At 73.9% G+C, this 54,275-nt stretch carries 44 protein-coding genes; 22 read left to right on the top strand and 22 right to left on the bottom strand.

Annotated elements, in window-relative coordinates:
• Positions 1-82 precede the first annotated feature (82 nt).
• A complete protein-coding gene (locus tag ACPXCB_RS00475; protein ID WP_425871145.1) occupies positions 83-628 on the bottom strand; it encodes an acyltransferase in 546 nt (181 codons plus the stop codon).
• Between the two features lie 159 nt (positions 629-787).
• On the bottom strand, positions 788-1,126 hold the full coding sequence (locus ACPXCB_RS00470; RefSeq protein ID WP_311412825.1) for a DUF952 domain-containing protein: 339 nt from the start codon (positions 1,124-1,126) through the stop codon (positions 788-790).
• A 114-nt stretch (positions 1,127-1,240) separates the two neighbouring features.
• Between ACPXCB_RS00470 and ACPXCB_RS00465 the strand changes: the two genes are divergently transcribed.
• The 3 genes from ACPXCB_RS00465 (at position 1,241) to ACPXCB_RS00455 (ending at position 3,853) form a co-directional block, all read left to right on the top strand.
• Positions 1,241-1,552 (top strand): hypothetical protein, encoded by a 312-nt coding sequence (locus ACPXCB_RS00465; protein WP_311412826.1) that lies wholly within the window; start codon positions 1,241-1,243, stop codon positions 1,550-1,552.
• 141 nt (positions 1,553-1,693) lie between these two features.
• Positions 1,694-2,350: a response regulator transcription factor gene (locus ACPXCB_RS00460; protein ID WP_425871142.1), complete on the top strand. Its 657-nt coding sequence runs from the start codon at positions 1,694-1,696 to the stop codon at positions 2,348-2,350.
• Between the two features lie 9 nt (positions 2,351-2,359).
• Positions 2,360-3,853 (top strand): ATP-binding protein, encoded by a 1,494-nt coding sequence (locus tag ACPXCB_RS00455; protein WP_425871139.1) that lies wholly within the window; start codon positions 2,360-2,362, stop codon positions 3,851-3,853.
• Positions 3,854-3,903: 50 nt separating this feature from the next.
• Here ACPXCB_RS00455 and ACPXCB_RS00450 read toward each other — a convergent pair whose 3' ends face one another.
• The 4 genes from ACPXCB_RS00450 to ACPXCB_RS00435 form a co-directional block, all read right to left on the bottom strand.
• The gene (locus tag ACPXCB_RS00450) at positions 3,904-4,878 is read right to left on the bottom strand and encodes a TAXI family TRAP transporter solute-binding subunit (protein WP_425871137.1); all 975 of its coding nucleotides are present in this window, start codon (positions 4,876-4,878) and stop codon (positions 3,904-3,906) included.
• A 137-nt stretch (positions 4,879-5,015) separates the two neighbouring features.
• Positions 5,016-5,690 (bottom strand): hypothetical protein, encoded by a 675-nt coding sequence (locus ACPXCB_RS00445; protein ID WP_425871135.1) that lies wholly within the window; start codon positions 5,688-5,690, stop codon positions 5,016-5,018.
• Positions 5,691-5,792: 102 nt separating this feature from the next.
• Positions 5,793-6,590 carry a peroxide stress protein YaaA gene (gene yaaA, locus ACPXCB_RS00440; protein WP_425871133.1) on the bottom strand — a complete coding sequence of 266 codons (798 nt, stop codon included), beginning with the start codon at positions 6,588-6,590 and terminating at the stop codon, positions 5,793-5,795.
• A gap of 61 nt (positions 6,591-6,651) precedes the next feature.
• Positions 6,652-8,271: a hypothetical protein gene (locus ACPXCB_RS00435; protein ID WP_425871131.1), complete on the bottom strand. Its 1,620-nt coding sequence runs from the start codon at positions 8,269-8,271 to the stop codon at positions 6,652-6,654.
• Positions 8,272-8,451: 180 nt separating this feature from the next.
• Between ACPXCB_RS00435 and ACPXCB_RS00430 the strand changes: the two genes are divergently transcribed.
• The 3 genes from ACPXCB_RS00430 (at position 8,452) to ACPXCB_RS00420 (ending at position 13,439) form a co-directional block, all read left to right on the top strand.
• Positions 8,452-9,492: an App1 family protein gene (locus ACPXCB_RS00430; RefSeq protein ID WP_425871129.1), complete on the top strand. Its 1,041-nt coding sequence runs from the start codon at positions 8,452-8,454 to the stop codon at positions 9,490-9,492.
• Between the two features lie 570 nt (positions 9,493-10,062).
• On the top strand, positions 10,063-12,087 hold the full coding sequence (locus tag ACPXCB_RS00425) for a family 10 glycosylhydrolase (protein ID WP_425871127.1): 2,025 nt from the start codon (positions 10,063-10,065) through the stop codon (positions 12,085-12,087).
• A 71-nt stretch (positions 12,088-12,158) separates the two neighbouring features.
• Positions 12,159-13,439: a PQQ-binding-like beta-propeller repeat protein gene (locus ACPXCB_RS00420; protein WP_425871125.1), complete on the top strand. Its 1,281-nt coding sequence runs from the start codon at positions 12,159-12,161 to the stop codon at positions 13,437-13,439.
• An 11-nt stretch (positions 13,440-13,450) separates the two neighbouring features.
• Here ACPXCB_RS00420 and glgB read toward each other — a convergent pair whose 3' ends face one another.
• From glgB to ACPXCB_RS00405, 3 genes are all read right to left on the bottom strand, one after another.
• The gene (glgB, locus tag ACPXCB_RS00415) at positions 13,451-15,553 is read right to left on the bottom strand and encodes a 1,4-alpha-glucan branching protein GlgB (RefSeq protein WP_311412834.1); all 2,103 of its coding nucleotides are present in this window, start codon (positions 15,551-15,553) and stop codon (positions 13,451-13,453) included.
• Entirely contained in the window at positions 15,541-17,634 is a 2,094-nt protein-coding gene (locus tag ACPXCB_RS00410) for a maltotransferase domain-containing protein (RefSeq protein ID WP_425871123.1), read from the bottom strand. Before ACPXCB_RS00410 ends, glgB begins: the two co-directional genes overlap by 13 nt.
• 316 nt (positions 17,635-17,950) lie before the next feature.
• The gene (locus ACPXCB_RS00405) at positions 17,951-18,178 is read right to left on the bottom strand and encodes a winged helix-turn-helix domain-containing protein (protein WP_425871121.1); all 228 of its coding nucleotides are present in this window, start codon (positions 18,176-18,178) and stop codon (positions 17,951-17,953) included.
• Positions 18,179-18,445: 267 nt separating this feature from the next.
• On the opposite strand from ACPXCB_RS00405, the gene ACPXCB_RS00400 reads away from it, so the two are divergent.
• The 4 genes from ACPXCB_RS00400 to ACPXCB_RS00385 all read left to right on the top strand — a co-directional run bounded on the left by ACPXCB_RS00400 (position 18,446) and on the right by ACPXCB_RS00385 (position 20,621).
• Positions 18,446-18,643 (top strand): hypothetical protein, encoded by a 198-nt coding sequence (locus ACPXCB_RS00400; protein WP_425871119.1) that lies wholly within the window; start codon positions 18,446-18,448, stop codon positions 18,641-18,643.
• A gap of 16 nt (positions 18,644-18,659) precedes the next feature.
• On the top strand, positions 18,660-19,865 hold the full coding sequence (locus ACPXCB_RS00395) for a helix-turn-helix domain-containing protein (protein WP_425871117.1): 1,206 nt from the start codon (positions 18,660-18,662) through the stop codon (positions 19,863-19,865).
• A gap of 71 nt (positions 19,866-19,936) precedes the next feature.
• Positions 19,937-20,176, top strand: coding sequence for an AbrB/MazE/SpoVT family DNA-binding domain-containing protein (locus ACPXCB_RS00390; RefSeq protein ID WP_425871115.1), 240 nt, complete (start codon positions 19,937-19,939; stop codon positions 20,174-20,176).
• A complete protein-coding gene (locus ACPXCB_RS00385) occupies positions 20,166-20,621 on the top strand; it encodes a type II toxin-antitoxin system VapC family toxin (RefSeq protein ID WP_425871113.1) in 456 nt (151 codons plus the stop codon). The genes ACPXCB_RS00390 and ACPXCB_RS00385 overlap by 11 nt, the downstream gene beginning before the upstream one ends.
• Before the next feature lie 261 nt (positions 20,622-20,882).
• Here the strand turns inward: ACPXCB_RS00385 and glgA are convergent, their stop codons facing one another.
• Positions 20,883-22,085, bottom strand: a complete 1,203-nt coding sequence (gene glgA / locus ACPXCB_RS00380; protein WP_425871111.1) for a glycogen synthase — start codon at positions 22,083-22,085, stop codon at positions 20,883-20,885.
• 95 nt (positions 22,086-22,180) lie between these two features.
• On the opposite strand from glgA, the gene glgC reads away from it, so the two are divergent.
• Both glgC and pgm read left to right on the top strand, forming a co-directional pair.
• Positions 22,181-23,413: a glucose-1-phosphate adenylyltransferase gene (gene glgC / locus ACPXCB_RS00375; protein ID WP_425871109.1), complete on the top strand. Its 1,233-nt coding sequence runs from the start codon at positions 22,181-22,183 to the stop codon at positions 23,411-23,413.
• Positions 23,410-25,056 carry a phosphoglucomutase (alpha-D-glucose-1,6-bisphosphate-dependent) gene (gene pgm, locus ACPXCB_RS00370; protein ID WP_425871107.1) on the top strand — a complete coding sequence of 549 codons (1,647 nt, stop codon included), beginning with the start codon at positions 23,410-23,412 and terminating at the stop codon, positions 25,054-25,056. The genes glgC and pgm overlap by 4 nt, the downstream gene beginning before the upstream one ends.
• A gap of 594 nt (positions 25,057-25,650) precedes the next feature.
• On the opposite strand, the gene ACPXCB_RS00365 is transcribed toward pgm, so the two are convergent.
• Positions 25,651-26,580 (bottom strand): NAD(+)/NADH kinase, encoded by a 930-nt coding sequence (locus ACPXCB_RS00365; protein ID WP_425871104.1) that lies wholly within the window; start codon positions 26,578-26,580, stop codon positions 25,651-25,653.
• Positions 26,581-26,792: 212 nt separating this feature from the next.
• Between ACPXCB_RS00365 and ACPXCB_RS00360 the strand changes: the two genes are divergently transcribed.
• The 5 genes from ACPXCB_RS00360 (at position 26,793) to ACPXCB_RS00340 (ending at position 32,818) form a co-directional block, all read left to right on the top strand.
• On the top strand, positions 26,793-27,737 hold the full coding sequence (locus tag ACPXCB_RS00360; protein WP_425871101.1) for an NAD-dependent epimerase/dehydratase family protein: 945 nt from the start codon (positions 26,793-26,795) through the stop codon (positions 27,735-27,737).
• A 222-nt stretch (positions 27,738-27,959) separates the two neighbouring features.
• Positions 27,960-28,898 carry an NAD-dependent epimerase/dehydratase family protein gene (locus ACPXCB_RS00355; RefSeq protein WP_425872088.1) on the top strand — a complete coding sequence of 313 codons (939 nt, stop codon included), beginning with the start codon at positions 27,960-27,962 and terminating at the stop codon, positions 28,896-28,898.
• A gap of 14 nt (positions 28,899-28,912) precedes the next feature.
• Positions 28,913-30,310 carry a lipopolysaccharide biosynthesis protein gene (locus ACPXCB_RS00350; RefSeq protein ID WP_425871099.1) on the top strand — a complete coding sequence of 466 codons (1,398 nt, stop codon included), beginning with the start codon at positions 28,913-28,915 and terminating at the stop codon, positions 30,308-30,310.
• A gap of 134 nt (positions 30,311-30,444) precedes the next feature.
• A complete protein-coding gene (locus ACPXCB_RS00345) occupies positions 30,445-31,662 on the top strand; it encodes a glycosyltransferase (protein ID WP_425871097.1) in 1,218 nt (405 codons plus the stop codon).
• Positions 31,640-32,818 carry a glycosyltransferase family 4 protein gene (locus tag ACPXCB_RS00340; RefSeq protein ID WP_425871095.1) on the top strand — a complete coding sequence of 393 codons (1,179 nt, stop codon included), beginning with the start codon at positions 31,640-31,642 and terminating at the stop codon, positions 32,816-32,818. Before ACPXCB_RS00345 ends, ACPXCB_RS00340 begins: the two co-directional genes overlap by 23 nt.
• Here the strand turns inward: ACPXCB_RS00340 and ACPXCB_RS00335 are convergent.
• The gene (locus ACPXCB_RS00335) at positions 32,705-34,060 is read right to left on the bottom strand and encodes an O-antigen ligase family protein (protein WP_425871093.1); all 1,356 of its coding nucleotides are present in this window, start codon (positions 34,058-34,060) and stop codon (positions 32,705-32,707) included. The genes ACPXCB_RS00340 and ACPXCB_RS00335 overlap by 114 nt on opposite strands.
• Before the next feature lie 195 nt (positions 34,061-34,255).
• On the opposite strand from ACPXCB_RS00335, the gene ACPXCB_RS00330 reads away from it, so the two are divergent.
• From ACPXCB_RS00330 to wecB, 4 genes are read left to right on the top strand one after another with little or no spacing between them, the layout of a single operon-like run.
• Positions 34,256-35,296, top strand: coding sequence for an SDR family NAD(P)-dependent oxidoreductase (locus tag ACPXCB_RS00330; RefSeq protein WP_425871091.1), 1,041 nt, complete (start codon positions 34,256-34,258; stop codon positions 35,294-35,296).
• A complete protein-coding gene (locus ACPXCB_RS00325) occupies positions 35,290-36,417 on the top strand; it encodes an NAD-dependent epimerase/dehydratase family protein (protein WP_425871089.1) in 1,128 nt (375 codons plus the stop codon). Before ACPXCB_RS00330 ends, ACPXCB_RS00325 begins: the two co-directional genes overlap by 7 nt.
• Positions 36,414-37,652: a glycosyltransferase family 4 protein gene (locus tag ACPXCB_RS00320; protein WP_425871087.1), complete on the top strand. Its 1,239-nt coding sequence runs from the start codon at positions 36,414-36,416 to the stop codon at positions 37,650-37,652. The genes ACPXCB_RS00325 and ACPXCB_RS00320 overlap by 4 nt, the downstream gene beginning before the upstream one ends.
• The gene (wecB, locus tag ACPXCB_RS00315) at positions 37,649-38,773 is read left to right on the top strand and encodes a non-hydrolyzing UDP-N-acetylglucosamine 2-epimerase (RefSeq protein WP_132235836.1); all 1,125 of its coding nucleotides are present in this window, start codon (positions 37,649-37,651) and stop codon (positions 38,771-38,773) included. Before ACPXCB_RS00320 ends, wecB begins: the two co-directional genes overlap by 4 nt.
• Positions 38,774-38,833: 60 nt before the next feature.
• Here the strand turns inward: wecB and ACPXCB_RS00310 are convergent, their stop codons facing one another.
• From ACPXCB_RS00310 to ACPXCB_RS00285, 6 genes are all read right to left on the bottom strand, one after another.
• Positions 38,834-40,705 (bottom strand): polysaccharide biosynthesis protein, encoded by a 1,872-nt coding sequence (locus tag ACPXCB_RS00310; protein ID WP_425871085.1) that lies wholly within the window; start codon positions 40,703-40,705, stop codon positions 38,834-38,836.
• Positions 40,706-40,851: 146 nt separating this feature from the next.
• Positions 40,852-41,496 (bottom strand): acetyltransferase, encoded by a 645-nt coding sequence (locus ACPXCB_RS00305; protein WP_132235840.1) that lies wholly within the window; start codon positions 41,494-41,496, stop codon positions 40,852-40,854.
• Positions 41,493-42,641, bottom strand: coding sequence for a DegT/DnrJ/EryC1/StrS family aminotransferase (locus ACPXCB_RS00300; RefSeq protein WP_425871083.1), 1,149 nt, complete (start codon positions 42,639-42,641; stop codon positions 41,493-41,495). Before ACPXCB_RS00300 ends, ACPXCB_RS00305 begins: the two co-directional genes overlap by 4 nt.
• Complete coding sequence (locus ACPXCB_RS00295) at positions 42,638-43,333, bottom strand: sugar transferase (protein ID WP_425871081.1); 696 nt, start codon at positions 43,331-43,333, stop codon at positions 42,638-42,640. The genes ACPXCB_RS00300 and ACPXCB_RS00295 overlap by 4 nt, the downstream gene beginning before the upstream one ends.
• Positions 43,334-43,684: 351 nt before the next feature.
• Positions 43,685-44,119, bottom strand: coding sequence for a hypothetical protein (locus ACPXCB_RS00290; RefSeq protein WP_151455460.1), 435 nt, complete (start codon positions 44,117-44,119; stop codon positions 43,685-43,687).
• A 708-nt stretch (positions 44,120-44,827) separates the two neighbouring features.
• On the bottom strand, positions 44,828-47,332 hold the full coding sequence (locus ACPXCB_RS00285; protein ID WP_425871079.1) for a Tex family protein: 2,505 nt from the start codon (positions 47,330-47,332) through the stop codon (positions 44,828-44,830).
• Positions 47,333-47,480: 148 nt separating this feature from the next.
• On the opposite strand from ACPXCB_RS00285, the gene ACPXCB_RS00280 reads away from it, so the two are divergent.
• Positions 47,481-48,992 carry a deoxyguanosinetriphosphate triphosphohydrolase family protein gene (locus tag ACPXCB_RS00280; RefSeq protein WP_425871077.1) on the top strand — a complete coding sequence of 504 codons (1,512 nt, stop codon included), beginning with the start codon at positions 47,481-47,483 and terminating at the stop codon, positions 48,990-48,992.
• A gap of 30 nt (positions 48,993-49,022) precedes the next feature.
• On the opposite strand, the gene ACPXCB_RS00275 is transcribed toward ACPXCB_RS00280, so the two are convergent.
• The 4 genes from ACPXCB_RS00275 to ACPXCB_RS00260 all read right to left on the bottom strand — a co-directional run bounded on the left by ACPXCB_RS00275 (position 49,023) and on the right by ACPXCB_RS00260 (position 53,553).
• Positions 49,023-50,168 (bottom strand): MBL fold metallo-hydrolase, encoded by a 1,146-nt coding sequence (locus ACPXCB_RS00275; protein WP_425871075.1) that lies wholly within the window; start codon positions 50,166-50,168, stop codon positions 49,023-49,025.
• Between the two features lie 165 nt (positions 50,169-50,333).
• Positions 50,334-51,341: a serine hydrolase gene (locus tag ACPXCB_RS00270; protein ID WP_425871073.1), complete on the bottom strand. Its 1,008-nt coding sequence runs from the start codon at positions 51,339-51,341 to the stop codon at positions 50,334-50,336.
• 86 nt (positions 51,342-51,427) lie between these two features.
• Positions 51,428-52,372 carry an SDR family NAD(P)-dependent oxidoreductase gene (locus ACPXCB_RS00265; RefSeq protein WP_425871071.1) on the bottom strand — a complete coding sequence of 315 codons (945 nt, stop codon included), beginning with the start codon at positions 52,370-52,372 and terminating at the stop codon, positions 51,428-51,430.
• Positions 52,369-53,553, bottom strand: coding sequence for a zinc-dependent alcohol dehydrogenase (locus ACPXCB_RS00260; RefSeq protein ID WP_425871069.1), 1,185 nt, complete (start codon positions 53,551-53,553; stop codon positions 52,369-52,371). Before ACPXCB_RS00260 ends, ACPXCB_RS00265 begins: the two co-directional genes overlap by 4 nt.
• Positions 53,554-54,275: the final 722 nt, after the last annotated feature.

Raw genomic sequence — 54,275 nt, 5'->3', positions numbered from 1 at the left:
CTGTCGCCCTGCTCCGGGACCCCGGCACGCCCACTAGGTGGGTGGCCGCTGGCACCCGTCCACCGCCGTCGTCGTCGAAAGGTCAGCCCTGTCGCTGCGGCGGGGTGTCGACGTCCCGCGAGACGACCTCGCCGCGCTCGTCGACCCAGCCCTTCGGGCGCGCCGGGTTGCCGGCGACGAGCTGGTACGGCGCCACGTCCCGGGTCACCACGGAGCCGGCCGCGATCATCGCGTACTCGCCGACCTCGATGCCGCAGACGAGGGTGGCGTTGGCGCCGATCGAGGCGCCCCGGCGGACCAGGGTCGGCGTGATCGTCCAGTCCGGATTCTGCGCCCGGGGCCGGAAGTCGTTGGTGAAGACCGCGCACGGGCCGACGAAGACCTCGTCCTCGATGGTGACGCCCTGGTACACCGAGACGTTGTTCTGGATCTTGACCAGGTCGCCGACCGTCACGCCGGCGTCGACGTACACGTTGCGGCCGATGACGCAGCCGGCGCCGACCTGGGCCGAGGACCGGACGTGGGCAAGGTGCCAGACCTTCGTGCCGTCGCCGACGCGGGCACCCTCCTCGACGTCGGCCGTCGGGTGGACGAAGACGGAGGGGGGCAGGGAACTGCTGTCAGTCATCCTTCAACTCGCATGGCTCGGGGCGCGGCGTCGCGCCGTCGGTGATCCGCGTCGGCGTACGCCGGGCGGGCGTCGATCGCGCGGATCGGTTCTGCCACACCCGCCCCGGGGCGCGCGGGCGAGGTCGGGGGAGCGGACTCGGCGTAGCATAGCGACCCGTCAGGCGAGCAGCGCCGCCACCGCGTCGGCGACCGGCAGGTCCGCCGGCAGCGCGTCGGCGGCCACCACGGCGGGCACCGGCAGCGGGCCGTACAGGTGCGGGAAGAGCGCCCCGTCGCGCGACGGCTCCCAACGCAGCGCGTCGCCCAACCGGTCCGGGTCCACCGTCAGCAGGGTCAGCCCGGTGGCGCCCGCGAAGTACCGCCGGGCCGTACCGACCACCTGGTCGGCGCCGGAGAGGTGGATGAACCCGGACTGCCGGTCCAGCGCCGTACCGTCGAGGTGGCCGGCGGCCAGCGCGTCGTCCCACTCGGTGGTGGTGAGGAGCTTGTAGATCACCCCGGCAGCCTACGCGCGGCCGGTCCCGCGGGCGGCCGTCCCGGTTTCCGGGTACCGCCCCGGTGCCCGCCGCCGCCCGGCATGCTCGGGGCAGCGGGTCGCGGAGGGATGGCGATGGAGAGCTACGACGAGGACTGGACCGACAGCCAGCGGGCGCTGTACGACGAGTGCCACCGGGCGGGCGGCGAGTGGGCCGGCGACCCGGACACCCCCACCGAGGACGTGCAGCACGTGATCAACCTCGGCCAGGCGGACGACGACACCCTCCCGGACGCCGAGATCGACTATCCGCCCCTGGTCGACGCCGTCACCCAGGCCACCGGCGAGATCGTCACCAGCGTGCCCGCCAGCCACGACGACCCCGGCTTCCGGGGCTTCGTCGACGGGGTCCGCGACGCCACGGCCGACGAGGTCTTCGGTCTCTGACCTGCCGGTCGACCACCACCGGCGCCCCGGCGCCGGCGCGCCGACGCGGCCGTCGCCGGGTCGGTGCGGGACCGGCCCTCCCGTCGCGGGCGTACTTCTGCCACCATTCGGGGTCGACGGACCGACGAATGGGGGCCCCGGGTGCGCATCCTGCTGGTCGAGGACGACCGCCGGGTGGCCGCCGCGCTCTCCTCCGCCCTCACCCGCCGGGGGTACGAGGTGGAGCACGCCGCGACCGTCGCCGCGGCCCTCTGCGCCGCCCCCTGCGACCTGGTGCTGCTGGACCTGACCCTGCCCGACGGGGACGGCACCGACCTGTGCCGGGAGCTGCGGCGGCGCAGCAGCCAGCTCGGCATCATCGCCGTGACCGCCCGGGGCGAGGAACGGGACCGGGTGCTCGGCCTGCGGCTCGGCGCGGACGACTACGTGGTCAAGCCCTTCTCCATGACCGAACTCCAGGCGCGCATCGAGGCGGTGCTGCGCCGCGCGGCGCACACCGTGCCGGAGCGCAACCTGATCGAGGTGGGGCCGGTACGCGTCGACGTGTCCGCCCGGACGGTCACCGTCGGGGGCCGGCCGGTGGCGCTGACCCGCAAGGAGTTCGACGTCCTGCTCTCCCTGGCCCGGCAGCCCGGCGTGGCGGTGGCCCGGGAACGGATCCTGCTCGACGCCTGGGGCTCGACCTGGGGCGACGGGCACACCGTCGAGGTGCACGTCGGCTCGCTGCGTGGCAAGCTGGGCGACCCCGGCCTGGTGGAGACCGTACGCGGGGTCGGCTACCGACTGCGCGGCGAGTGAGGGGACGCCGTGCGACGTCGGCTGGTGATCAGCTATCTGCTGTTGATGGTGCTGGTGCTGATCGCGTTGGAGACCCCGCTGGCGGTCACCCTGGCCAACCGGGAGACCGACCGGGTACGCGCCGACCGGCTCGCCGACGCCACCCGGTTCGCCTCGTTGGCCGGCCCGGCGCTGCGCGGCGGCATGCCCGGCCCGCTCGCCAACGAGCTGCGCAGCTACGACGCCCTGTACGACATCGGCGCGGCGGTGGTCGACCGGGAGCGTCGGACGGTGGCGGCCTCCGGGAGCTGGCGGATGGCCTCGGGTTCCCGCGAGGCGTTGGACATGGCGCTCTCCGGCCAGCAGGCCAGCGGGCCGGACTCGGTCTGGCCGTGGGTCGACGGGCCGATCGTCGTGGCGGTGCCGATCAACGACGGTGGCGAGGTGCTCGGGGCGGTGGTCATCACCACCCCCGCCGATCCGGTCCGGCGGGCCGTGACCGTCTGGTGGCTGGTGCTGGCCGGAACGGGCCTGCTCGCCGTGCTGGCCTGCGTGCTGACCGCGTTCGGGCTGGCCGGCTGGGTGTTGCGCCCGGTCACCGAGCTGGACGCGGTCACCCATGAGATCGCCGAGGGGGACCGTGGCGCGCGGGTGCAGCACCGGCTCGGCCCGCCGGAGCTGCGTCGCCTGGCGACCAGCTTCAACCACATGGCCGACGTCGTCTCCGACGTGATGGACCGGCAGCGGGCGTTCGTCGCGCACGCCAGCCATCAGCTGCGCAACCCGCTGACCGCGCTGCGGCTGCGGGTGGAGGAGCTGGGACCGAGCCTCACCGACGCGGACGGGCGTGCCGAGCACCAACTGGCCCTGGAGGAGACCGACCGGCTGGCCCTCGTGCTGGACGCGCTGCTGACCCTGGCCCGCGCCGAGCGGCGGGAGAACCAGCGGGTCACCGTCGACGCGGCGGCCGTCGCCGCGTCCCGGGTGGCCGCCTGGGAGCCGCTCGCCCGGCACCACCGCATCACCCTCCGGCTGGTGGCCGGGGACGCCCCGGCGTACGCGCGGACCGTGCCGACCGCCATCGACCAGGCCCTGGACGCGCTGATCGACAACGCGGTCAAGTTCAGCGACGCCGGTGGGGAGGTGACGGTGACCGTCCGGCACGACGGCGACGGCACCGCGCTGGAGGTCCGGGACACCGGGCCGGGCATGACGGCGAGCCAGCTCGGGCAGGCGACCGAGCGGTTCTGGCGGGCCCCGGAGGTGCAGAACATCGACGGGGCCGGGCTGGGCCTCACCATCGTCGCCGTGCTGGTCGACGCCTCGGACGGGCGGCTCACCATGCGCGGGGGCGAGCCGCGCGGCCTGGTCGCCGGCCTCTGGTTCCCCGCCCCCGCCGCCCCCGCCCCCGACGCCCCCGCGCGCGGGGACGGCGCTCCCGCCGACACCGTGCCCGGCGCTCCCGCCGCGCCGGCCCGCGACGACGCTGCCGAGTCACTCCCGGCGGGGGCGGTCGAGCGCTGAGGCCGTCGGGCCTGTCGAGCTGCCCCGTCCATGAGACCTGCCCCGCGGGGTCAGGGCTTGGCGGCGCGGTACCACTCGGCGGCGCCGGGGTGCAGCGGCAGCGGGGCGGTGGCGATGGCCGAGCGGGGGCTCATCCGCCCGGCGGCCGGGTGCGCGGCGGCCAACTCCTGGCGGCGTTCCATCAGCAGCCGGGTCACCTCCCGGATCAGCGGCGTCGGCAGGTCGGCCCGGACGATCAGGAAGTTCGGGTTGGCCACCGTGGTCACCGGGTCGGTGCCGTACACCGAGCGGGGGATGTCCCGGGAGACGTAGACCTCCGGGTTGCTCTCGCGCAGCGGCCCGGTCCACTCGCCGAGGTCGACGATCCGGGTCGCGCTGTCGGCCGTGAGCTGCTCCAGCGCCCTGACCGGCAGCCCGCCGGAAAAGAAGAACGCGTCGATCTTGCCGGCCCGCAACGCCGCGACCGAGTCGTCGAGGCCGAGGTGCTCCTGGCGTACCCGGTCACCGCCGAGGCGGGCCACCTCCAGCACCCGGACGGCGGTGATCTCGGTGCCGGAGCCGGACGCTCCCACGGACACCCGCCGCCCGCGCAGGTCGGTCAGGGTGCGGACGGGACCGCCGGCGGTGGTGACCAGGTGCAGCAGGTCGTCGTAGACCCGGGCGACCGCGACCACGGACGGGTGCGTCGCCGGCGCCGCCGGCAGCACGTCGGCCTGGGTGAAACCGAGCTCGGCCTCGCCGGAGCCGACCAGCCGGACGTTCTCCGCCGAGGCGGCGGTCACCACCACGCTGGCCCGGACGTCCGGCAGCTCCCGGTTGAGCACGGTGGCCAGGGACTGCCCGAAGGCGTGGTAGACCGCCGTCGGGCTGCCGGTCGCGATCCGGATCCGTACCGGTGGCTCGGGAGCATCCTGGCAGCCGGCCACGCCGGGCAACGCCACCACCAGCAGCAGCGCCAGCAGCGTCGGCGGGCGGACAAGGCGCGGGCGGACACGGCGGAACCCGGTGCGACTCACGCGCTGCACTCTGCGCCGTGCGGGCCGTCGCCGCAACCCGCCGCCCACCGACCGGGCTAGGAACCCGGCGGCGTGTCGGTGACGATGGTCAGCTCGCTGCGGTACGCGACCGGGCCGCAGCGCCGCCGAACGTGCTCATCCGGCAATCATGACCGCTCGCGCAGGTGGGCGGGATCCAGCGCGGTGCTGTGCAGGATCCGCTGGCGGTCCGGGCCGTCGGCGACACAGACCAGATAACAGCCGGTGCCCGGGCGCAGCAGCGCCGGAACGTCCAGCAGGGCCGCGCCGCGTACCAGGATGGCGGCCAGTTCCCGGTCGGTGATCCGGACGCCGAGGATGTGCCGTCGGACGTGCCGCCCACCGGCGAGCAGGGCGGCCCGCCAGGCGGCCGCGGCCAGCCGGGGCCGCCACGCCCGCCGTACGGTCGACGCGCCCGGGACCGGCCCGCCCAGCAGCTCGCGCCGGCCCTGCCGCCAGCCGGCCTCCAGCGTCCTCGCGTACGCCGGCCGGTGCTGGTGCGGCACGGAGAGCCGGTGCAGCTCGAAGCGGCGGCGGAGGCCGCCCACGGTCACCTCGTGCTCGATGGGGACGTCCAGCCGGTGGAGGAGTTGACGCATGCGGTGCGCCGCCTCCTCCCGGTTGAACTCCACCGACGGGGGGCGGTGCTCCGCCGCCGGCCGGCGGGTGCCGACGACGGCCGGCGGGGGCGTGCAGCGCAGCAGGCAGGCGGCCTCGAACGCGTCGGCCAGGGTGGACCAGTCCAACGGCGGCGGCGTCGAGGGCAGGCGCGGCCGATCGAGCAGGATCTGTTCGGGAGCCAACGTGGGCACTCCTTGTCGGCGTCGGGGGTCCCTCTACCGTGGTCGCTCGACGCCGCCGGGGAAACCGATCGGCCCCAGCCTTGAGGAAATCTTGCGGCTGTCCTACAGCTCCGTGACGATCACGTCGACCTGGCGTGGCCGGCCGGGCGGGGCGGGCTGCTCCAGCACCGGATACTTCAGGTCGCGCAGCGCGGTCAGCAGCCCGTCGACGGTGCGCGGCCGGGCGCCCGCGGTCAGCAGGTCGCGGACCAGCCGGCCCTTGGTCGCCTTGTTGAAGTGGCTCACCACCGACCGGACGGGCACGCCGTCGACCTCCCGCTCGTGCAGCACCCGGACGGTCACCGTGCGGTCGGCCACCTCGCCGCGCGGCGCCCAGGTGGCCGCGTAGGCGCCGGAGCGCAGGTCGAGCACGGGCCCGTCGCCGGCCGCCGCGGCCATCGCTGGCGCGAGCGCCCGCCGCCAGTACGCCGACAGCGCCCCGAGCCCCGGCAGCCGCGCCCCGATCGGGCACCGGTAGGGCGGGATCCGGTCGGTGAGGCGTACCGCGCCCCAGAGCCCCGAGCTGATCAGCACCGATCGGCGGGCGGCCCGCTGCGCGGGCGCCGGCAGCGAGGCGAGATCGAGCGCCTCGTAGAGCACCCCGGTGTAGACGCGGCCGGCGGGCGCGGTGGCCGCCGCCCGCAGCCGGGCGTTGCGGCGCAACTCGCCGCGCTGGCCCTCGCTGATCCCCAGCGCCGCCAGGGCCGCCCCCTCGTCGCCGTCGGCGCTGAGCGCGACCAGCGCCGTCAGCACCTCCTCCCGGGCGCCGGTCAGCTCCGGCAGGGAGAGCCCGGCGAGGTCCAGCCGCCGGCCGGTGCCGGCGTCGGCCTTCCCCTCGGAGGGCGGCAGCAGGATGAGCATCGGTGACTCCTCGGCTCGGCGCGGCGTCCGCGCGCCGGTCCGGCCAGCGTACGGGCCGGCCCTACCGCCACGGCCGCACCGGCGTCTGGGGGTGGTACACGCGATACCCGCCCACGTCGGCGACCAGCGCGGCGTCGGCCCGGTCGCCCAGCAGCCGGCGCAGCCGCCGTTCCGCCGCCGAGCCGGCCGCCAGCACGTACCCGGGCCGGTCGGCCCGCCCCACCTGCCGCCAGTACGCGGGATAGCGGTTCTGCCCGGGGGTGAGGTCGCCGTCGAGCACCGCGCACACCACCGCCTCGGCCGTGTTGAAGATCAGCCGGTTGCAGGTCCAGTAGTCCCCGTACACCTGGCGGGGGCCGCCCGCGCGGAGCGTGTCGGCCAGCTCGCGGGCCTGCCGCTCCTCGGCCCGGGACGCCGCGGTGCCGGTGGCCGCGAACAGCACGGTCACCACCAGCGTGGTCGCGGCCAGCGCGGCGAGCACGGCGGTGGCCAGCGCGCCGGCCAGGCGGCCGAACGCGCCGACCGTGCCCCGCCAGCAGGCGACCGCCGCCAGCCAGAGCGGCCAGAGCACCGCCGGCAGGGAGAGCTGGAGCACCGACAGGTAGCGGGCGTTGTCCAGGGGGCTGGTGGCGGCCAGGGGGCTGCGCACGTACGACAGCAGGGTCAGCGCCGCGCCGACGACCAGCGCGAGGTGCACCACCGGGCCGACCCGCTCGCCGCGCGGGGCGCCCGCGGCCCGGCGGTACGCGAGGACGGCGAGCGCGGCGGCGACCGCCAGCAGCACGGGGTAGAGCAGCCCGAACCAGCCCTGCCAGCGGGCGCAGCCGTCGATCGGGCAGAGGCCGGCGGCGAGCGGCACCCCCTCCAGCAGCCCGCCGTCGAGGCGCTGCGACCACGGCGGCGTCGGCCCCGCCTTGGTGCTGATCTCGCGGAACACCGACAGCGAGTCCTCGCCGGGCGGGGCGAGGAGGTTGTCCCGGATCATCGGCGCGATCCCGACAGCGAACCCGGCCAGCAGCAGCGCCCCGGCCCAGCCGAGCAGCTCCCGGCGGGCCACCCACACCAGCACCAGCGCGGCCACCGCCAGGTAGGGCAGGATCAGCCAGTCCGACCAGACGGACACCCCGGCGAGCAGGCCGAAGAGCCCGACGGCCAGCCGGCGGTGCCGCACCGTTGCGCGGGCGAGTCCCACCGCGATCAGCAGCATCACCAGCACCGCGACCTTCACCTCCGGGCGGCCGCCGACCACGGTCAGCTGGTCCCGGACGACCCGTTCCCCGCCGAGCGCCAGCAGGCCGACGATCCCGGTGGCGAACCAGGGCGAGCCGATCCGCCGCGTCAGCCGGTGGATCAGCCAGAGGAAGAGGGCGTAGAGCAGCAGCAGCGGCAGGCGCAGCAGCGGCCAGCCCGGTCCGGCCACCGCGATCAGCGGCGCGGCCAGGTACGACTCCAGCACCCCCATGTAGCGCTGCCCGTAGAGGAAGACCGGCAGCTCGCGACCCTGCGCGATGTGCAGCGCGGCCAGCCCGAACGTCGCCTCGTCGCTGTTGGAGACGGGCACCGTGTGCAGGGTCAGGACCAGCCGGTAGCCGACCCCGGCGAGCCCGAACAGCAGCGCCACGAGCGCCGGCCGGTCGAGCTGCGGGCGCCACCGCCCACGCTTGCGCACTGGTTGCGACACGACCAACGCCCCCGTCGTCGTCCCGACCGGAGTGTTTCACGCCGTCGGGGCCGGCCGGGGCGGATCGGCGCAGCGCGGACGATCCGCCGGACCACGGCGGGCATGGCCTCGGGCTTCCCGGCGGCTGAGGAAGATCGCCTCGCGTGGCCGAGGTGGCCGGTTTGTGGCAGGGTTGCTGGCGTGCCACCCACTGCCGCCGGCCAGTTGGCCGTACCGAACCTGCACCGGGCCGCGCGGATCGAGGACGCCGTGCACTCGCTGGTCGAGCGCCGGCTGCGGCGCACCGGCTGGCGGACGAACGTCATCGCGTACACCGGCTACGGCGCGCCCGGCTGGGTGCGGGTGATGTGCCGGGTGCTGCTGAGCCGGCCGGACACCCGCCAACGCGGCCGGCTGGAGAAGGTGCGCGGGTGGCGCAGCTTCACCACGCTGCCGGCCAAGCACGTCACGGTCACCATTGAGGCCGGCGGGGAACGGCACGAGGCGCGGGCCGACCGCAGCGGGTTCGTCGACGCAGTGGTCGAGGCGGGCCTGCCGCCCGGCTGGGGCTCGGTGCGGATCAGCCTGCCGGACGCCGAGCCGGTCGAGGCGCCGGTGCGCATCCTCGACCCGGAGGTGCGCTTCGGCATCCTCTCCGACATCGACGACACGGTCATGGTCACCGCGCTGCCCCGGCCGCTGCTCGCCGCCTGGAACACGTTCGTCCTCGACGAGCACGCCCGCAACGCCGTGCCCGGCATGGCGGTGCTCTACGAGCGGCTGGTCACCGCGCACCCGGGCGCTCCGGTCTTCTACCTCTCCACCGGCGCCTGGAACGTGGCGCCGACGCTGACCCGGTTCCTGTCCCGGCACCTCTACCCGGCCGGGCCGCTGCTGCTGACCGACTGGGGGCCGACCGCCGACCGCTGGTTCCGCAGCGGACGGGAGCACAAGCGGGTCACCCTGGCCCGGCTGGCCAAGGAGTTCCCCGACGTGAAGTGGCTGCTGGTCGGCGACGACGGGCAGCACGACCCGGAGATCTACCGCGAGTTCGCCGCCGCCCACCCGGAGAACGTGGCCGGCGTGGGCATCCGCCGGCTCTCGCCCACGCAGGCGGTGCTGGCCGGTAGCCTGCCCACCCCGGCCGGCGAGTCGTCGGCGGGGCCGGTGGGGCAGAAGTGGCTCTCCGCGCCCGACGGCGCCGGCCTGTGGAAGCTGCTGCGCGACGCCGGCCTGGTCTGACGCCCCGCTTCCGGGCGGCGGCGGCTGCGACGTGGCGGCGGCTGCTGCCGGCGGCTGCGGGCAAGCGGGTGGTGGGTTGCCTGCTTTGCCCGGACTGCCTGCTCCGTCCGGAGCGGGGCGCCCTCGAGGGGAGCGTTCCTTGAGGCCGTCACAGCGACTCGTGTTACGCAGAGTGGTCGAAGCCTCCGCTTGGCTGCTGCCGCTCCGCTCGCTTTGCTCTGCAGCCATATCGGCACCAGGCACGCTGCGTTAGTGGCGCGTATGTGGCTGCAGAGCAAAGCGAGCGCGGAGGCATGGGGGCGTCCTCGGCGGGATGAGGTGAATCACCTGGTCACGCCGTTCCTTGGTGCGGGGTGCCGGGTCCTGAGCCTTCCGTAGGGCAATCCTCGATGACGCAGAGTGAGAATCGGAGGCCTTAGCTAGAGGGTGACGCACCGTGAGCGGTGCGTGACGGGATTCTCTCGTCCGGTCCGAGGTGAGGTCCGCAGGGGCGAAAACTTGTGAAGGATACTTGCGCAACAAGCCAGCAACATTGAACATCTTTTCGTGCGTAGAGATTATGGTCGATACTTGTCCGGGCTTGCGCTGGCGGCGGCGCTGGCGCTCGGCGCGGCCCTCCCCACGGCCGCCCCTGCCGCCCCGCCCGCCGGGCCGGGGACCGCGTCGGACACCGCGCCGGAGACCGTGCCGGTCGCCGCCCAGGCGGCCTGCGTGACCGACCCGGCCACCCCGAAGCGGCAGCTGCGCGGCATGTGGATCGCCAGCGTGGCCAACATCGACTGGCCCAGCCGCACCGGGCTCACCCCCGCCGCCCAGCAGGCGGAGTACCGGGGCTGGCTCGACCTGGCCAAGCAGCGGCGGATGAACGCCGTCGTGGTGCAGATCCGCCCCGCCGCCGACGCGTTCTGGCCGTCGACGTACGAGCCGTGGTCGCAGTGGCTGACCGGCACCCAGGGCGGCAACCCGGGCTACGACCCGCTGGCCTTCATGGTGGCCGAGGCGCACGCCCGCAACCTGGAGTTCCACGCCTGGTTCAACCCGTACCGGGTGGCGAACCACACCGACCTGAGCAAGTTGGCGACCAGCCACCCGGCCCGCAAAAACCCGGGCTGGACCGTCACCTACGGCGGACACATCTACTACAACCCCGGCATTCCCGCCGTGCGTGCCTTCGTGCAGGACGCGATGATGGACGCCGTCAAGCGCTACGACATCGACGCGGTGCACTGGGACGACTACTTCTACCCGTACCCGGTCAGCGGGGTGGCCTTCCCCGACCAGGCCACCTACGCCCAGTACGGCGCCGGTTTCAGCACCATCGGCGACTGGCGGCGAAACAACGTCAACCTACTGGTCCGGGAGATGCGTGACAAGATCCGGGCGGTTAAGCCGTGGGTGAAGCTCGGCGTCAGCCCGTTCGGCATCTGGCGCAACGCCGGCACCGACCCGCTCGGTTCGCGTACCACGGGCCTCCAGTCGTACGACGCGATCTACGCCGACACCCGGCGCTGGGTGCGGCAGGGGTGGGTCGACTACATCGCCCCGCAGATCTACTGGCACATCGGCCACCCGGCGGCCGACTACGCGGAGCTGGTCCGCTGGTGGTCCGAGACCGTGGCCGGCACCGACGTGCAGCTGCTCGTCGGGCAGGCCACCTACCGCGCCGGCGCGTCCGGGCAGGACGCCGCCTGGCAGGACCCGGCCGAGCTGACCGACCACCTCACGCTGAACCGCAGCTACCCCCGGATCGTCGGCGACATCCACTTCAGCGCCAAGGACGTCCGCGCGGACCGCATCGGCGCCGTCTCCCGGACGGCGACCGACCACTACCGCCGGCCCGCGCTGGCACCGGCCGGGGTGGGCGGCGCCGCGCCCGCCGCCCCGAACCTCACCTCGGCGGTACGCGGCACGGGCGGCGTGACCCTCACCTGGCAGCGCGGCGCCACCGGCAGCACCGCCGCGTACGCGGTGTACCGGCTGCCCGGCGACGGTGCGGTAGACGCCTGCGACCTGGCCGACGCCCGCAACCTGCTCGGCACGGTCCGCGCCTCGGGCGGCACCGGGACGTTCACCGACGCCACCGCCGCGGCCGGCTCGACCTACCGGTACCTGGTGACGGCGCTCGACCGGCTGCACCATGAGAGCGCCGCCAGCAACGCGCGGGTCGTCACCGGCACCGGCGGTACGTTCAGCGTGATCGTGGACAACGCCACCGCCGGCGGCTTCACGGCCGCCACCACCTGGGGCACGTCGTCGTACCTCCCGGCGCGCTACGGGGCCAACTACCGGTTCGCCAGCCCGCAGGCGGTCAGCGACCCGGCCTGGTTCACCGCGACGCTGCCCGCAGCGGGCTCGTACCGGGTCGAGGTCTGGTACCCGGCCGACCCCGGCTACAACAGCGCCACGCCGCACCTGGTGGCGACGGCGAACGGGAACGTGACGGCCACCGTCGACCAGCGCAGCGGCGGCGGGCAGTGGCGGGTGCTCGGCACCTACGACCTCGCCGCGGGGACGCGCCAGGTCGTCGGGGTCAGCCGCTGGACCAGCACCCAGGGGTACGTCGTCGCCGACGCGATCCGGATCACCCGCCTCTGAGCATGCCCGTTCCCCGGGGCGTCCCGCCGCCCCGGGGAACTGGCCGGCCAACGATAGGGTCGGGCCGATAGATGCGTTTCGTGACCAGGGGAGGGCTCATGCGTCGACGTGTTGCCGCCGGTTCGGCAGCCGTGCTGGCGCTGGCCGTGGGTGTCTCGGGATGTGCTGATGACAAGCCACCGCCTCCGCCTCCACCGCAAACAGCCTCGGCGAGCCCTGCCGAGTCGTCGGCACTCGACCCTCCGCTGGCCTTTGCCGCGAAGCCGGTCCGGATACCGCTGCCCAGCAGAATGTTCCAGGTCCGGGACGGGGCCGCATATCTGCTGGAGGGCAACAACGCGCTCGCCGCGTACGACCTGGCCACGGGTGCGCGTCGCTGGAGTGCGCCGCTGGCCGGTCCGCCCGTCAGGCTGGGCAACACCGGGCCGATGATCGCGGAGGTGGACGGCAGGCCGACCGCCTTCGTGACCTACCGGGTGGAGATCGCAGGCAGCGGAACGGTTCCCGACCGCACCGTGCTGCGGGTGGCGAGCTTCGGGCTGGCCGATGGCGCGCCCGGCTGGCAGTCGGACGTGGACGACAGGGGCATCCCTGATGACGGCAGCCTCGGGGTCGACAAGGTGGTGGCGGCCAGCTCCGACCATGTCGTGCTGTCCACCGACTCGTATGACACGGGAGGCGTCAGCGGCGACTTCACCGCCGTCCTCGACGCCAGGACCGGCAAGACCCGGTGGACGGAGCCCGCCTTTCAGGCCCGAGCCCTCGACGGCGACGTCGTCGCCGGCATGAGTTCCGAGCCGCATCCGGACCGGACCCCGAGTTCGACGATCGGGCTCGCCGCGTCGGACGGTTCCCAGGTGTGGGCCCACGAGGAGACAAGGCCGGTCGGCAACCTGATCAACGGCCCGCTCGGCGGCGGGTTGCTGCAGGTGTACCCGGTGGGCCGCCGCGGCGACGGGCCCAACGGGATCGTCGACCTGAAGACCGGTCGCGAGGTCATCCGCCTGGAGACGGGGGGTAGCTCCAGCGTCTGTCGATACGACGACGAGAGCGTCGTCGTCTGCTCGCAGCACCTCAGCAGCCGGAACGGAACGATGGTCGCGTACGACGCCACGTCCCACAAGCGACTGTGGCAGGTGCCCGAGAAGGGTTCCGGGCGGGAGGCGCCCAGGATCACGGCGGCCCGACGTGGCATGGTCTACGGATCCACCAGCAACGGGCCGCTGATCCTCGACGCGCGCACGGGGCAGGACAAGGTCACGGATCTCCCCTTCGTCCCCGAAGTCGTCGTTCCGGGTTTCGGGATCGAAGTCGAACAGAGGGAGATGACTGTCCATCCCGCGGTCGGCTGATCCACGTACGGTCAGTCGCGGCGCAGCCAGAGCACGCCGAGCGGCGGCACCCGCAGCGCCGCCGAGGCGGGCAGCCCGTGCCACGGCACGTCCTCGGCGTGCACGGCGCCCAGGTTGCCGACCCCCGAGCCGCCGTAGTGGTGGGCGTCGGTGTTGAGCACCTCCGCCCAGGTGCCGCCGGCCGGCAGCCCGACCCGGTAGTCCTCCAGCGGCAGGGCGGAGAAGTTCGCCACGCAGACCAGGGTCGCGCCGTCGGGGGCGATCCGGACGAACGAGACGGTGTTGTTGGCGACGTCGTCGCCGGCGATCCAGCGGAAGCCGGCCGGCTCGGTGTCCTGCGCCCACAGCGCGGGGGTGTCCCGGTAGACGCGGTTCAGGTCGCCGACGAGCCGCTGCACCCCGGCGCGGGCCGGGTCGTGCAGCAGGTACCAGTCGAGGCCCCGCTCCTCGCTCCACTCCCGGTCGTCGGCCAGCTCGCAGCCCATGAAGAGCAGCTGCTTGCCGGGGTGCGCCCACATGTACGCCAGCAGGGCGCGTACGTTGGCCAGCCGCTGCCAGGTGTCGCCGGGCATCTTGCCGGCCAGGGAGCCCTTGCCGTGCACCACCTCGTCGTGGCTGATCGGCAGCACGTAGTTCTCGCTCCAGGCGTACGCCAGGGAGAACGTGAGCTGATGGTGGTGGTGCTGCCGGTGGACCGGGTCCTTCGACGTGTAGAGCAGGGTGTCGTGCATCCAGCCCATGTTCCACTTGAAGCCGTACCCGAGCCCGCCGTCGGCCGTGGCGCGGGTGACCCCCGGCCAGGCGGTGGACTCCTCGGCGATCATCGTCACCCCGGCGTGGTGCTTGTAGACCGTCGCGTTCACCTCCTGCATGAACGCGATGGCCTCCAGGTTCTCCCGGCCGCCGTGCCGGTTGGGCAGCCACTGCCCCTCCTGGCGGGAGTAGTCCAGGTAGAGCATCGAGGCCACCGCGTCCACCCGCAGCCCGTCGACGTGGAACTGGTCGCACCAGTAGAGCGCGTTGGCGACCAGGAAGTTGCGCACCTCCGGGCGGCCGAAGTCGAAGACGTACGTGCCCCAGTCGGGGTGTTCGCCCCGGCGCGGGTCGGGGTGCTCGTAGAGGGCGGTGCCGTCGAAGCGCCCGAGGGCCCACTCGTCCTTGGGGAAGTGCGCCGGCACCCAGTCCAGGATCACGCCGATGCCGGCGGCGTGCAGCGCGTCCACGAGGTGACGGAACTCGTCGGGGTCGCCGAAGCGGGACGTCGGCGCGTAGTAGCCGGTGACCTGGTAGCCCCAGGAGCCGCCGAACGGGTGCTCCATCACGGGCAGCAACTCCACGTGGGTGAAGCCCAGCTCCGTGACGTACGCGGTCAGCTGCTCGGCCAGCTCACGGTAGCTCAGCCCGGGGCGCCACGAGCCGAGGTGCACCTCGTAGACGCTCATCGGCTCCTGGTGCGGCTGCCGCCGGGCCCGCCGCGCCAGCCAGTCGGCGTCGCCCCACTCGTACGTCGAGTGGTGCACCACCGACGCGGTGGCCGGCGGCACCTCCGCGTACGCCGCCAGGGGGTCGGCCTTGTCCCGCCACTGCCCGTCGGCGCCCAGGATCCGGTACTTGTAGCGGGCCCCCGCCCCGACGCCCGGGACGAACAGCTCCCACACCCCGCTGCCGCCGAGCGAGCGCATCGGCCAGCCGTCGTCCGGCGCCCAGCCCGCGAAGTCGCCGACCACCCGGACCCCGCGCGCGTTCGGCGCCCAGACGGTGAACGCCACGCCCTCGTCGAAGACCCGCGCGCCGAGCGCCTCCCAGAGCCGCTCGTGCCGGCCCTCGCCGATCAGGTGCAGGTCCAGCTCGCCCAGGGTGGGCGGGTAGCGGTACGGGTCGTCGTGGGTCCGGCCGTCGACCTCGACGCGGTAGTCGAGCACCTCGCCCGCGACCTCCGCCTCGAACACGCCGACGTCGTGCACCCGCCGCATCCGGTGCCGCTCGCCGTCGACGACGAGGGCGACGTCGGCGGCGCCCCGGCGCAGCGTCCGGACGACCGTCCGCCCGTCGGCCGGGTGCGCGCCGAGGACGGCGTGCGGGTCGTGCGTGGCGCCGGCGATCAACTGGTCCATCGGGCGTCGTCCTTTTGGGCGGGAGTGGTGGGGGCGGTGCCGCCCGAGAGGTCGTCGGGGACGTCTTCGACGGTCAGGTCCGGCGCCGCCTGTGCCGGCGCGGGGCCGGCACCGGGGGCGGGTCGCCGCACCGTCAGCACGTGCGCCGGTTGCAGGTACGGGTCGAGGCGCACGGCGTTGCGCTGCCCCCAGTCGTAGCTGGCGCCGGTCAGCTCGTCGCGCACGGTGAACCGGTCGTGCCAGTCGAGGCCGAGCGCGGGCATGTCGAGCGTGGTGTTGCCCCACTGCACGGTCTGCGGGTCGAACGAGCAGATCACGACGACGGTGTTGCCCGTCTCCGGGTCGTGCTTGGACCAGCAGAGCAGCGCCGGGTTGTCGATGTCGTGGAAGACCAGGTTGCGCAGCTGTTGCAGGGCCGGGTTCTCCCGGCGTACGCGGTTGAGCACCGCGACGAACGGGGCGAGGGAGCGGCCCTGCGCCTGCGCGCCGGCCCAGTCCCGGGGGCGCAGCTCGTACTTCTCGTTGTCCAGGTACTCCTCCGCGCCGGGGCGGGCGACGTGCTCGAACAGCTCGTAGCCGGCGTACATGCCCCAGGAGGGGGAGAGCAGCGCGGCCAGCACCGCCCGGATCTTGAACATCGGCGGGCCGCCGTGCTGCAACGACTCGTGCAGGATGTCCGGCGTGTTCGGCCAGAAGTTCGGCCGCATGTAGTCGGCCGCCTCGACCAGCTCCTCGCAGTACGCCCGCATCTCCGCCGCCGACGTGCGCCAGGTGAAGTACGTGTACGACTGGGTGAAGCCGACCTTGCCCAGCCCGTGCATGATCGCCGGCCGGGTGAACGCCTCGGCGAGGAAGAGCACGTCCGGGTCGACCTTCTTCACCTCGGCGATCAGCCAGTGCCAGAAGTCGAACGGCTTGGTGTGCGGGTTGTCGACCCGGAAGATCCGGATGCCCTCGCCGACCCAGTGCAGCACCACCCGCAGCACCTCGGCCCGGATGCCCTCCGGGTCGTTGTCGAAGTTGACGGGGTAGATGTCCTGGTACTTCTTCGGCGGGTTCTCCGCGTACGCGATGCTGCCGTCGGCCCGGGTGGTGAACCACTCAGGGTGCTCGGTCACCCACGGGTGGTCCGGCGCGCACTGCAATGCCAGGTCCATCGCCACCTCGAGGCCCTGCTCGGCGGCGGCGGCGACGAAGTCGCGGAAGTCCTCCGGCGTACCCAGGTCGGGGTGGATGGTGTCGTGGCCGCCCTCGGCGGCGCCGATGGCCCACGGCGAGCCGACATCGTCCGGCCCGGCGGTCAGCGAGTTGTTGGGGCCCTTGCGGTTGACCCGGCCGATCGGGTGGATCGGCGGCAGGTAGAGCACGTCGAAGCCCATCGCCGCGACGCCGGGCAGGCGCTCGACGGCGGTGGCGAACGTGCCGGAGCGTGCCGGCGCGTCGGCGGTGGCCGGGACGGCCCCCTCCGAGCGGGGGAAGAACTCGTACCAGGCGGAGAAGAGCGCCCGCCGACGGTCCACCCACAGCCGGTGCTCCGCGCCGGTGGTGACCAGCTCGCGGACCGGGTGCTCCCAGAGCAGGTCGGCCAGCTCCAGCGCGGGGGCGACCCGCCGGGGCAGCTCCCTGTCGGCGTCACCCAGCGCCGCCACCGCCGCGCGGACCCGCCCCGCGTCGCCGGCCGGCACCAACTCCACGGCCGCGGTCAGCACCCGCGCGCCCTCGGCGAGGTCGTTGGCCAGGTCCGCCGGCCCCTGACCGGCGGCGATCTTCTTGGTGACCGCGTTCTGCCAGGTCAGGTACGGGTCCTGGAACGCCTCGACGGTGAACACCCACTCGCCGACCGCGTCGGGGCGGATCACCGCGTGCCAGCGGTCCTGCCCGGGCTCGCCGGGACGCATCCGGGTGAACGGTCGGGCCCGCCCGTCGGGACCACGCCAGACCACGTTGCAGCCCAGCGCGTCGTGCCCCTCCCGGTAGGCGCGGGCCGACACCGGCACCGGCTCGTCGACCACCGCCTTGGCCGGGTAGCGACCGCAGGAGACGACGGGGGAGACGTCTTCGATCGGGAACCGTCCAGTCACCGGTTCAACCTACTGCGCGAGATCCTTTCGCGCGCGGCCAAGCACCCCATCGCCCTCCCTCCTGACGTGTCCGGGGAGGTCCGGTCAGGGCCCGGCGGACACCTGGTGCCCGCACCATCCGCCCGAGTCCGCCGTCGTCGCTCAAGGCGCGGCGGCTGGCGGGCGTGGGTGGTGGCGGGCGGGGCACGATGGCGGGCGTGGGCGGTGGCAGCGTAGATCTTGGTACGAAATGGCCCCCTGAAGGGCCGTTTCCTGCCAAGATCTACTGCTGTCCCGAGATCCGGAACGTTATGCCCAGCGGGTGGAAGATCGGAGCTCAGGCGGGCGGTTCGGTTGCCACGAACGAGCCCTTGCCCTGCCGGGTCACGATCCAGCCTCTCTCCTCCAGGATCCGCAGCGCGTATCGCACGGGCCATGCGCTCGATTGGTACTGCTCGCGCATCTCGGCGATAGACGGCAGCTTGCCGCCGGGCTGAAGGGTGCCCGCGCGGATTGAGGCCGTGACGTCGGCGATTATCTGCTCATACAGCGGTGCTTGCGGCATGGTGGCGCCACCTCTCGTCAGCGAACCGATCTTCGCACCCGGAGTGACACGCCGTGCATGCTCTGTTGACTGTGAAGGCAGTGCCTTCTAAGTTGGCATAGCAGGGGTTCTCTCGTCAGCAGCGGAGCGCCCCGGGGCCGGGCGAGGGAACGCGGATCGTCCTCTCCGCCCGACCCGCCCTGATCCACCTCACCCTGATCCACACCGCATGTTTCGCGCATCTCGTTCTGACCGCACGTTTTGTACTCACCCGCAAGGAGGCTCACGATGCAGGAGCGTCCGTCTGACGGGCCGCTGCCGGCGGCGCATCCGGTTCCGGGTGCCCGCGCTCGGCAACCCGACGGAGATCAGGTGCCCTGCCCGCCCCGCCCGCAGCGCGCGCCGCTCACCCGTCGCCAGTACGCCTACGGCATCACGGTGGCGCTGCTCGTACTCGTGCTCGTCGCGGTCGGGATCCTGTGGTGAGCGGGACGGGCCGACGGTGACCGGCCTGCCGGTGGGCCGGCGGGTCGCCCAGTGGCGGGTGCGGCGCAACATGACCCAGCAGCAGTTCGCCGACCGCCTCGGCAAGTCGAAGAGCTGGGTGGACAAGGTCGAGCGCGGAGTACGCCCGCTGGAACGGATGTCCAACCTGCGGGAGGTCGCCGAGGCGCTGCGGATCGACCTGGAGGTACTGCTCGCGGAGCGGATCGGGCAACCGGACGTCGCCGTTGCCGGTGTGGCGCGGGTCCGGGCCGCCCTGGCCCGCTACCACGTCGAGGCGTCGTCCCGGCCGCCCGACGTCGCGAAGGTGCGGGCCCGCCTCGACCATGCCGAGCAGAGCTACCGGCACGCCCGGTACCCGATCCTGCTCGGCCTGCTGCCCGGGCTGCTCGACGCCGCCCGGGAGGCGCGGGTTGCCCGCCCAGACCCGGTCACCGGCGAACTGCTGGTGCGCGCGTACGGGCTCGTCGCCCTGGTGCTGGTCAAGGTCGGCCAGGGGGAGTTGGCGTGGCTGGCCGCCGACCGGGGGATGGCCGTGGCGCTGGCCACGGACGACGCGCGGCTGGCCGCCGTCGCCACCGTACCGCTGAGTCAGGCGCTGCGGGCCGTCGGCCGGCGGCGCTCGGCGATGGAGACGGCGCTCGTGGCCGCCCGCCGTCTCCCGCCGTGCGAGTCGGCCCAGGGCGCCCTGCCGCCGGGCGAGTCGGCCGAGGGCGCCCTGCCGCCGGGCGGTGACGGTGCCCCGTCGCTGCGCGTGACGTTGCTGCTCCAGGCCGCCCTCGCCGCTGCCGGCCGGGGAGACGAGCGCCGGGTGGCCGCCCTGCTCGACCAGGCTGCGGCAGCGGTCGGCACCGTCGGCGGCGGCTTCGGCCGGGCGTCGGTCGAGGCGGCGCGGGTGGTGGCCGATGCCGCTGTCGGGGACGTCGAGGCGGCGACGGTACGGCACGAGCGGCTGGTCTCCGGTGAGCAGTGGCGGTGGCTGCCGCCCGAGCACCGGGCGGCGTACCTGCTGGACGTGGCCCGCGTACACGCTCTCGCCGGCGACATGGTCCGGGCGGGGCGGGCGCTGCTGGACGCCGAACGCACCGCGCACAGCGAGGTGCACGACCGGCCGGCGGCGCGCGACCTCGTCGCCACCGTGGCCCGGTACGCCGCCGCCCCCGCCGGCCTGGCCCGCCTCGCCGCCGCCCTGCACGTCACCTGAGCCCGTCTCGCAGCCTGCCCGAATCCACCCCCGACACGTATCGTTTGTATTACGTGGTAAAGGGAGGCGTCATGAAACTCAACAGCAAGGGCCAGGTCACGATCCCGGCCGCGTTGCGGGCCCGACACGGGCTGCACGAGGGCGACGAGGTCGACGTCGTGGAGGAGGGCGGTGCGCTGCGGATCGTCCGGGTGAGTGGCGCGGAGACCAGGGGCCAGCGCCTGGTCCGGCACATGCGCGGTCGCGGCGGTGGGAAGCAGACCAGCGGGATGTCCACCGACGAGCTGATGGAGCTGCTACGTGGGGAGTGAGCGTCTCCGCGCGCTGGCACCGCGGCCCGCCGCCTCGGCCACGACGCTGGTGGACACGAACGTGTTGCTCGACATCTTCACCGACGACCCGAACTGGGCGGGCTGGTCGGGTGACGCCCTCGCCGCTGCTCGGGACACCGGCGCCCTGGTGATCAATCCGATCGTCTACGCCGAGGTCTCCGTGCGGTTCGACACCATTGAGGAGTTCGACGAGGCGCTTCCCGCAGCGGACTTCCTCCGCGAGGAACTGCCCTACCCGGCCGGGTTCCTGGCCGGGAAGGCCTACGCCAGATATCGGTCCCAGGGAGGGGCCAAGCGATCGCCGATCGCCGACTTCTACATCGGGGCGCACGCCGCGGTGTGTGGGTACCGGCTGCTCACCCGCGACGGCGCTCGATACCGCACTTATTTCCCGAAGCTCGATCTGATCACTCCGACGGGCTGAGGCCGCGCGGTGCACCTCCAGCACCGTCGCCTCGGCACGCACGCCGTACGCGGCCAACCGGTGCGCGCGGTGCGCCGAGTCGATCCCGAGCCGCAGGAACACCACGGCGCCGAGCAGCAGGACCACGAGGCTCAGCAGCGGGTGTCGCAGCCAGTACCCGGGCAGCCAACGGCTGCGCAGCCGCACCGGCGCGCGTCTTCTCCGCCAGCCCATGCCGCCATCCTGCCCGCCGTCGGCGAGACGTGTCTTCGGTGCCCTTCGTTACGCCAGCAGCGAGCGGTAGAGGTCGATGGTGCGGGCGGCGATGGTGTCCCAGGAGAAGTGCTCGACGGCGCGCCGCCGTCCGGCCCGGCCGAAGTCGGCGGTGCGAGCCGGGTCGGCGAGCAGCTCGTTCATCGCCGCCGCCAGGTCGGCCACGAAGCGGTCCGGGTCCAGCGGCCGGCCGGAGCCGTCGGTGGCCTGCTCGATTCCGACCAGCAGCCCCGTCTCGCCGTCGGCGACCACCTCGGGGATGCCGCCGGTGGCGGTGGCCACCACCGCCGTCTCGCAGGCCATCGCCTCCAGGTTCACGATGCCCATCGGCTCGTAGACCGAGGGGCAGACGAAGACCGTGGCGTGGGTCAACACCTGGATCACCTCGTGCTTCGGCAGCATCTCCGCGACCCACACCACCCCGGAGCGCTTCGCCCGCAGCTCCGCCACCAGGCCCTCCACCTCGGCGGCGATGTCCGGGGTGTCCGGCGCGCCGGCGAGCAGCACCAGCTGGGTGTCCGCCGGCAGGTCCCGCGCCGCGCGCAGCAGGTAGGGCAGGCCCTTCTGCCGGGTGATCCGCCCCACGTACACCACGCTGGGCAGGGCCGGGTCGATGCCGAGCCGGTCCACCACGTCCGTGCCGTGGTCCGGGGCGTACTGCGCCGTGTCGATGCCGTTGTGCACCACCCGGACCCGGTCCGGGTTCACCGCCGGGTAGGCGGTCAGCACGTCGCGCCGCATCCCCTCGCTGACCGCGACGATTGCGTCGGCAGCCTCGAACGCCGTGCGCTCGCACCAGGAGGAGAGCGCGTAGCCGCCGCCGAGCTGCTCGGCCTTCCACGGCCGCAGCGGCTCCAGGCTGTGCGCGGTCACCACGTGCGGCACGCCGTGCAGCAGCTTCGCCGTGTGCCCCGCGAAGTTGGCGTACCACGTGTGGCTGTGCACCACGTCGGTGCCGGCGCAGGCCGCGGCCATCTCCAGGTCCACGCCCATCGTCCGCAGCGCGGCGTTCGCGCCGGTCAGGCCCGCCGGTTCGGCGTACGCGGTGACGCCCGCCTCGGTGCGCGGCGCGCCGAAGCAGTGCACCCGGACGTCGGCGAGCCGGCGCAGCTCCCGGGCCAGGTACTCGACGTGCACACCGGCGCCGCCATACACCTCGGGCGGGTACTCACGGGTCAGCAGGTCGACGCGCAGCCCGGCGGAGTCGTTCATGAACGGCACCCTAGTGCAGAACGCGCGGTCGCACCCGGTTGTGGAACTGTGCCGTACGAGTGGTGAAGTGACGGCGGGGTAGATAGCGTCTGGACATGGCTGCCAAGGTGCTCGCGATCGTCCTGGCCGGCGGAGAAGGCAAGCGCCTGATGCCGCTCACCACGGACCGGGCCAAGCCGGCCGTCCCGTTCGGCGGGATGTACCGCATGGTCGACTTCGTCCTGTCCAACCTGGCGAACGCCGGCTATCTCAAGATCGTCGTGCTGACCCAGTACAAGTCCCACTCGCTGGACCGGCACATCACCAAGACGTGGCGGATGTCGACCCTGCTCGGCAACTACGTCACTCCGGTGCCGGCGCAGCAGCGCCGCGGCCCGTGGTGGTTCGCCGGCTCCGCCGACGCGATCTACCAGAGCTTCAACCTCATCCACGACGAGCAGCCTGACCACGTGATCGTCTTCGGCGCCGACCACATCTACCGGATGGACCCCCGGCAGATGGTGGAGGACCACATCGCCTCCGGCGCCGGCGTCACCGTGGCCGGCATCCGGCAGCCGCTGTCGATGGCCGACCAGTTCGGCGTCATCGAGGTCGGCGAGGACGGCCGGCGGATCCGGGCGTTCCGCGAGAAGCCCACCGACGCGGTCGGCCTGCCCGACGCGCCCGAACAGATCTACGCCTCGATGGGCAACTACGTGTTCAGCACCAAGGCGCTGTGCGAGGCGGTCGAGCGCGACGCGGAGGACAAGACCAGCAAGCACGACATGGGCGGCAGCATCATCCCGATGCTGGTCGAGCGCGGCGAGGCCAACGTCTACGACTTCCGCGACAACGAGGTGCCCGGCAGCACCGACCGGGACCGCGGCTACTGGCGCGACGTGGGGACGCTCGACTCCTTCTACGACGCCCACATGGACCTGATCAACGTGCACCCGGTGTTCAACCTCTACAACTTCGACTGGCCCATCTACACCGGGCAGTTGACCTACCCACCCGCCAAGTTCGTGCACCAGTGGGGCGAGCGGGTCGGCCGGGCGGTCGCCTCGATGGTGTCGCCCGGCGCGGTGATCTCCGGCTCGCTGGTGGAGAACTCGGTCGTCTCGCCCAAGGTGAAGGTGCACTCCTGGGCGCACGTGGACGGCGCGGTGCTGATGGAGGGGGTCGACATCGGCCGGCACGCGGTCGTGCGCCGGGCGATCCTCGACAAGAACGTGATCGTGCCCGAGGGGGCCGAGATCGGCGTCGACCTGGAGAAGGACCGGCAGCGCTACACGGTCTCCGACAACGGCATCGTGGTGATCGGCAAGGGACAGAAGGTGGAACCGTGAGCAGTCATCCCCGGGCTGGCAAGCCCGCCCAGCCCGCCGACCTGGTCGACGTGCCGCGGCTGGTGACCGCCTACTACGCCGAGCACCCCGATCCGCAGGACCCGGCGCAGCAGGTCTCCTTCGGCACGTCCGGGCACCGCGGATCGAGCCTGCGCCACGCGTTCAACTCCGACCACATCCTCGCGGTCACCCAGGCGCTCTGCGACTACCGCCGCGAGCAGGGCCTGGACGGGCCGCTCTTCCTCGGCCGCGACACCCACGCGCTCTCCGCCCCGGCCGCCGTGGACGCGCTCGAGGTCCTCGCGGCCAACGAGGTCACCGTGCTGCTCGACAGCCGCGACGGCTACACGCCCACCCCGGCGGTGTCGCACGCCATCCTCACCCACAACCGGGGGCGCACGAGCGGGCTCGCCGACGGCATCGTCATCACCCCGTCGCACAACCCGCCCGACGACGGCGGCTTCAAGTACAACCCCACCCACGGCGGCCCGGCGGACACCGACGTCACGAGGTGGATCCAGGACCGCGCCAACGCCATCCTCGCCGACGGCCTGAAGGAGGTCCGGCGGATCCCGTACGCCCGGGCCCGCGCCGCCGACACCACCGGGACGTACGACTTCCTCGTCCGCTATGTCGACGACCTGCCGGCGGCGATCGACATCGACGCGATCCGCGACGCCGGGGTGCGCATCGGCGCCGACCCGCTCGGCGGCGCCAGCGTGGCCTACTGGGGCGAGATCGCCGAGCGGCACCGGCTGGACCTGACCGTGGTCAACCCGACGGTCGACCCGACGTGGCGGTTCATGACCCTGGACGGCGACGGCAAGATCCGGATGGACTGCTCCTCGCCCAACGCGATGGCCTCCCTGATCGCCGCCCGCGCCGACTACCAGGTCTCCACCGGCAACGACGCCGACGCCGACCGGCACGGCATCGTCACCCCCGACGGTGGCCTGATGAACCCCAACCACTACCTGGCGGTGGCGATCGGCCACCTGTTCCGCACCCGGACGCAGTGGGGCCCCGCCGCTGCCGTGGGCAAGACCCTGGTCTCCTCCTCGATGATCGACCGGGTCGCCGCCGACCTGGGCCGCCCGCTGCTGGAGGTGCCGGTCGGCTTCAAGTGGTTCGTGCCGGGGCTGCTCGACGGCGCGGTGGGCTTCGGCGGTGAGGAGAGCGCCGGCGCGTCCTTCCTGCGCCGCGACGGGGGCACGTGGACGACCGACAAGGACGGCCTCCTGCTCTGCCTGCTCGCCGCCGAGATCATCGCCACCACCGGCCGCACCCCCAGCGAGCACTGGGTGGAGCTGGCCGAGCGCTTCGGCGCGCCCGCGTACGCCCGCATCGACGCGCCGGCGACCCGGGAGCAGAAGGCCGTGCTCGGCAAGCTCTCGCCGGAGCAGGTGACCGCCACCGAGCTGGCCGGCGAGCCGATCACCGCGACCCTCACCACCGCGCCCGGCAACGACGCGCCGATCGGCGGGCTCAAGGTGACCACCGAGTCGGGCTGGTTCGCCGCCCGGCCGTCGGGCACCGAGGACGTCTACAAGATCTACGCCGAGTCCTTCCAGGGCCCGGAGCACCTTGCCCGGATCCAGCAGGAGGCGAAGGACCTGGTCTCGGAGGTCCTCGAACGGGCCTGAGCACCTGGCTCGCCTCCCACCGCAGCCGCCGACACCGGTGTGCGCCGGACCGAGCGGCGCCGGTGCCGGCGTCAGAAGGCGTGCTCGACTGTCGAGCTGCCCCATGCCTGCGGGCCGGTCGGGGCGGTCTCCGACGCGGACGCCCGCTGACGGGAGCGCTCCTGCCAGGCCGGTCGTGCCTGCCTGGCCTGCCGTGCCTGGCCTGCCGTGCCTGCCTGGCCTGCCGTGCCTGGCCTGCCGTGCCTGCCTGGCCTGCCGTGCCTGGCCTGCCTGGCCTGCCTGGCCTGCCTGGCCGGTCGAGCCTGCCTCGCTGTCGAGCTGAGTCGTCTACGACATCAGCTCGACAGCGTGTGCCGGGCGCAGCGTGTGCCGGGCGCAGCGTGTGCCGGGCGCAGCGTGTGCCGGGCTCAGCGTGTGCCGGGCGCAGCGTGTGCCGGGCGCAGCGTGTGCCGGGCCCGGGGTGTGCCGGGCTCAGCGTGTGCCGGGCCCGGGGGCGTAGTGGGGTTCGGGGCGTGGCGGGTCCAGGCGTCGGTGAGGGCGGTCCGCGCAGGCCGAGTCGCGATGCCGGGCTGGCGTGGGACGCAGGTGGGCGGGTCAGCGGGGCGGGGGCAGCTCGCGGCGGTTGAACTTCTCCCGCAGGCCCTCCGGCAGCAGTTCGCGGAGCTGGTCGGGAAGCAGCGGCAGGTCCAGCAGGCTCAGCTTGAGCTGGTTGCGTTCCTGGTAGCGGCGCGGGTCGAGGCGGACGACCAGACCGGCGTCGTGCCGGTAGCGGATCTGCACGACACCCTCCGTCGCGGCGTCCCGGATGACCAGGCCGTCCACCTCCACCGCGACCGGGCCGGAGCCCTCGCGCAGTTGCAGGCGGACCGTCTCGTGGGGGGAGAGCACCAGCGCACGGGAGATGCCGGCCATCGGGGCGGACGGGGTCACCACCACCGCCTCGGTGGCCGGCGAGACGAGCGGGCCGCCGGCGGCGTAGCTGTAGGCGGTCGAGCCGGTCGGGGTGCTGACCACCAGCGCGTCGCAGCGGTAGTACCCGTACTGCTGTCCGTCGACGGCGAGGGAGGCGCTGACGAAGCCGGCACCGGGCTGGCGGATCAGCGCGATGTCGTTGAACGCGACGAGGTCGTCGCCGCAGACGTCGCAGGCCAGGCAGCTGTGGTTCTCCACCGTGAAGTCGTGCGCCACCAGCCGGTCCAGGGCCCTCGGTAGCTCCGGCGGCTCCACCTCGACGAGGAAGCCGAGCTTGCCGACGTGTACGCCGAGCACCGGCTTCGGATCGTGGACGGCCGACCGGAGCGCGCCGAGCATCGTCCCGTCGCCGCCGATGGCGATCAGCGCGTCCGACCGGTGGGCCACCTCGCCCACCGGCAGCGGTTCGACCGTGGCCGGTACGCGGTGCCGGTCCTCGGCGCGTACGGCCAGGGAGATGTGGTGCCGGGCGGCCCAGGTCACGATGGTGCCGACCACCGCGGAGACGTCCCGGGTGGGGTGCAGCACCAGCCCGAGCCGGCTCCGGTCCATGCCTACAGCTCACCACATCCCGGGGTCCCGGGTCGGGCGTACCGCGAGGCGGGCGGGCGACCGCGCGGCGTGTCACTTCGTCACGTCCGGGGCCTTCCGCGTGACGCGCCGGTGCACGGCTCGTTGGTGCAGACGGGAGCGGGTCCGCAGGGGCTCGGTGTCCCGGGCCCGCGTGCAGGTGGCGCGCCGGGCGGGAACCACGAGGAGGATCTTTGAAGATCGTCGTTACCGGTGGCGCCGGTTTCATCGGCTCCAACCTGGTACGCGCCCTCGCCGACACGCCGCAGGTCACCGAGGTGGTGGCCGTCGACGACCTCTCCACCGGGTCGCTGGAGAACCTGATCGACCTGCCGGTGCGGCTGTTCACGGGGACGATCCTCGACCCCGACCTGCTCGACGAGGCGGTCAGCGGGGCGGCCGGCGTGGTCCATCTCGGCGCACTCGGCTCGGTGCCCCGCTCCATCGACGACCCGCTGCGCAGCCACCACGCCAACGCCACCGGCACCCTCAGCGTGCTGGAGGCCGTCCGGCGCCACGGGGTTCCCCACGTCGTGGTCGCCTCGTCGTCCTCCGTCTACGGCGCCAACCCCGTCCTACCCCGCCAGGAGACGCAGCGGCCGATGCCGGTCAGCCCGTACGCGGTCTCGAAGCTGGCCACCGAGGCCTACGCGCTCGCGTACGCCGCCTGTTACGGCATCGGCGTGCTGCCGTTCCGCTTCTTCAACGTCTACGGGCCCCGCCAGGCGGCCAACCACGCGTACGCCGCCGTGGTGCCGAGGTTCGTCTCGGCGGCGCTGGAGGGACGGCCGCTCCAGGTGCACGGCGACGGCACCCAGTCCCGCGACTTCACCTACGTCGGCAGCGTCACGGACGTGATCGTCGACGCGGTCCTGCGCCGCGTCTGCTCCCCGGACGTGGTGAACCTCGCCTTCGGCGCGCGGCTCTCGCTGCTGGAGCTGATCGGGGAACTGGAGGAGGTGCTCGGCCGCCGGCTCGAGGTGGAGCACGGCCCGTCGCGGGCGGGCGACGTGCGCCACTCCGACGCGGACGACGGGGTGCTGCGCGCGCTCTTTCCCGACGTGACGCCGGTGCCGCGCGCCCAGGCCCTGCGGGCGACCGTGCAGTGGTACGAGGCGCACGCGGAGCAGCTTGCCTGACGGCGGATCGGCCACCGGCCGGGGCGCGGGCGGCGGTGGCCGGTACCCGCCCGAACGGGTTGGCGGGAGCCGCCGGTGCGACGGCACGCCGTCCTGATACGCAACCGTGACCTTGGGTGTTGCTTGTCGTTGACTGTCAAGAAGGGTGCAAAAGGGTCATTTCGCCTAGTTGGCGCCGGTAAGGCCGGCAACACGCGACGTCGGGGGAAACAGTTGAAGATCGTGGTCAGCGGCGGGGCCGGTTTCATCGGTTCGAACCTGGTCCGAGCGCTCGCCGAGCAGCCGCGGATCAGCGAGATCGTGGTGGTCGACGACCTGTCGACCGGTTCGCTGGACAACCTGCTGGACGTGCCCGCCCGGGTCCTCGTCGGCTCGGTCTGCGACCCGGACGTGCTGGACGACGCGCTACCGGGCGCCGCGAGCGTCGTGCACCTCGGTGCCCTCGGCTCGGTGCCGGGGTCGATCGACGATCCGGCGCGCAGCCACCACGCCAACGCCACGGGAACGGTGAGCGTGCTGGAGGCGGTGCGCCGCCACGACGTGCCGCACGTGGTGGTGGCCTCCTCCTCCTCGGTCTACGGGGCGGCTCCGGGGATGCCCCGGCACGAGGCGCTGCGGCCGATGCCGGTGAGCCCCTACGCGGTCTCCAAGCTCGCCACCGAGACCTACACCCTCGCCTACGCCGCCTGCTTCCACCTCGCCGTGCTCCCGTTCCGCTTCTTCAACGTGTACGGGCCGCGGCAGGATCCCGAGCACCCGTACGCCGCCGTGGTGCCGAGGTTCATCGCCGACGCGCTCGACGGCCGGCCCCTGACGCTGCACGGCGACGGCCAGCAGACCCGCGACTTCACCTACGTCGCCGACGTCACCGACATCATCACCGACGCCGTGGTGCGCCGCGTCGGCGCGCCCGACGTGGTCAACCTGGCGTTCGGCACCCGTACGTCGCTGCGGGATCTGGTCGCCGAGCTGGAGGTCGTGCTCGGCCGGCGGCTCGAGGTGGAGCACGGCCCACCGCGGCCCGGCGACGTCCGTGACTCGCAGGCCGACTGCACCCGGCTGCAGGAGCTGTTCCCCGCCGCCCGGCCGCACCCGCTGCGCGCCGGTCTGGCGGCGACCGTCGAGTGGCAGTCGGCTGCCCACGCGCTGAGTCCGGTCTAGGGCGGCCGACCGCGATGCACCCCGCCGTCACGCAGCCGGCCGACGCCCGATCCGCGCCGGCCGACCCGGCGGCGGACGACAGGGGCCGCGACCGGAGGCTGGTCGCCGGCATCGCGACGACGGTGGGCAGCCGGGCGGTCGGTGCCGTCGTGCCGCTGCTGCTGCTCCCGCTCACCCATCGGTACCTCGGCACGGAGCTGTTCAGCCTGTGGCAGGCGGTGACAGCACTCACCGCGATGGCGGCCTTCGCCGACCTCGGCCTGGGCAACGGGTTGATGACCAAGCTGGCGGACACCCAGGCCCGGGGCGAGACCGCGCAGGCCAGACGCTACGTCTCCACCGCCTACCTGACCCTGGCCGGCGCGGCGGTCGCGGCCTGCGCCGCCCTCTGGATCGGGGCGCTCGCCGTCCCGTGGACCTCCGTGTTCAACCTGCCCAGCGCCGATCTGGTGCCGACGGCCCGGTCCATGACGCTGGTCTGCCTCACCGTCTTCATCCTCAACGTGCCGATGTCACTGGTCATCCGGGTGCAGTACGGCGTCCAGCAGGTCGCCCGGGCCAACACGTGGCAGTTGGCCGGGTCCCTGCTCTGCCTCCCGCTGACCCTGGCCGCCGTGGCCCTCGACGCCGCGCCGGTGACTCTGGTGGCCGCCGTGGTGATCGGTCCGCTGCTGGGCAACGCGGTGAACAGCCTGTGGTTCTACCTCCGGCGGATGCCGGAGCTGGCCCCGTCGTTGCGGTGCGTGGAGGCGTCCGCCGCCCGGGAGTTGCTCCGGCTGGGCGGGATGTTCCTGCTGCTCACGGCAGCGCTGACGGTCGCGACCAACGCCGACCCGCTGATCGTGGCACAGACCCGTGGCCTGGCGGACGTGGCCGTGTTCGCCGTGGCCGCCCGCCTGATCGCCCAGCTCGGGCTGCTCATGTCGATGGTGAGCGCGGCGGCGTGGCCGGCGCACGGTGAGGCGCTGGCCCACGGGCGGGTGGCCTGGATCCGTCGCCGCACCGCGCGGATGACCCTCGTGGCCGCGACAGCCGTCGGGCTGCCGAGCGTCGTGGTGGCGCTCGTCGGTGGGCAACCGTTGGCCGCGCTGATGGGGATGGCAGAGGCACCGGACCGGTGGCTGCTCGCCGGCCTCGGCGCCTGGTGGATGGTGCTCGCGGTGGCCTCGCCCTGGTTCATGGTGCAGAACGCCGCCGGGGTGGTCCGTCCGCAGCTCGTCGCCTGGGCGGCGTACCTCGTCCTGGCGGTGCCGCTGAAGTGGTGGGGCGCCGGGGCGCTGGGGATGGCCGCGGTGCCGTGGCTGGGTGCGGCAGTCGCACTGGTGACGGTGTTCCCGGCGGCGCTGCTGGGTTACCGCCAGGTGCTGGCCCGAGCCAGCCCGGCGGTCCAGGCCCAGCGGGTCACGGCATGAGCGGGCCGCCGGACCGGGCACGCCTGGTCGCCGCGCCACCACAGCAGGGGCCCGGTGACCCGGGCCTTCGTCGCCCGCCCGGCGGAGGTCTCCGCCGTGGCCGTACCCGGCCCGGTGCCGGAGAGGACGATGCTATGACGGATTCATCCGGTTGGGTGGCGTACGTGGGGCCGTTCCGCTACCCGTGGGGCGAGGCATGCTCCCGGCGGGTCGACGGGATCGCCCGGTCGCTGGCCCTGGCCGGCCGGCACGTGGTGGTGGTCGGCGGGGAGCACACGCCGGCCGAGCCTCGACCGGTGGACGTCGTGACGGGACCGGGCACGATATCCCACGTCGGGGTGGGCGAGTTGCCGCCCGCCGGGGCGAGCCCGGCGGCCAGGGCGACCCAGGTGCTCCTCCGCTGGGGGGCGCGGACCGTCGCCTGGCTGGCGGCGCAACCGACCCGACCGTCACATGTCGTGGTCTACGGCGGCGGGACGCCGTACATGGTCCACCTGCGCCGGTGGTGCCGGCGCCACGGGATTCCGCTGGTGGTCGACGTGGTCGAGTGGTACAGCCCCCGGCAACTGGTCGGCGGAGCGCTGGGCCCCCTGCACCTGTCGGCGAAGCTCGCCCTGCGTCACCACTACCCGCGCTGCGCGGGCGTCATCGCCATCAGCACCCTGCTGGAGGAGCACTTCCGGCAGCGGGGCTGCCCGGTGGTGCGGGTGCCGCCGACCCTCGACGTGCGGCAGCTGGCGGGCACACCGGAGGCCCCGGCCACCGGGCGGGACGGGCTCACCCTGGTCTACGCCGGCACCCCCGGTCGCAAGGACCTGCTCGGCACCGTCGTCGAGGCGGTCGAGGCGGTGGCGCGCTCCGGTGCGCGGCTGCGGCTACGGGTGGTGGGGCCGTCCCACCGACAGCTGCGGGACCTGCTCGGCGGCGATCCGCCGGAGACGGTGGAGGTGGTCGGCCGCGTGCCGCAGTGGACGGTGCCGCAGCTGCTGCGCGAGGCCGACTTCAGCGTCCTGCTCCGGCCGCCGGAGCGCTACGCCAACGCCGGCTTCCCGACGAAGGTCTGCGAGTCGATGGCGAACGGCACCCCGGTGATCTGCAACCTGACCAGCGACCTGGGCCGCTACCTGGAGGACGGCGTCAACGCCCTGGTCTGCGCCGACCATTCCGTGGCCGCGCTGGCGGCGACGCTGCACCGGGCGGTGCGGCTGACCACCGAGGAACGGCTGCTCATGCGCAAGGCCGCCCGGGAGCAGGCGCTGGACTCCTTCGACGTCCGGGCGTACGCACAGCCGCTGGCGCGGCTGCTCGATTCTGTGCAGGAGGTAGCGGGTGCCGGACACCGGGGACACTGAGCTGCCGGAGCGGATGCGGGTGTGCGTGGTGGGGCCCCTGCCGCCACCGATGGGAGGCATCGCCCGCGGGGTGGCCATGCTGGTCGACCGGTTCCGCGACGATCCGGAGGTCCGCGTCGAGGTGATCGACATCGGCCAGCGGCGGCGCGGCGTGCACGACCTCGGGCGGGGTCGGCGCCTGACCGCGGGCGTACGCCAGCTCACGGCCGGTGCCGTGACACTGCGCCGCGTCCTGGCCGCGGGCCGGACCGACGTCGTGCACCTGCATTCGTCCGGTGGCCCCGGCGTCCTCCGGGACCTGGCGTTACTGCTCATCACCCGGGTGTACCGGCGACCGGCCATCTACCACCTGCACTTCGGGCGGATCCCCGAGATCGCGGGGCGCGGCAGCCGGGAGTGGCGGTTGATGGCCCCGGCGATGCGGCTGGCGACGGCCGTCCTGGTCCTCGACGAGGCGTCCGAGGCGACCGTCCGCAACCAGCTCCCCACGGTGTGGGTGCGGCGGATGCCGAACGGAGTGGACCTCGACCGGCTCCCGGCGCCACACCGGGACGCCGCGCCGGCGGAACGCACGGTGCTGTTCGTCGGCTGGTTCCTGCGCGCCAAGGGGGTCGAGGACCTGCTGACCGCGTGGCGGACGGCCGCGCAGCCGGGCTGGCGGCTGCTCTTCGTCGGTCCCGCCGACCCGGCCTATCTGCGATCGGTGACCGAGCGGCACCAGCCGCCGGCGTCGGTGTCCTTCCTGGGCGAGCTGCCGCACACGGACGTCCTCGCCACGATGGCCCGCTGCGACCTGTTCGTCCTGCCCAGCCACACCGAGGGGTTCCCCAACGTGGTGGTCGAGGCGATGGCGCTCGGCTGCCCGGTCGTCGCCACCGACGTGGGGGCGACCGCCGAGATCCTCGGCGACGACGGCGGGGTGGTCGTCGCGCCCTCGGACCCCGCCGGCCTCGCCGCGGCGCTGCGGGAGCTGATGACCGACCCCGTGCGCCGTGCTGAGCTGGCCGGCCGGGCCCGGGCCCGGGTGCACCGGCTCTACGGGCTACAGAGCGTGCTGCGCCAGCACACCGACCTGTGGCGTCGGATCGCCGCTTCCCCCCGGCACGGCCGCCGGCCGCCGGCCGCCGCGCCGGGGAAGCACCCCGTCGGGTCCTGACCGGTGGGCCCTGCGGTGGTGCCGGCCGCCGATGCCCTGCGGGCGGCTTGTCGGGTCAGCCGTGAGGGCGGGCACGAGCGAGAACAACGCCAGCGGTAGCCAGGCGGCCAGGGCGGCCTCCCAGTGCCCGGTGAGCCAGATCGGCAGGAACATCACCAGGAACAGCCCGGCCAGCCGCGCGCCGAGCCGGGAGGCGCGCCCGACGGGCCGCACGGCGGCGGCCAGGACGGCTGCGTAGCACAGCACGCCCACGAGCCCGAGGTCGGCGCCGAGGGTGAGGACCAGACTGTGGGCGCCGATTCCCCAGGAGCTGACCGCCATGAACGCGCCCGCCCCGATCCCGGCGAGCGGGGACTGCCCCCAGACGGCGACGGCCTCGGGCCAGACCAGCATCCGGCCGGCGAGGTCACCGGTCGCCCGGTCGGCGACGAGGCCGTCGAGCCGCAGCAGCGTCGCCTCGCCCATACCGAGCGGTACCAGGAGCAGGACCGCCGGAACGACCACCGCCGCGACCAGCCAGCACGCCCGGGGAGTCGCCCGGCTGCACAGCAGGTAGACGGCGCCGAGCAGCACCGCGGCCAGCGCGCCCCGCGTGCCGCTGAGCAGCACCGCGTAGCCCAGCAGCGGCACGCACGCGTAGAGCGCGAGGCGGACCGCCCGGGGCAGCCCACCGACGCTGCCCAGCAGCACCGCCAGCAGGATTCCGGCGACCATCGTGTAGGCGGTCAGGTTGATGTTCACGCCCTCGATGCCGTACCGGACGCTGAGGTCGAAGGCTCCCGTCCGGCCGAGGTCGCCGCCGGTGGAGGGTGCCCGGATCAGCTCGACCGCCCGGATGAGACATCCGGCGATGAACGCGACGCCGACCGCGAGCAGGTCCCGGGTGGTGGTCACGATGTGCCGCACCGCGACCAGCAGCAGCAGGCAGGTGCCGTACAGGTAGACGGTGCTGCGGCTCGCCGAGGTGTCGACCGTCCACCCGAGGCTGGCGACCACCCACACGCCGAGCAGCAGGGCGAGCACGTCGACCAGCCCGGGCCGTGGGATGCGACCACTGAGGACGACGGCGGCCAGCAGGGCGGGGCCCAGCGGCGTCTGGTCCACCGACCAGCCCACCATCAGGGCGACGCCGCTGACGATCGCGACGCTGGCCAGCGTCGCGTAACGCCGATGGGCCCGTCGCCGGTGCGTGCCGGGCGAGCGGGCCGGTCCGGACAGGAGGCCTGGAGGTACGTCGCCCACGCTGTAGCCCTTCGTGTCGGTGGCCAGGCGGCATATCCGCTGCTCGCCGAGTCTCCCACCTATTCCTTAATGAAGCGGGCATTCGTAGCGATTGTCGGATGAAAGGCGTTTCTCCGGTACGGGAGCGGTCGTTCCTCACAACGAACCCGCCGGGCGTACGGGGGCGGGGCACGGCGAACCGACATGGGAGCGGGAGTGACCACAAATTCCAACGGCCAGCGGGTACTCATCACCGGCGGCACGGGTTCCTTCGGCAAGACGATGGTCCGCCGCCTCCTCGACCGCGGTGTCGGCGAGGTCCGGGTGCTCAGCCGCGACGAGGCCAAGCAGGACGACATGCGCCGGCAGTTCGGCGACGACCGGGTCCGCTACCACGTCGGGGACGTGCGCGACTACGACTCGGTGCTGCGGGCCAGCCGGGGGATCGACTACGTCTTCCACGCGGCGGCGCTCAAGCAGGTGCCCTCGTGCGAGTTCTTCCCGCTGGAGGCGGTGCGGACCAACGTCCTGGGCAGCGCCAACGTCGTCGAGGCGGCGGAGCGCAACGGCGTCGGCTCCGTGGTCGTGCTGAGCACCGACAAGGCCGTCCACCCCGTCAACGCGATGGGGATGAGCAAGGCCATGATGGAGAAGGTCGCCCAGGCGCACGCGCGGAACAACCCGAACAGCGCGACCACGGTCTCCTGCGTCCGGTACGGCAACGTCATGTACTCGCGTGGCTCGGTGATCCCGCTGTTCATCGAGCAGATCAAGGCGGGCCGGGCGCCCACCGTCACGGACCCGGGGATGACCCGCTTCCTGATGTCGCTGGACGACTCGGTGGAGCTGGTCGAGCACGCCTTCCAGCACGCCCGGCCCGGCGACATCTTCATCCGCAAGGCCGTCGCCTGCACCGTCGGCGACCTGGCCGAGGCGGTCTGCGAACTCTTCGACGTGCCCGCGAAGCTCGACGTGATCGGCGTACGGCACGGCGAGAAGCAGGACGAGACGCTGGCCAGCCGGGAGGAACTCGCCCAGGCGGACGATTTCGGCGACTTCCTCCGGGTGCCGCTGGACGCCCGCGACCTCAACTACGCGCTCTACGTCTCCGAGGGCGAGCTGGGCCGGGGGCCGCGGGAGGACTTCAACTCCGCCAACGCGCCGCGGCTGGGCGTACCGGAGATCGTCAAGCTGCTGAGGACGCTGCCGGAGGTCCGCGCGGAGCTGGCCCTGCGGGACCCGGTGCTGGCGTGCTGAGGCTGGCCGTCACCGGCGCCGGCGGCTTCCTCGGCTGGCACGTGCGGGTGCTGCTGCGCGTCCTCGGCCGGCCGGAGCCGGTCGTCGTCACCCGGACCGACCTGACCGACCCGGAGCGGGTCGCGGCGAAGCTCGACGGCGTCGACCGGGTGCTGCACCTGGCCGGGGTCAACCGGGGCGAGCCGGCCGACGTGGCCGCCGGCAACGTGCAGCTCGCCGCCCAGCTCGCGCAGGGCCTCAAGCACTGCCCGACGCCACCCGGCGCGGTGGTCTTCGCCAACTCGGTGCAGGCCGGCAACGGCACCCCCTACGGCGACGCCAAGGCCGCCGCCGCCGGCATCCTGGCCGACACGGGCCTGCCGTTCGACGACGTCCTGTTGCCCAACCTGTACGGCGAGCACGGCCGGCCGTACTACAACTCGGCGGTCGCGACGTTCTGCCGGCTGCTCGCCGAGGGCGGTCAGCCGGAGGTGCACGGCGACCGCGAGCTGAGCCTGGTGCACGTCACCGACGCGGCGTCCCGGCTCGTCGGCGTCCCGGCCGGCGGCTCCTGGGACCCCGCCATGCCGGCGCTGCGGACCGGCGTACGGGCCCTCGCCGACCGGCTCGCCGACGTCGCCGCCACCTACCGCACGGGCGAGCTGCCGGCCCTGGTGGACCGGCACGACGTGCGGCTGTTCAACACCTACCGCTCGCACTGCTTCCCGGCGCACTACCCGCTGGCGCTGCCGCGCCGGGCGGACGCCCGGGGCGAGCTGGTCGAGACGGTCCGGACGCACGGGGGAGGCGGCCAGACCTTCTGCTCCACGACCCGTCCCGGCATCACCCGGGGCGAGCACTTCCACCTGGCCAAGGTGGAACGCTTCGTCGTGCTGCGGGGCTCGGCGGAGATCAGCCTGCGCCGCGTCGGCGACACCGAGGTGGTGCGGTTCGCGGTCTCCGGCGACGAGCCGGTGCTCGTGGACATGCCCACCATGTGGGCGCACAAGCTGGTCAACACCGGCGGCGACGACCTGGTCACCATGTTCTGGACGAACGAGCTGTTCGACCCGGAACGGCCGGACACCTGGCCCGAGCCGGTGGAGACGGGCCGGCCGGAGCACGCCGTGGCCGTCCCGTGAGGATCGGCCTGGTCAGCCAGTGGTACCCGCCCGAAGGGGTGTTCATCCCCGGCAACCTGGCGCGGCAACTGGCCGAGCGCGGCCACGACGTGCGGGTGCTCACCACCTTCCCGAGCTACCCGCACGGCCGGATCTTCCCCGGCTGGCGGCAGCGCTGGCGGCACACCGAGGCCGACGGGCCGGTCGCCGTCCGGCGGGTGCCCGCCTATCCCAGCCACGACACGTCCGCCGCCCGGCGCGCGCTGAGCCACCTGTCCTTCGGGGCCAGCAGCGCGCTGGGCGGCGTCCGCTGGTTGGCGGGCGTCGACGTCACCTACGTCTACCACCCGCCACCCACCTCCGCGGCCGCGGCGGCGCTGGTCCGCCTGGCCCGGCGTACGCCGATCGTGCTGCACGTCCAGGACCTGTGGCCGGAGTCGGTGCTCGGCTCGGGCATGGCGCCCGCCGGCCGGGCGGGCCGGGCCCTGGAGCGCGGCGTCGCCGCCCTGATGCGCGCGACGTACCGCCTGGCCGGCGCCGTCGTGGTGATCTCGCCGGCGATGGCCGACCTGGTCGTGGCCCGGGGCGCGGACCCGGACCGGGTGCGGGTGGTGTGGAACTGGACCGACGACGCGCTGTTCCGGCCGGTGCCGGCCACCGACGAGGCCCGTGCGGCGCTCGGCCACCGTGGACGCTGCACGGTGATGTTCGCCGGCAACATCGGCCTGTTGCAGGGGATCGAGACCGCGATCCGGGCGGCGGCCGTCGTGCGCGACCGGATCGACCTGGTGCTGGTGGGCTCCGGCGCCGGCGAGGAGGCCGCGCGCCGGCTCGCCGCGGATCTCGGCGCCGACAACGTGCGGTTCGTCGGCCGGCGGCCCGCCGAACGGATGGCCGCGCTGTACGCCGCCGCCGACTGGCAGCTGATCTGCCTGCGCGACCTGCCCGCGCTGCGCGGCAGCATCCCGTCGAAGTTGCAGGCCGCGCTGGCCTGCGGCAGCCCCGTGATCGCGTCGGTGGGCGGCGACGCCGCGGCCCTGGTCCGCTCGGCCGGGGTCGGCCTCGTCTCCCCGCCGGGGGACTGGCGTGCGCTCGCCGCGCGCTTCTCCGTCGCGGCGGCCGAGTCCGCGGACGCCCGGGCGGAACTGGGCCGGCGGGCCCGACGGGTCTACCAGGAGCGCATGTCGCTGCGCGTGGGCGTGGACCAGTTCGAGGACATCATGACCAAGCTGGCAGCAGAGAGAGGACGGGCATGACCCGGATCATGACGGTGGTCGGCACCCGACCGGAGATCATCCGGCTGTCCCGGGTGATCGCCCGGCTCGACGACACCGTGGACCACCTGCTGGTGCACACCGGGCAGAACTGGGACAGCACCCTCTCCGACGTCTTCTTCAAGGAGCTGCGGCTGCGCGAACCGGACCGCTTCCTGCGGGTGGACACCTCGTCGCTCGGCCGGGTGCTGGGCGGCGTGCTGGTCGGCATGGAGGCGGCGATCGCCGAGACCCGGCCCGACGCGCTGCTCGTGCTCGGCGACACCAACAGCTGCATCGCCGCGCTGATGGCCCGGCGGATGCGGGTGCCGGTCTACCACATGGAGGCCGGCAACCGCTGCTTCGACCTCAACGTGCCGGAGGAGACCAACCGGCGGCTTGTCGACCACGTCGCCGACTTCAACCTCGTCTACACCGAGCACGCGCGGCGCAACCTGCTGGCCGAGGGGCTGCACCCGCGCCGGATCCTGCACACCGGCTCGCCCATGCGGGAGGTGCTGGAGCACTACCGCGCCGACGTCGCCGCGTCGGGCGTCCTGCGCCAGCTCGACCTCGCACCCGGCCGGTACTTCGTGGTCAGCGCGCACCGCGAGGAGAACGTGGACCAGCCGGACCGCCTCCAGCGCCTGCTCGACTGCCTCCGGGCCGTCCGCGACCGGTGGGGGCACCCGGTGCTGGTCTCCACGCACCCGCGTACCCGCAAGCGGCTGGAGGCGCTGGCACCCGACGCCGCCGCCCTCGACGGGATCGCGTTCCACGAGCCGTTCGGCCTCTTCGACTACGTGCACCTGCAGACCAGGGCGTTCTGCACGCTCTCCGACAGCGGCACGATCAGCGAGGAGGCCGCGATCCTCGGCTTCCCCGCCGTGACGTTGCGCGAGTCGATCGAGCGCCCCGAGGCGCTGGACGCTGGCGGGATCATCATGACCGGGCTCGACCCGCAGGGCGTCGTGGAGGCGGTCGAGGTCACCGTGGCCCAGGTCGCCGCCCAGGGGGTGCCGTGCCCCGTCGACTACCGGGTCCCGGACACCTCCCGCCGCGTGGTCGACTTCATCCTCTCCACCGTCCGCCGGCACCACGACTGGGCGGGCATCCGCCGCTGACCCGTACCGCGAGGGCCGGCGACCGGAAGCTCCGGTCGCCGGCCCTCATCGTGCGGCGCGTCAGCGGGACAACGGCACCTGCACCGAGGCGCGGGGGACCGGCACGACCGGGTGGTCGCAGAGCGCGGCGAGGTGCGCGGCCACCTTCTCCGGATCGTCGTACGGGTCGAGCCCGCTGACCTCGATCGGGTCCAGGGCGGGCACCGCCACGTGCGACACCAGCGGGTGCAGCGGCCGGGTGTCGGTCTCGCCGGTGCCGAACAGGTCCTCGTGCAGCTTCTCGCCGGGGCGCAGCCCGGTGTAGACGATCGGCACGCTGCTCTCCGCCTGCTCGGCCATCTGCCGGGCCAGGTCGGCGATGCGGACGGGCTCTCCCATGTCCAGCACCAGCGCCTCCCCGTCGCGGCCGATCTCGGCGGCCTGCAACACCAGGTGCACCGCCTCCTGCACCGTCATCAGGTAGCGGGTCACCTCCGGGTGGGTGACGGTGAGCGGGTGGCCCAGCTCGATCTGCCGCTGGAACGCGGTCACCACCGAACCGCGGCTGCTCAGCACGTTGCCGAAGCGGACGCTGAGGAAGGTGCCGGGGAACCGGGAGGCGGCGTGCGCGGTCAGCCGCTCGGTGATCCGCTTCGAGTAGCCGAGGACGCTGATCGGGTCGGCCGCCTTGTCGGTGGAGATGTTGACGAAGCGGGCCACGTCGCGGCACGCGTCGAGCACGGAGAGGGTGCCCCAGACGTTCGTCTTCACCGCCTCGCCGGGGTGCCGCTGGAGCAGCGTGAGGTGCTTGAGCGCGGCGGCGTGGAAGATGACGTCCGGCCGGCGCTCGCGGATGATCCGCCGGATGCCCTCGTCGTCGCGCAGATCGGCGAGGATCAGCTCGGGGCCGTCCAGCAGGGCGCGGCCGGCCAGCGACATCTGCAGGCCGTGCAGGGCCGACTCGTCGCGGTCGAGCATCATCAGCTCGCCCGGGTCCGCCTTCATCACCTGCCGGCACAGCTCCGAGCCGATGGAGCCGCCCGCGCCGGTGACCAGGACCCGTCGACCGCTGAGCCCGTTGCCGGTCAGCGCCATGTCGGCGACCACCTGCCGGCGGCCGAGGAGGTCGTCGATCTGCACGTCGCGGACGTCGGTGACGGTGATCCGGTGGTCGACGAGGTCCCGGACCGGAGGCAGCACCTTGAACGTCGCCCCGGTCCGGAGGGTGGCCTCGCGGATCTGCCGGATCAGCGCGGCGTCGGCGTTGGCGACGGAGAAGATCACCGTCGTCGCGCCGGTGCGCCGTACGGCCGCCGCCACGTCCTGACGGCCGCCGAGCACGCGTACGCCGCCGATGCGCAGGTCCCGCTTGTCGGGGTCGTCGTCGAGGGCGCCCACGGGCCGGTAGCGTCCACGCGGATCGCCGAGCATGGCCCGCAGCAGCCCCTGCCCGGCGTCGCCGAGCCCGAACAGCAGCACGGGGTTGGAGGACCGGACGTCGGGCCGCATGGCGAGGTCACGGCGGTGCCGGTACGTGAACCGGGCGGTCAGCATGAACAGCAGCGCCAGGGCGCCACCGACCAGCGGCGTGCTCGCCGGCACCGGTCGTACGCCGGCCGGCAGCAGCCCGATCAGCATGATCGCGGCCGTGGTGGCCGCCGTGCCCGCGACCCCCTGCACCTCCTGGAGGCTGCCCAGCGGGTGGCGTCCGGAGTAGATCCGGCGGACCGCCGCGACGGCCACGTGCACGACGGCGGCGAGGGCGCCGCAGGTGGCCGCGCGCGCGAGCTGGCCGGAGGCCAGGTCGAGTTCGTAACGGAACCAGACCGCTGCGGTGAACCCGCCGACCCAGGCGGTGCTGTCGGTGGCGAGGAATCCGATGGTGCGGCGGCGGGCCCTGGTCCGGTGCGACCCCTGCTCCCCGAGTCGGGTGGTCTCTGTTTCCGGCGGCATCTGTGCTCCCTGTCCGTCTCCGACCGCTTCCGCCTCAGGGCGGAAGGAGCTTTGGGCTCTTTTAGTTGATACATGGTCGAGTGCGATGTTTGGAGCTTTTCAGGTCTGATGACCGAATTTTCGTCCGTCGGGCCCAACGGGGGCCGTCAACGGGCCGGTACGCCCTTGACGACGACACCGTCCGGCACGTCCCGGACGACGCAGGCGCCCGCCCCGACGGTGCTGTCCCGGCCCACCCGCAGGCCCTGCAACACGGCCGCCGTCGTGCCGACGAGCACCCCCTCCGCCAGGTGGCAGTCGCCCGAGACGGCGGCCAGCGGATTGACCGAGACGAAGTCGGCGAGGGTGCAGTCGTGCCCGACCGTGGCGTTCTGGTTGAGGTGCACGTGCCGGCCGAGCGTGACGTTGGTGGTGACCCGGGCCCCGGCGAAGGCGACGAGGCCCGGGCCGTGCACCGTGTCCGGCCCGATCGTCGCCGCCGGATGCACGAGGCTCGCCGCCGGCGTGCCGTACGCCTCGACCCGGGCGGCGACCGCCCGCCGGACGCGCGGGTCGCCGATGCCGATGACGTGGTGCGCGTCCGGGGGCGCGTCGCGCAGCCAGGCGACGCCGCCGAGATAGGGCACGTCGAGCCGTTGCACCCGCTTCAGGTTCTCCTCGGAGGGCCGGTCGTCGACGAATCCGAGGAGGCGCCAGCGTGGCCGGCCGGCGGCGACGTCCATCGCCCGCGCGATCGTGAGGACCTCCCGGCCGTGCCCGCCGCAGCCGACGACCACCAGCGGGACCGTCACGCCGTCGACCCTCCCGTGCGGGCCGCCAGGAACTCGTCGACGGCGGCGAGGACGAGGCCGACCTGCCCCTCGTTCATCGCGCTGCCGCTGGGCAGGGCCAGCCCGTCGGCGAACAGCCGCTCGGCCACCCCGGTGACGAGGCACTCGGCGTCGGCGTACGCCGGTTGCAGGTGCATCGGCTTCCAGACCGGGCGGGTCTCGATGTCCCGCCCCGCCAGGTGGGCGGCCAGGTCGGCGGCCCGCCAGCCGGCCCGCTGCGGGTCGACCGCGATGGTGGTCAGCCAGCAGTTGGAGCCGAGGTCCTCCACGCCGAGCAGCCGCACACCCGGGATCGGGGCGAAGAGCTTGGCGTACTGGTCGCGCAGGTGCCGGCGCCGGGCGATCATTCCGTCCAGCCGGACGAGCTGGGCGCGGCCCAACGCGGCGAGCAGGTTGCTCAGCCGGTAGTTGTAGCCCGTCTCGCGGTGCTCGTAGTGCGGCGTCGGCTCGCGGGCCTGGGTCGACAGGAACCGGGCCCGGGCCAGCAGGGCCGTGTCGTCGGAGACGAGCATCCCGCCGCCCGAGGTGGTCATGATCTTGTTGCCGTTGAAGGAGAGGATGCCCGCCTGCCCGAAGGAGCCGGCGGGCCGGCCGTGATGGGTCGCGCCGAGGGCCTCCGCGGCGTCCTCGACGACCGGTACGCCCGCCGCCGCGCAGACCGGGGCCAGCGCGGTGTGGTCGGCGCAGCTGCCGAAGAGGTCGACGGGGACGACCGCGCCGACGCGCTGTCCCCGGAGGACGAGGGCCCGGATCAGCTCGTCCACGAGGGCCACGTCGAGGTTCCCGGAATGCGGGTCGCAGTCGACGAAGACCGGCCGGGCACCGGCGTAGCGGACCGCGTTCGCGGTCGCCACGAACGTCAGCGTCGGCACGATGACGGCGTCCCCGGGCCCGACTCCCACCCCGAGCAGCGCCAGGTGCAGCGCGGCCGTGCCGGAACTCATGGCGACGGCCCCGCAGGTGCCCACCCGCGTGGCGACCTCGCGTTCGAACGCGTCGAGGTCCGGGCCGACGGGCGCGACCCAGCCGGACCGCAGGGCGGCGACGACGTACGACTCCTCCAGCGGCCCGACGTCGGGTGGGGACAGGTGGATGGTCCCGCTCATCGGCCACCTCCGGCGGGGACGGTGAGGGTGGCGTCCGGTCCCGGCACCGCGGGGGCGAGCGGGGGCGTGCCGAGGAACTCGGGAGCGGTGGCCGAGCCCGCCGCGGAGATCCCCTCGCGGCGCAGCACGGTGCGGACGGTCGCGGCGAGGATCGACAGGTCCAGCCGCAGGCTGCGGTGGTCGACGTACCAGACGTCCAGGTCCAGCTTCTCCGCCCAGCCCAGGCTGTTGCGGCCACGCACCTGGGCCAGCCCGGTGACGCCCGGCCTGACCTCGTGCCGGCGGGCCTGGGCGGGGGAGTAGCGCGGCAGGTACTCGGTGAGCAGGGGACGGGGGCCGACCAGGCTCATGTCGCCGCGCAGCACGTTCCACAGCGTCGGCAGCTCGTCCAGGCTGGTGGAGCGCAGGAAGCGGCCCAGCGGCGTCAGCCGGTCCCCGTCGCGCACCCGTCCCCGCAGTGGATCCGGCGGGAGCATGGTGCGGAACTTGACCAGCTCGAACACCTCACCGTGCCGTCCCGCGCGGGGCTGCCGGAACAGCACCGGCCGACCGAGTCCCGCCGCCACCAGCACCGCCACGACGAGGACCAGCGGCGCGGTCAGCACGAGCAGCACCACGGCCGCCAGCACGTCGATCGCCCGCTTCAGGGCCTCCGGTCGGGGCCGCTCCGCGAGGCTTCCCAGCGTGTCCACGGAACCAGGCAAGGCTTCGACCTCCAGGGCAGAGTCGGGCACCAGTTGACAAACACGTTCTAACAGGGATGAACGCACCAGCGGTGCGAAATCGCGACACTCGCCGCCGATCCCGACAGGTCAACCGCGCAACGGCCCGTCAGGACGCGGCCCGACGCTGAAGACGTGCCCCTCGACCTGCCCGCGTCGCGGCCCTGGTGGGGCGGCACGTGGGCCGACGCCGGCGGGTGCCGCCGCCCGCGAATGCGCAGGGACCGGCCAGCCCCGCGCCCCCGGCGGCACCGCTACCCACCCGCCTGCCGATGTCACGGCACCCGCCTGCCGATGTTCGGCGCATCCGCCCGCTTACGCTCAGGGCGTCGCGTCGCCGCCTTCGAGCCGGCGGACCAGTAGCGTGCGCAGGGGGATCGACTCGCCGTCGCGACCACCCGCGCCGACCACGAGCGGCGGCGGACTCGGCTGGGGCTCGGCCCCGAACAGCAGGGCGCGTGGGCCGCCGGCCACGGTCAGCAGGTGGAACCGCCCGTCGACGTCGACGGCGCGGGTGCGGGCCCGGTCGACGTACCAGCCGCGCAGCCCCGTCCGGTAGCTGCCGCGCCCGTCGAGCCCCCGGGCCGTGAGCCGTTCCGTGGGCAGCCCGCGCCGGGTCGCCTCGGCGACGAACCAACCGACCAGCTCCGCCGCCTCGGCGTGCTCGGCCGCCCGCCGGCGCTCGTCGGCCGCCGCGTGCGCCCGCACCGCCCGCCGCTGCCGCTCCCGCCACTCCAGGCCGTCGCCCCGATCCACGACCGAGACGGTACGCCCCGCCGCCCGCCACCGGAAAGCACCGTCACGAGACCCACGCCGCTGATCTGGTCTGTCGCCGGACACTCCGGCGTGCCCACCGCCGGTGCGGTCTGGCGGTGGCGCGTCTCCGGGGACGCACCGGCGCGCGCCTCGCCCCGGTCCGGCCGGTCGGGTGGCGCGCTCCGGGAAGCACCATCGCGCCCTATCGGCGGTCCGGTCAGTCGACCGGCGAGCACCGCCGGGCGCTGATTGGTCGGAAGCAGGTCCGGGCGAGAGGTCCGCACGACGCTGTCGAGCTGAGTCGTTTGCGACATCGGGCGCTGGCAGTTGGGAGGTCCGTGGGTGAGAGGTCGGCACGACGCTGTCGAGCTGAGTCGTTTGCGACATCGGGCGCTGGCGGTCGTGGGAGGTTCGTGGGTGAGAGGTCGGCATGACGCTGTCGAGCTGAGTCGTTTGCGACATCAGGCGGTTGCCTGAACCGTCGTTGAATCGTCTACGACATCAGCTCGACAGCGTCGTGCGTGCGTCCCGCGCCGCCCTGTAGTCCGGCCAGGTGGCCTGGAACCTGGCCGGTCTCCAGGGCTGCGTGCCGCGTCGCTCCGGGCGGCTTGGGCCGTGTCAGGCCAGACTGGCCCAGGCCAGTCCGGCCCAGGCCAGTCCGGCCCAGGCCAGTCCGGCCCAGGCCAGTCCGGCCCAGGCCAGTCCGTGTCAGGCCAGTCCGGCCCGGCGCAGCGCGTCCGCCATGGCGTCGTTGGTCGGCGCCGGTCCCGCTGCGCCACGGCCCTGCCGTTGCGCCCCGCCTCGCCCGCCGCCCTGCCCGGACTGGCCGCCCTGACCGCCGCGCCCGCCGCCCTGGGCGCCTTGCGCGCCCCGGTCACCGCGTCCACCGCCCGGGCCGGGCTGGCCGCTCTGACCCGGCTGGGCGCCCTGGCCGCCCCGCGTGGCGCCCCGGTCGCCGCGCGGTCCGCCCTGCCCGCCACGTTCGCGGCGCCCGCCGTCCGGGCCGCCACGCCCGGCGCCCGCCTCCGCGTCGTCCTCCAACCGGAGGGTGAGCGAGATCCGCTTGCGGGGCACGTCGACGTCGAGCACCTTGACCCGTACGACGTCGCCGGACTTGACCACCTCGCGTGGGTCCTTCACGAACGTCCGGGACATGGCCGAGACGTGCACCAGCCCGTCCTGGTGCACGCCGACGTCCACGAACGCGCCGAACGCGGCCACGTTGGTCACCACGCCCTCCAGCACCATGCCGGGCACCAGGTCGCCGATCTTCTCCACCCCCTCGACGAAGGTGGCGGTGCGGAACTCCGGCCGAGGGTCGCGGCCCGGCTTCTCCAGCTCGGCGAGGATGTCGGTGACGGTGGGCAGGCCGAAGGTGTCGTCGACGAAGTCGGTGGCCCGCAGCCCCCGCAGGATGGCGCTCCTGCCGATCAGCGACCGCAGGTCCTGCCCCGTGGTGGACAGGATCCGGCGGACCACCGGGTACGCCTCGGGGTGCACGCTGGAGGAGTCCAGCGGGTCGTCACCACCGGGGATGCGCAGGAAGCCGGCACACTGCTCGAAGGCCTTCGGCCCGAGCCGGGCCACCTTCTTCAGCTCCGACCGGGTGCGGAACGGACCGTTCGAGTCGCGGTGCAGCACGATGTTCTCCGCCAGCCCGGCGCCGATGCCCGAGACCCGGGTCAGCAGCGGCGCGGAGGCGGTGTTGACGTCGACGCCGACCGCGTTGACGCAGTCCTCGACCACCGCGTCCAGCGACCGGGAGAGCTTCACCTCCGACAGGTCGTGCTGGTACTGGCCGACCCCGATCGAGCGCGGGTCGATCTTCACCAGCTCGGCGAGCGGGTCCTGCAGGCGGCGGGCGATGGAGACCGCGCCGCGCAGCGAGACGTCCATCCCGGGCAGCTCCTGGGAGGCGTACGCGGAGGCGGAGTAGACCGACGCGCCGGCCTCGGAGACCACCACCTTGGTGAGGTTGAGCTGCGGGTACCGCTTGATCAACTCGCCGGCGAGCTTGTCGGTCTCCCGGCTGGCGGTGCCGTTGCCGATGGCGACCAGCTCGACGCCGTGCGCCCCGGCCAGCCGGGCGAGGGTCTCGATCGAGGCGTCCCACTGCCGGCGCGGCTCGTGCGGGTAGATCGTGTCGGTGGCGACCACCTTGCCGGTGGCGTCCACCACGGCGACCTTCACACCGGTACGCAGGCCCGGGTCCAGCCCCATGGTGGGCCGGGTGCCGGCCGGCGCGGCGAGCAGCAGGTCCCGCAGGTTGATCGCGAAGACCCGCACCGCCTCCTCCTCGGCCGCCTGCCACAGGCGCATCCGCAGGTCCGCCCCGAGGTGGATGAGGATCCGCGTACGCCAGGCCCAGCGCACCGTGTCGGCCAGCCACCGGTCCGCCGGCCGGCCCTTGTCGGTGATGCCGAACCGCCCGGCGATCGCCGCCTCGTAGCGGCTCGGCCCGGTGGCCACCGCGTCGGCCTCGCCGGCCTCCTCGGACTCCATGGTCAGGTCGAGCACGCCCTCCTTCTCGCCCCGGAACATGGCCAGGATCCGGTGCGAGGGCAGCTTCGGGTACGGCTCGGCGAAGTCGAAGTAGTCGGCGAACTTCGCGCCGGCCGACTCCTGCCCGTCGCGTACCCGGGAGGCCAGCCGGCCCCGCGACCACATCTGCTCGCGCAGCGTGCCGATCAGGTCGGCGTCCTCGGCGAAGCGCTCGATGAGGATCGCGCGGGCGCCCTCCAGGGCGGCGGCGGCATCGGCCACGCCCTTCTCCGCGTCCACGAAGCCGGCGGCGGCCTGGCGCGGGTCCTGCCCCGGGTCGGCCAGCAGCGACTCGGCGAGCGGCTCCAGCCCGGCCTCGCGGGCGATCTGCGCCCGGGTGCGGCGCTTGGGCTTGTACGGCAGGTAGATGTCCTCCAGGCGGGACTTCGAGTCGGCCGCCATGATCTGCGCTTCCAGGGCCTCGTCGAGCTTGCCCTGACCACGGATCGACTCCAGCACCGCCGCGCGCCGCTCGTCCAGCTCGCGCAGGTAGCGCAGCCGCTCCTCCAGGGTGCGCAGCTGGGTGTCGTCGAGCAGGCCGGTGGCCTCCTTGCGGTAGCGGGCGATGAACGGCACGGTCGCACCGCCGTCGAGCAGCTCCACGGCCGCCCGTACCTGACGCTCGGCGACGCCGAGTTCCTCGGCGATCCGCTGATGAACAGAGAGGGTCACGATCTCGATCCGCCTTCGGTGTGGGTTCCGCCCTGCATTGTGCCGGCCCCCACCGACGCCCGTCGCCGCCCCCGGCCCGGCGAGCCGCCCCACCCCTTCCTCACACCGCCTCGCCCGCGACGCTGCCCGCTGCGCTAGCGTGGCGATCATGGAACATCCCGCGGACCCGCGCGCCCGGCGGCTCTTCGGCGGCAGCGCCCGGGCGCTCGGGGACCTCGCCGCCAGCCCGTTCCGGGCCGACCGCGACCGCATCGTGGCCTCGCCGTTCTTCGCCCGGCTCAACGGCGTGACCCAGGTGGTCAGCCCCGGCGGCTCCGGCCTGCTCGTGCACAACCGGCTGACCCACAGCCTCAAGGTGGCGCAGGTGGCGCGCGCCATCGCCGAGCGGCTCACCGCCGACGAGGCGCACCGCGACCTGCTGGCGAAGCTGGGCGGCTGCGACCCGGACGTGGTGGAGGCCGCCGCGCTCGCGCACGACCTCGGCCACCCTCCGTTCGGGCACCTGGGGGAGCGGGTGCTGGACCGGCTGGCCCGCCAGCGCCTCGGGCTGACCGACGGGTTCGAGGGCAACGCCCAGTCGTACCGGATCGTCACCAGCACCGAGATCCGCGGCGCGGCGACCACCGGCCTGGACCTCACGGCGGCGGTGCGGGCGGCACTGCTGAAGTACCCGTGGACGCGGCTGGACCACCCCGACCCGCACCCCCGGCTGCTGGACCCGCCGCCGCGCGGCGCCACCCCGCCGCCGGACGACCCGGACAGCGGCTCGTCGAAGTTCGGGGCGTACCGGACGGAGCTCGGCGACCTGCGGCAGGCCCGGGAGCCGTTCGTGGGGCGCATCCCGGACTGGCAGCAGACCCCCGAGGCGTCGATCATGGACACCGCCGACGACGTCGCGTACGCGATCCACGACGTGGAGGACTTCTACCGGGTCGGGGTGCTCCAGCAGGGCGCGGTGGCCGCCGAGCTGATGGCCTGGCAGCGCGAGAGCGGGCACTTCCGGGCCATCACCGACGCGGCCCTGGCGGCCGCCGCCCGTCGGCCCGGCTCGGCGATCGAGCGGCTGCGCCGGCAACTGCACCGCAAGGACGCCTGGATCGCCGACGACGAGGCGTTCGCCGCCGCCGTCGAGCACGTCCGCGAGGAGTTGGTGGAGGGGCTGCTCGCCATGCCCTTCGATGGCTCCATCGAGGCGGAGCAGTACGTGGCCCGGTTCTCCGCCCGGTGGACGACCCGCTTCGTCGACGCGATCACCGTGGTCGAGCAGCCGGCGGTCCGCTCCGGTCACGTGCTGCTGGCCCCCGCGCAGTGGCACGAGGTGCAGGTGCTCAAGTTCGTCCACCACCGGTTCGTGCTGGCCCGGCCGGACCTGGCCCTGCACCAGCGCGGGCAGGCCCGGCTGCTGGGCACCCTGGTGGAGGCGCTGCTGGAGTGGCTGCTCGACCCCGCGGAGGAGTCCCGGCTGCCGCGCCGCCTGCACGACCTCGTGGAGCTGGCCGAGGCGGAGCTGCACCCGCGTACGCCGGACCGGATCGGCAAGGCCCGCGGGCGGGCGATCGTCGACTTCGTCGCCCAGCTCACCGACGGCCAGGCGGTCGCCATGCTGGACGCCCTGTCGGGCCGCTCCGGGGCGCTCTGGACCGACGCCTTCGTCCTCTGAGGGGCGGCGCAGCGGCACGCCCCACGGCGCTCAGGCGACGGCCTGCCACCAGCCGTCGACGGCCGGCGGATCGTCCACCACCACCCGCTCCCCGGGGCGGGGCACGGCCAGCCGTACGTCCCGGGCCTTCGCCTCGGCCCAGATCCGGTCCACCGGCTCGGACCAGTCGTGCAGGGCGAGGTTGAACGTCGCCCAGTGCACCGGCAGGAGTAGCCCGCCGCGCAGGTCGAGGTGGGCGGCGACGGCCTCCTCGGGGAACATGTGGATGCTCGGCCAGGCCCGGTCGTACGCGCCGATCTGCACCAGCGTGACGTCGAAAGGCCCGTGCCGCTCGCCGATCTCGGCGTAGCCGTCGAAGTAGCCGGAGTCGCCGGTGTAGAAGACCTTGCGGTGCGCGCTGGCGACGACCCAGGAGCTCCAGAGTGTCCCGTCGCGGCGCAGCCCCCGGCCGGAGAAGTGCTGCGCGGCGGTGGCCGTGATCGCCAGCCCCGCCACCCGGTGACTCTCCTCCCAGTCCAGCTCGATGATCCGCCCGGCCGGTACGCCCCAGCGGTCCAGGTGCGCGCCCACGCCCAGGGGCACCAGGAACGGCGCCGACTGCAGGGCGGTCAGCGCCTGGACGGTCGCCATGTCGAGGTGGTCGTAGTGGTCGTGCGAGATCAGGATCGCGTCCACCGGGGGCAGTTCGTCGAGGCGTACCGGCGGCTGGTGCAGGCGGCGCGGGCCGACCAGGCTCGACGGCGAGCACCGGTCGCTCCACACCGGGTCGAGCAGCACCCGTCGGCCCTCGATCTCGATCAGGGCGGAGGCGTGGCCGTACCAGACGACGTTCAGCTCACGCCCGGCATCGGTGGCCGGGGCGGCGCCCGGGCGCGACAGCGGCACGGCGACGCTCGGCCGGCGCTTCTGCTTGCCGAAGATCAGCTCCCGGACCAGGTTGCGGTCGGGGGTGCCGGCCATCGAGCGGGAGCCGCCCGGGTTGCGGAAGGTGCCGTCGTGGAACCGGGGCGAGCGGGCGGCCCGCTCCGCGCGGGCGCCGGTGAGCCGGCCGCCGAGCGCCGCCGGCACGTCCCGGGCCACCCACGCGAGCCCGGCGAGCGCGGCCAGCCCGGCCGCCCCGCGTAGCCGCCGCCCGAGCCGGCGGTCGCCGCCGGCGCCTTCCCCTTGTGCCCCCATCGCAAGTCCCTCCGCCGTGCCCCGTCGTACACGGTAGCCGGGCCGCCGCGCGACCGCCGGGCGGTCGGCCGGGCGCCGGGGGCGGTCCGGCCGGACCGCCCCCGGGCGGCGGACCCCGGCGGGCGGTCGCGGCGCGCCGGTGGCCCCGACGGCGGTCGCGGCGGTTCAGCCGCCGTTGCTGGGTCGCTGCACGGCCGGGCGGTGGACGAGGCCGGTGCCGACGAGGTTGTCGACCGCGGCGAGGAAGTGCCGGCCCATCCGGGCCCGGGCCGCGACGGCGGGGTGCGTCGCGCCGAAGTTGTCGGCGCCGGCCTGGCCGTCTGCGAAGAGGGCGTACGTCAGCACGGGCGCGCCGGCCTTGTCGAAGATCACGCCGGCCTCGTGCCGGGCGTCGGCGAACCAGCCCGCCTTGGTGGCGACCCGGGCCCGCTCGGCGGAGGACATGACCCGCCGCACCCCGTCGGTGTAGGCGACCGGCGCCCGCAGCAGCCGGAGCACCAGCGCCGTGGAGGTCGGCGCGAGCAGCGTGCCCGCCACCAGCGCGCGCAGCAGGTCGTGGGTCTCCCGGGGGGTGCTGGTGCCGAGGAAGAACCGGTAGGGGTTGGCGACCGGCTGCACCTGGGTGTTCGGGAAGCCCTTGCCGAGCAGGATCTCGTTGAGCTCGGCGGCCGGGCAGACCGACCCGCACAGCCGTACCGCCGTGTCGTCGGAGACGGTCAGCAGGTTGGCCAGCACGTGCCCGAGCGTGACGGAGCTCGGGTACGCCCCGTCGAGGCTGAAGATGCCGTCGCCGCCGGGCACCACGATCGCCTCGGTCACCTCGATGCGCTGGTCGAGCGTGAGCAGCCCCCGGTCGACCTTGTCGAGCACCGCCACCGCCACCGCGATCTTGTTGACGCTGTACGCCTCGATCCGCCGGTCGGGCTCGTCGGCGACCGGCACCAGGAGCGGGCCCGCCGGGTCCACGACGCTGACGTACGCCTGCCAGTTGCCGCCCGCGTGCGCGCTCTCGCCCTGGTAGCTCGTGGTCACCCGGTGCGCGGCCTGCCGTGGCGTCGCCGGCGCCGGCCCGGCCACGCCACGGCCGGGGGCGGCCGCGGCCGGGGACGCGGCGCCGAGCACCGTTCCCGCCGTGGCCACCGTGCCCAGTCCCAGCGCGGTCCTGCGGTTCACCCGGATAGTCAATCGTCTCTCCCGTCGTGGTGGGCCGGCCCACCACCCTAGGCGAAATGATCGACGCCGGTGATCCCGCGCGGCGCTCACCGCAGCCGGCGCCGGACGGCCGCCACGACCGGGCCGGGCAGTTCCCCGACGGCCCGCGCCACCCGTTGGAGGTCGGGCAGCCAACCGCCGCGCACCGCCGCGGCGGCCGGGTCCGGCGCGAACACCGTGCCGTCGTGCGGTGCGACCGGCCGGTCGGTCAGCCCGAGCAGTCGCATCAACGGCCCGACGAGGGCGTCGTAGACGCCCGGCAGCATGGTGAAGCCGACCCGCATGACCAGGTTGACCCGGCCCACCGACACCTCCCGGCGGGGCCGGTCGGCGCAGTCCACGATGGCCTGCGCCACCCGCTCCGGGGTGGTGACGGGCGGCGGGGGCCGGCCGGCCCGGCCGAGGTAGTTCGCGGCCCGCTGGTAGACCGGGGTGTCCACACTGCCCGGGTTGACGATGCAGACGTGCACCCCCGGGGTCTCCCGGGTCTCCTGCTGGAGGGTGCGCGTGAGCCCCTGCAACCCCCACTTGCTCGCCACGTAGCCGCTCATGTAGGGCGTGGTGATGTGGCCCAGCACCGACCCGATCAGGATCAGCGTTCCCCCGCCGTCCGCCGAGAAGCGGCGCAGCGCCACCCGGGCGACCGCGGCGGCGGCGAGCAGGTCGGTGCGCACCACCTGCTCGAAGACCCGCTCCGGGGTCTCCTCGAACCGGCCGTACGCCATCACCGCCGCCGTGTGCACCCAGACGTCGATGCCGCCGAACCGGTCGAGGGTCGCGTCGGCGAGCGCCGTCAGCGCGCCGTCGGCGGTGATGTCGGTGGGCACCTGGAGCACCTGCGCGCCCGCCGCCCGGCACTCGTCGCGCACCGCGGCGAGGGCGACGGGGGAGCGGGCGGCGAGCACGAGGCGGTCCCCGCGTGCCGCGAAGGCCCGGGCCGCCGCCCGGCCGATCCCGCTGGTCGCGCCGGTCACGACCACCGTCCGGGTCACGGTGTCAGCACGACCTTGACGCAGCCGTCCTCCTTCTTCTGGAACATCTCGTACGCCTGCGGCGCCTCCGCCAGCGGCACCCGGTGGGTACGCAGGTCCGCCACGCCCAACGGGTCGTCGTCGCCGGAGAGCAGCGGGATGATCTCGTCGGTCCACCGGCGCACGTGGCACTGCCCCATCCGCAGCTGGACGCCCCGGTCGAACATCTCCATCAGGGGCATCGGGTCGACCTCGCCGCCGTAGACGCCGGAGATGGAGACCGTGCCGCCGCGACGGACGGCCTTGAGCGCGGCCTTGAGCACGACCAGCCGGTCGACGCCCGCCTTGTCGGTCATGGTCTGCGCGAGCTTGTCCGGCAGCAGCCCGGCGGCGGTCTGGGCGAGCTTGCCGAGGGGCGCGCCGTGGGCCTCCATGCCCACCGCGTCGATGACGGCGTCGGGGCCGCGCCCCTCGACGAGGTCGATCAGCGCGCTGGGCACGTCGTCCAGCTGGCTGACGTCGAGCACCTCGATGCCGTGCCGGCGGGCCATCGCCAACCGCTCCGGCACCAGGTCCAGCCCGATGACCCGGTCCGCGCCGAGGTGCCGGCCGATGCGGGCGCAGAGCTGGCCGACCGGCCCGAGGCCGAAGACGGCGAGGGTGCCACCGCGCGGGGTGTCGGCGTACTTCACCGCCTGCCAGGCGGTCGGCAGGATGTCGGACAGGTAGAGCCAACGCTCGTCGGGCCCGGTGTCGGGCACCTTGATCGGGCCGAACTGGGCGTGCGGCACCCGCAGGTACTCCGCCTGCCCACCGGGCACCGAGCCGTAGAGCGACGTGTAGCCGAACAGCGCGGCGCCCTTGCCCTCGGCGGTGACCTGCGTGGTCTCGCACTGCGCGTACAACTGCCGGTCGCACATCCAGCAGGAGCCGCAGGCGATGTTGAACGGCACCACCACCCGGTCGCCCGGCTTGAGTCGGGTCACCCCCGCGCCCACCTCCTCGACGATGCCCATCGGCTCGTGGCCGAGGATGTCGCCGGGCTTCAGGTACGGCCCGAGCACCTCGTACAGGTGCAGGTCGGAGCCGCAGATCGCGGTCGAGGTGATCCGGACGACGGCATCGATCGGCTCCTCGATCCGCGGATCAGGCACCTCCTCCACCCGTACGTCCCGCTTGCCCTGCCAGGTCAGTGCCTTCATGTCCCGTCGCTCCTCCTCGTGCCGTCCCCGGGGTTGCTACCCGCCCCCGACGACTTGAACCGGCACCGGAGCGCCGAGGTGGCCGATGGCGGGCGGGTCGCGATGGCGGGGCCAGGGGCGGGTCGCGACAGCCGGGCCGGGGGCGGGTCGCGACAGCCGGGCCGGGGGCGGGTGGTTCGGGCGGCATCGAGGGCCGGGATCGCGTGGGTGACGGCCCGCAGCCGCCGCGGGGATGGTCGAAGCCGGATGCGCAAGGCCGGGCGTCGTCCCCGAAGCGGCTCCGGCCCGGCGTTCGGTGGCCCGGCGGTCGGTGGTGCGGCGTCCGGTGGTCTGGTGGCGCGGAGTCCGGTGGCTTGGCGGTGCGGCGTTCGGTGGTCTGGTGGTGCGGCGTTCGGTGGCCCGGAAGCTTGGCGGTGTGGCGTCCGGTGGTCTGGTGGTGCGGCGTCCGGCGGTCCGGTGGTGCGGCGTCGGGCGTCCGGTGGTCCGGTGGCTGCCTGTCGAGCTGATGTCGCAGACGACTCAGCTGATGTCGCAAACGATTCAGCTCGACAGGGCGCGAGCAGGGAGATCCGGCCGCGGGGAGTCCCTGGACGCGGCGGCCACGCGGGTGTGGGCGCGGGCCAGCGGGCCGTATCCGGGCAGGCCGAACTCCGTCGAAGTCGAAGTCGGGGCGCGGGCGTCGCGGTGGGGAGGGGGACGGCGGGCCGGCGATCGGGCAGGGG

It is taken from the genome of Micromonospora sp. DT62, assembly GCF_049847285.1.
GTDB classification, from domain to species: Bacteria; Actinomycetota; Actinomycetes; order Mycobacteriales; family Micromonosporaceae; genus Micromonospora; species Micromonospora reichwaldensis.
The sequence above is the reverse complement of the archived record's forward strand: the minus strand, read 5'-3'. Positions and strand labels throughout refer to the sequence as shown.

Coding starts and splice junctions, on each gene's coding strand:
- ACPXCB_RS00350 (WP_425871099.1), top strand. CDS start 28,913: ATGCACCCCGCCGTCACGCAGCCGGCCGACGCCCGATCCGCGCCGGCC.
- yaaA (WP_425871133.1), bottom strand. CDS start 6,590: ATGCTCATCCTGCTGCCGCCCTCCGAGGGGAAGGCCGACGCCGGCACC.
- ACPXCB_RS00365 (WP_425871104.1), bottom strand. CDS start 26,580: ATGGACCGGAGCCGGCTCGGGCTGGTGCTGCACCCCACCCGGGACGTC.
- ACPXCB_RS00420 (WP_425871125.1), top strand. CDS start 12,159: ATGCGTTTCGTGACCAGGGGAGGGCTCATGCGTCGACGTGTTGCCGCC.
- ACPXCB_RS00400 (WP_425871119.1), top strand. CDS start 18,446: ATGCAGGAGCGTCCGTCTGACGGGCCGCTGCCGGCGGCGCATCCGGTT.
- ACPXCB_RS00280 (WP_425871077.1), top strand. CDS start 47,481: ATGGAACATCCCGCGGACCCGCGCGCCCGGCGGCTCTTCGGCGGCAGC.
- wecB (WP_132235836.1), top strand. CDS start 37,649: ATGACCCGGATCATGACGGTGGTCGGCACCCGACCGGAGATCATCCGG.
- glgB (WP_311412834.1), bottom strand. CDS start 15,553: ATGGACCAGTTGATCGCCGGCGCCACGCACGACCCGCACGCCGTCCTC.
- glgA (WP_425871111.1), bottom strand. CDS start 22,085: ATGAACGACTCCGCCGGGCTGCGCGTCGACCTGCTGACCCGTGAGTAC.
- ACPXCB_RS00300 (WP_425871083.1), bottom strand. CDS start 42,641: ATGAGCGGGACCATCCACCTGTCCCCACCCGACGTCGGGCCGCTGGAG.
- ACPXCB_RS00260 (WP_425871069.1), bottom strand. CDS start 53,553: ATGAAGGCACTGACCTGGCAGGGCAAGCGGGACGTACGGGTGGAGGAG.
- ACPXCB_RS00465 (WP_311412826.1), top strand. CDS start 1,241: ATGGAGAGCTACGACGAGGACTGGACCGACAGCCAGCGGGCGCTGTAC.
- ACPXCB_RS00405 (WP_425871121.1), bottom strand. CDS start 18,178: ATGCCGCAAGCACCGCTGTATGAGCAGATAATCGCCGACGTCACGGCC.
- ACPXCB_RS00310 (WP_425871085.1), bottom strand. CDS start 40,705: ATGCCGCCGGAAACAGAGACCACCCGACTCGGGGAGCAGGGGTCGCAC.
- ACPXCB_RS00475 (WP_425871145.1), bottom strand. CDS start 628: ATGACTGACAGCAGTTCCCTGCCCCCCTCCGTCTTCGTCCACCCGACG.
- ACPXCB_RS00390 (WP_425871115.1), top strand. CDS start 19,937: ATGAAACTCAACAGCAAGGGCCAGGTCACGATCCCGGCCGCGTTGCGG.
- glgC (WP_425871109.1), top strand. CDS start 22,181: ATGGCTGCCAAGGTGCTCGCGATCGTCCTGGCCGGCGGAGAAGGCAAG.
- ACPXCB_RS00275 (WP_425871075.1), bottom strand. CDS start 50,168: ATGGGGGCACAAGGGGAAGGCGCCGGCGGCGACCGCCGGCTCGGGCGG.
- ACPXCB_RS00345 (WP_425871097.1), top strand. CDS start 30,445: ATGACGGATTCATCCGGTTGGGTGGCGTACGTGGGGCCGTTCCGCTAC.